The sequence below is a fragment of the Rhizobium sp. SG_E_25_P2 genome, from assembly GCF_029892285.1.
In the GTDB taxonomy this organism is placed as follows: Bacteria; Pseudomonadota; Alphaproteobacteria; order Rhizobiales; family Rhizobiaceae; genus Rhizobium_E.
In genome coordinates, this window is sequence record NZ_JARXVM010000003.1 from 230687 (window position 1) to 286542 (window position 55856).

Annotated in this window: 59 protein-coding genes and 3 pseudogenes (2 of these 62 running past the window's edge); 33 read left to right on the forward strand and 29 right to left on the reverse strand. The window is 59.7% G+C overall.

Translation table 11 applies throughout. The annotated features are described in order from the left end of the window. A protein-coding gene (locus M2360_RS07035; protein WP_280773925.1) for an SDR family oxidoreductase crosses the window boundary here: on the reverse strand, positions 1-692 show its 5' portion. 73 nt of this gene lie to the left of the window's left edge; the window shows 692 of its 765 coding nt (coding positions 1-692); the start codon lies at positions 690-692; the stop codon falls past the left edge of the window. 52 nt (positions 693-744) lie between these two features. Continuing rightward, positions 745-1161, reverse strand: a complete 417-nt coding sequence (locus M2360_RS07040) for a nuclear transport factor 2 family protein (RefSeq protein ID WP_280773926.1) — start codon at positions 1159-1161, stop codon at positions 745-747. Positions 1162-1312: 151 nt separating this feature from the next. Between M2360_RS07040 and M2360_RS07045 the strand changes: the two genes are divergently transcribed. The 3 genes from M2360_RS07045 (at position 1313) to M2360_RS07055 (ending at position 3513) form a co-directional block, all read left to right on the forward strand. After that, positions 1313-2248 (forward strand): LysR family transcriptional regulator, encoded by a 936-nt coding sequence (locus tag M2360_RS07045; protein WP_280773927.1) that lies wholly within the window; start codon positions 1313-1315, stop codon positions 2246-2248. 31 nt (positions 2249-2279) lie between these two features. Beyond that, positions 2280-2726 carry an Rrf2 family transcriptional regulator gene (locus M2360_RS07050; protein WP_280773928.1) on the forward strand — a complete coding sequence of 149 codons (447 nt, stop codon included), beginning with the start codon at positions 2280-2282 and terminating at the stop codon, positions 2724-2726. A 142-nt stretch (positions 2727-2868) separates the two neighbouring features. Further along, the gene (locus M2360_RS07055) at positions 2869-3513 is read left to right on the forward strand and encodes an NADPH-dependent F420 reductase (RefSeq protein ID WP_280773929.1); all 645 of its coding nucleotides are present in this window, start codon (positions 2869-2871) and stop codon (positions 3511-3513) included. A 138-nt stretch (positions 3514-3651) separates the two neighbouring features. Here M2360_RS07055 and M2360_RS07060 read toward each other — a convergent pair whose 3' ends face one another. Genes M2360_RS07060 through M2360_RS07080 form a run of 5 tightly spaced genes read right to left on the reverse strand, consistent with a single transcriptional unit; the run spans position 3652 to position 8300 of the window. Continuing rightward, complete coding sequence (locus tag M2360_RS07060; RefSeq protein WP_280773931.1) at positions 3652-4659, reverse strand: branched-chain amino acid ABC transporter permease; 1008 nt, start codon at positions 4657-4659, stop codon at positions 3652-3654. Between the two features lie 9 nt (positions 4660-4668). Then, positions 4669-5526 (reverse strand): branched-chain amino acid ABC transporter permease, encoded by an 858-nt coding sequence (locus tag M2360_RS07065; protein ID WP_280773932.1) that lies wholly within the window; start codon positions 5524-5526, stop codon positions 4669-4671. Further along, positions 5513-6250: an ABC transporter ATP-binding protein gene (locus tag M2360_RS07070; protein ID WP_280773934.1), complete on the reverse strand. Its 738-nt coding sequence runs from the start codon at positions 6248-6250 to the stop codon at positions 5513-5515. The genes M2360_RS07065 and M2360_RS07070 overlap by 14 nt, the downstream gene beginning before the upstream one ends. Further along, entirely contained in the window at positions 6247-7005 is a 759-nt protein-coding gene (locus M2360_RS07075) for an ABC transporter ATP-binding protein (protein WP_280773936.1), read from the reverse strand. Before M2360_RS07075 ends, M2360_RS07070 begins: the two co-directional genes overlap by 4 nt. Then, positions 7002-8300: an ABC transporter substrate-binding protein gene (locus tag M2360_RS07080; RefSeq protein ID WP_280773938.1), complete on the reverse strand. Its 1299-nt coding sequence runs from the start codon at positions 8298-8300 to the stop codon at positions 7002-7004. Before M2360_RS07080 ends, M2360_RS07075 begins: the two co-directional genes overlap by 4 nt. Positions 8301-8580: 280 nt before the next feature. On the opposite strand from M2360_RS07080, the gene M2360_RS07085 reads away from it, so the two are divergent. From M2360_RS07085 to M2360_RS07110, 6 genes and pseudogenes are all read left to right on the forward strand, one after another. After that, positions 8581-9114, forward strand: a complete 534-nt coding sequence (locus M2360_RS07085; RefSeq protein WP_280773939.1) for a 2,4'-dihydroxyacetophenone dioxygenase family protein — start codon at positions 8581-8583, stop codon at positions 9112-9114. Further along, positions 9114-10169 (forward strand): 2,3-butanediol dehydrogenase, encoded by a 1056-nt coding sequence (locus tag M2360_RS07090; RefSeq protein ID WP_280773941.1) that lies wholly within the window; start codon positions 9114-9116, stop codon positions 10167-10169. Before M2360_RS07085 ends, M2360_RS07090 begins: the two co-directional genes overlap by 1 nt. A gap of 43 nt (positions 10170-10212) precedes the next feature. Continuing rightward, positions 10213-10926: an SDR family oxidoreductase gene (locus M2360_RS07095; RefSeq protein WP_280773943.1), complete on the forward strand. Its 714-nt coding sequence runs from the start codon at positions 10213-10215 to the stop codon at positions 10924-10926. 193 nt (positions 10927-11119) lie between these two features. Then, entirely contained in the window at positions 11120-12103 is a 984-nt protein-coding gene (locus tag M2360_RS07100; protein ID WP_280773944.1) for a helix-turn-helix domain-containing protein, read from the forward strand. A 119-nt stretch (positions 12104-12222) separates the two neighbouring features. Continuing rightward, a pseudogene (locus tag M2360_RS07105) lies at positions 12223-12371 on the forward strand (IS6 family transposase); the annotation flags it as partial. Positions 12372-12404: 33 nt separating this feature from the next. Then, positions 12405-12782, forward strand: a pseudogene (locus tag M2360_RS07110) (ATP-binding protein); the annotation flags it as partial. Positions 12783-13122: 340 nt separating this feature from the next. On the opposite strand, the gene M2360_RS07115 reads toward M2360_RS07110, so the two are convergent. The 6 genes from M2360_RS07115 to M2360_RS07140 form a co-directional block, all read right to left on the reverse strand. Beyond that, entirely contained in the window at positions 13123-13920 is a 798-nt protein-coding gene (locus tag M2360_RS07115; RefSeq protein WP_280773946.1) for an SDR family NAD(P)-dependent oxidoreductase, read from the reverse strand. A 67-nt stretch (positions 13921-13987) separates the two neighbouring features. Then, complete coding sequence (locus tag M2360_RS07120; RefSeq protein ID WP_280773948.1) at positions 13988-14953, reverse strand: branched-chain amino acid ABC transporter permease; 966 nt, start codon at positions 14951-14953, stop codon at positions 13988-13990. Then, entirely contained in the window at positions 14950-15816 is an 867-nt protein-coding gene (locus M2360_RS07125) for a branched-chain amino acid ABC transporter permease (protein ID WP_280773949.1), read from the reverse strand. The genes M2360_RS07120 and M2360_RS07125 overlap by 4 nt, the downstream gene beginning before the upstream one ends. 3 nt (positions 15817-15819) lie before the next feature. Beyond that, the gene (locus M2360_RS07130; protein WP_280773950.1) at positions 15820-16518 is read right to left on the reverse strand and encodes an ABC transporter ATP-binding protein; all 699 of its coding nucleotides are present in this window, start codon (positions 16516-16518) and stop codon (positions 15820-15822) included. Next, positions 16505-17233, reverse strand: a complete 729-nt coding sequence (locus M2360_RS07135) for an ABC transporter ATP-binding protein (RefSeq protein ID WP_280773953.1) — start codon at positions 17231-17233, stop codon at positions 16505-16507. Before M2360_RS07135 ends, M2360_RS07130 begins: the two co-directional genes overlap by 14 nt. A gap of 78 nt (positions 17234-17311) precedes the next feature. Beyond that, the gene (locus tag M2360_RS07140; protein WP_280773955.1) at positions 17312-18628 is read right to left on the reverse strand and encodes an ABC transporter substrate-binding protein; all 1317 of its coding nucleotides are present in this window, start codon (positions 18626-18628) and stop codon (positions 17312-17314) included. A gap of 242 nt (positions 18629-18870) precedes the next feature. Here M2360_RS07140 and M2360_RS07145 point away from each other — a divergent pair, with 242 nt between their 5' ends. Next, a complete protein-coding gene (locus M2360_RS07145) occupies positions 18871-19545 on the forward strand; it encodes a TetR/AcrR family transcriptional regulator (RefSeq protein WP_280773956.1) in 675 nt (224 codons plus the stop codon). Between the two features lie 16 nt (positions 19546-19561). On the opposite strand, the gene M2360_RS07150 is transcribed toward M2360_RS07145, so the two are convergent. Next, positions 19562-20023, reverse strand: a complete 462-nt coding sequence (locus M2360_RS07150; protein WP_280773957.1) for a helix-turn-helix domain-containing protein — start codon at positions 20021-20023, stop codon at positions 19562-19564. 146 nt (positions 20024-20169) lie between these two features. Further along, entirely contained in the window at positions 20170-20667 is a 498-nt protein-coding gene (locus tag M2360_RS07155) for a VOC family protein (RefSeq protein WP_348529537.1), read from the reverse strand. Between the two features lie 140 nt (positions 20668-20807). Here M2360_RS07155 and M2360_RS07160 point away from each other — a divergent pair, with 140 nt between their 5' ends. The 5 genes from M2360_RS07160 to M2360_RS07180 all read left to right on the forward strand — a co-directional run bounded on the left by M2360_RS07160 (position 20808) and on the right by M2360_RS07180 (position 25945). Then, on the forward strand, positions 20808-21758 hold the full coding sequence (locus M2360_RS07160; RefSeq protein WP_280773960.1) for a LysR family transcriptional regulator: 951 nt from the start codon (positions 20808-20810) through the stop codon (positions 21756-21758). A 76-nt stretch (positions 21759-21834) separates the two neighbouring features. Then, entirely contained in the window at positions 21835-22752 is a 918-nt protein-coding gene (locus M2360_RS07165; RefSeq protein WP_280773962.1) for a fumarylacetoacetate hydrolase family protein, read from the forward strand. Positions 22753-22767: 15 nt separating this feature from the next. After that, positions 22768-23559, forward strand: a complete 792-nt coding sequence (locus M2360_RS07170) for an SDR family oxidoreductase (protein ID WP_280773963.1) — start codon at positions 22768-22770, stop codon at positions 23557-23559. Between the two features lie 177 nt (positions 23560-23736). Further along, a complete protein-coding gene (locus tag M2360_RS07175; protein WP_280773965.1) occupies positions 23737-24732 on the forward strand; it encodes a VOC family protein in 996 nt (331 codons plus the stop codon). A 76-nt stretch (positions 24733-24808) separates the two neighbouring features. Continuing rightward, positions 24809-25945: an FAD-dependent monooxygenase gene (locus M2360_RS07180; protein WP_280773966.1), complete on the forward strand. Its 1137-nt coding sequence runs from the start codon at positions 24809-24811 to the stop codon at positions 25943-25945. Between the two features lie 160 nt (positions 25946-26105). Here M2360_RS07180 and M2360_RS07185 read toward each other — a convergent pair whose 3' ends face one another. Both M2360_RS07185 and M2360_RS07190 read right to left on the reverse strand, forming a co-directional pair. Then, positions 26106-27077 carry a fumarylacetoacetate hydrolase family protein gene (locus M2360_RS07185; RefSeq protein WP_280773968.1) on the reverse strand — a complete coding sequence of 324 codons (972 nt, stop codon included), beginning with the start codon at positions 27075-27077 and terminating at the stop codon, positions 26106-26108. A 38-nt stretch (positions 27078-27115) separates the two neighbouring features. Continuing rightward, a complete protein-coding gene (locus tag M2360_RS07190) occupies positions 27116-28039 on the reverse strand; it encodes an NAD-dependent epimerase/dehydratase family protein (RefSeq protein ID WP_280773969.1) in 924 nt (307 codons plus the stop codon). A 173-nt stretch (positions 28040-28212) separates the two neighbouring features. Between M2360_RS07190 and hisD the strand changes: the two genes are divergently transcribed. The 3 genes from hisD to M2360_RS07205 all read left to right on the forward strand — a co-directional run bounded on the left by hisD (position 28213) and on the right by M2360_RS07205 (position 31525). After that, positions 28213-29529 (forward strand): histidinol dehydrogenase, encoded by a 1317-nt coding sequence (gene hisD, locus M2360_RS07195; protein ID WP_280773971.1) that lies wholly within the window; start codon positions 28213-28215, stop codon positions 29527-29529. Further along, complete coding sequence (locus M2360_RS07200; protein ID WP_280773972.1) at positions 29529-30299, forward strand: SDR family oxidoreductase; 771 nt, start codon at positions 29529-29531, stop codon at positions 30297-30299. Before hisD ends, M2360_RS07200 begins: the two co-directional genes overlap by 1 nt. Before the next feature lie 65 nt (positions 30300-30364). Further along, positions 30365-31525, forward strand: a complete 1161-nt coding sequence (locus M2360_RS07205) for a prolyl oligopeptidase family serine peptidase (RefSeq protein WP_280773973.1) — start codon at positions 30365-30367, stop codon at positions 31523-31525. Positions 31526-31603: 78 nt separating this feature from the next. On the opposite strand, the gene M2360_RS07210 is transcribed toward M2360_RS07205, so the two are convergent. Next, complete coding sequence (locus M2360_RS07210) at positions 31604-32611, reverse strand: SMP-30/gluconolactonase/LRE family protein (RefSeq protein ID WP_280773975.1); 1008 nt, start codon at positions 32609-32611, stop codon at positions 31604-31606. Positions 32612-32818: 207 nt separating this feature from the next. Between M2360_RS07210 and M2360_RS07215 the strand changes: the two genes are divergently transcribed. From M2360_RS07215 to M2360_RS07225, 3 genes and pseudogenes are all read left to right on the forward strand, one after another. Next, entirely contained in the window at positions 32819-34408 is a 1590-nt protein-coding gene (locus tag M2360_RS07215) for an NAD(P)/FAD-dependent oxidoreductase (RefSeq protein ID WP_280773977.1), read from the forward strand. After that, complete coding sequence (locus M2360_RS07220) at positions 34405-34632, forward strand: hypothetical protein (protein WP_280773978.1); 228 nt, start codon at positions 34405-34407, stop codon at positions 34630-34632. Before M2360_RS07215 ends, M2360_RS07220 begins: the two co-directional genes overlap by 4 nt. 6 nt (positions 34633-34638) lie before the next feature. Further along, positions 34639-34875: pseudogene (locus M2360_RS07225) on the forward strand (cytochrome d ubiquinol oxidase subunit II); the annotation flags it as partial. A 314-nt stretch (positions 34876-35189) separates the two neighbouring features. Here M2360_RS07225 and M2360_RS07230 read toward each other — a convergent pair. After that, on the reverse strand, positions 35190-36131 hold the full coding sequence (locus M2360_RS07230) for a LysR family transcriptional regulator (protein WP_280773980.1): 942 nt from the start codon (positions 36129-36131) through the stop codon (positions 35190-35192). Positions 36132-36308: 177 nt separating this feature from the next. Between M2360_RS07230 and M2360_RS07235 the strand changes: the two genes are divergently transcribed. The 5 genes from M2360_RS07235 (at position 36309) to M2360_RS07255 (ending at position 41418) form a co-directional block, all read left to right on the forward strand. Beyond that, positions 36309-37400, forward strand: coding sequence for a hypothetical protein (locus M2360_RS07235; protein WP_280773982.1), 1092 nt, complete (start codon positions 36309-36311; stop codon positions 37398-37400). Positions 37401-37505: 105 nt separating this feature from the next. Then, positions 37506-38693, forward strand: coding sequence for an MFS transporter (locus M2360_RS07240; RefSeq protein WP_280773983.1), 1188 nt, complete (start codon positions 37506-37508; stop codon positions 38691-38693). Between the two features lie 47 nt (positions 38694-38740). Continuing rightward, the gene (locus tag M2360_RS07245) at positions 38741-40228 is read left to right on the forward strand and encodes a carotenoid oxygenase family protein (protein WP_280773985.1); all 1488 of its coding nucleotides are present in this window, start codon (positions 38741-38743) and stop codon (positions 40226-40228) included. A 67-nt stretch (positions 40229-40295) separates the two neighbouring features. Further along, positions 40296-40958 carry a glutathione S-transferase family protein gene (locus M2360_RS07250; protein WP_280773986.1) on the forward strand — a complete coding sequence of 221 codons (663 nt, stop codon included), beginning with the start codon at positions 40296-40298 and terminating at the stop codon, positions 40956-40958. A 37-nt stretch (positions 40959-40995) separates the two neighbouring features. Further along, positions 40996-41418, forward strand: coding sequence for a heme-binding protein (locus M2360_RS07255; protein WP_280773988.1), 423 nt, complete (start codon positions 40996-40998; stop codon positions 41416-41418). Between the two features lie 439 nt (positions 41419-41857). Here the strand turns inward: M2360_RS07255 and M2360_RS07260 are convergent, their stop codons facing one another. From M2360_RS07260 to M2360_RS07285, 6 genes are read right to left on the reverse strand one after another with little or no spacing between them, the layout of a single operon-like run. Further along, on the reverse strand, positions 41858-42868 hold the full coding sequence (locus tag M2360_RS07260) for a quercetin 2,3-dioxygenase (RefSeq protein WP_280773989.1): 1011 nt from the start codon (positions 42866-42868) through the stop codon (positions 41858-41860). Between the two features lie 19 nt (positions 42869-42887). Further along, the gene (locus M2360_RS07265; protein ID WP_280773991.1) at positions 42888-43682 is read right to left on the reverse strand and encodes an alpha/beta hydrolase; all 795 of its coding nucleotides are present in this window, start codon (positions 43680-43682) and stop codon (positions 42888-42890) included. 41 nt (positions 43683-43723) lie between these two features. Beyond that, a complete protein-coding gene (locus tag M2360_RS07270) occupies positions 43724-44569 on the reverse strand; it encodes a fumarylacetoacetate hydrolase family protein (RefSeq protein WP_280773993.1) in 846 nt (281 codons plus the stop codon). Positions 44570-44610: 41 nt separating this feature from the next. Then, positions 44611-46188, reverse strand: a complete 1578-nt coding sequence (locus M2360_RS07275) for a bifunctional 3-(3-hydroxy-phenyl)propionate/3-hydroxycinnamic acid hydroxylase (RefSeq protein ID WP_280773995.1) — start codon at positions 46186-46188, stop codon at positions 44611-44613. A 33-nt stretch (positions 46189-46221) separates the two neighbouring features. Further along, positions 46222-47115, reverse strand: coding sequence for a VOC family protein (locus M2360_RS07280; RefSeq protein WP_280773997.1), 894 nt, complete (start codon positions 47113-47115; stop codon positions 46222-46224). Continuing rightward, positions 47112-48209, reverse strand: coding sequence for an amidohydrolase family protein (locus tag M2360_RS07285; RefSeq protein ID WP_280773999.1), 1098 nt, complete (start codon positions 48207-48209; stop codon positions 47112-47114). Before M2360_RS07285 ends, M2360_RS07280 begins: the two co-directional genes overlap by 4 nt. A gap of 91 nt (positions 48210-48300) precedes the next feature. On the opposite strand from M2360_RS07285, the gene M2360_RS07290 reads away from it, so the two are divergent. From M2360_RS07290 to M2360_RS07300, 3 genes are all read left to right on the forward strand, one after another. Further along, on the forward strand, positions 48301-49005 hold the full coding sequence (locus M2360_RS07290) for a GntR family transcriptional regulator (protein ID WP_280774001.1): 705 nt from the start codon (positions 48301-48303) through the stop codon (positions 49003-49005). 504 nt (positions 49006-49509) lie between these two features. Beyond that, positions 49510-49719 carry a cold-shock protein gene (locus M2360_RS07295; protein ID WP_007605510.1) on the forward strand — a complete coding sequence of 70 codons (210 nt, stop codon included), beginning with the start codon at positions 49510-49512 and terminating at the stop codon, positions 49717-49719. 134 nt (positions 49720-49853) lie between these two features. Beyond that, entirely contained in the window at positions 49854-50129 is a 276-nt protein-coding gene (locus M2360_RS07300; protein WP_280774003.1) for a hypothetical protein, read from the forward strand. A gap of 117 nt (positions 50130-50246) precedes the next feature. Here M2360_RS07300 and M2360_RS07305 read toward each other — a convergent pair whose 3' ends face one another. Further along, complete coding sequence (locus M2360_RS07305) at positions 50247-51143, reverse strand: LysR family transcriptional regulator (RefSeq protein WP_280774088.1); 897 nt, start codon at positions 51141-51143, stop codon at positions 50247-50249. Positions 51144-51249: 106 nt separating this feature from the next. Here M2360_RS07305 and M2360_RS07310 point away from each other — a divergent pair, with 106 nt between their 5' ends. From M2360_RS07310 to M2360_RS07325, 4 genes are all read left to right on the forward strand, one after another. Further along, a complete protein-coding gene (locus M2360_RS07310) occupies positions 51250-51915 on the forward strand; it encodes a DsbA family protein (protein ID WP_280774005.1) in 666 nt (221 codons plus the stop codon). Positions 51916-51943: 28 nt separating this feature from the next. After that, complete coding sequence (locus M2360_RS07315; RefSeq protein WP_280774006.1) at positions 51944-52438, forward strand: heme-binding protein; 495 nt, start codon at positions 51944-51946, stop codon at positions 52436-52438. Positions 52439-52635: 197 nt separating this feature from the next. Beyond that, a complete protein-coding gene (locus M2360_RS07320) occupies positions 52636-53532 on the forward strand; it encodes an MBL fold metallo-hydrolase (protein ID WP_280774008.1) in 897 nt (298 codons plus the stop codon). Between the two features lie 6 nt (positions 53533-53538). Continuing rightward, the gene (locus M2360_RS07325) at positions 53539-53934 is read left to right on the forward strand and encodes a nuclear transport factor 2 family protein (protein ID WP_280774009.1); all 396 of its coding nucleotides are present in this window, start codon (positions 53539-53541) and stop codon (positions 53932-53934) included. 142 nt (positions 53935-54076) lie between these two features. Here the strand turns inward: M2360_RS07325 and hpaI are convergent, their stop codons facing one another. The 3 genes in view from hpaI to M2360_RS07340 are tightly spaced (at most 8 nt apart) and all read right to left on the reverse strand, a layout consistent with a single transcriptional unit that may run on beyond the window. After that, a complete protein-coding gene (gene hpaI, locus M2360_RS07330; RefSeq protein ID WP_280774011.1) occupies positions 54077-54889 on the reverse strand; it encodes a 4-hydroxy-2-oxoheptanedioate aldolase in 813 nt (270 codons plus the stop codon). Positions 54890-54897: 8 nt separating this feature from the next. Continuing rightward, positions 54898-55701, reverse strand: coding sequence for a 2-oxo-hept-4-ene-1,7-dioate hydratase (hpaH, locus tag M2360_RS07335; protein ID WP_280774012.1), 804 nt, complete (start codon positions 55699-55701; stop codon positions 54898-54900). Positions 55702-55704: 3 nt separating this feature from the next. Further along, a protein-coding gene (locus M2360_RS07340) for a fumarylacetoacetate hydrolase family protein (protein ID WP_280774014.1) crosses the window boundary here: on the reverse strand, positions 55705-55856 show its 3' end. Its footprint extends 712 nt past the window's final position; only the last 152 of its 864 coding nucleotides appear in the window; its start codon lies off the right edge, out of view; it ends in the stop codon at positions 55705-55707.

Below are 55856 nucleotides of genomic sequence, written 5' to 3' on the forward strand. Positions count from 1 at the left end.
GCGATGACGGGGCCGATATCATCAGGGAGGCCCACGCGACCAAGCGCGGTCTGGCCAGCAATCATCGTGTTCACGGCTGCATTGTCGCGCACGACACCACCGCCGAAATCTGTCTCAATGGCGCCGGGCGCTATCGTATTGACCGCGATGCCGCGTGGCCCAAGCTCCTTGGCAAGATAGCGGGTGAACACCTCTACGCCGCCCTTCATCATCGCATAAGCCGCATATCCAGGCAGCGAAAAGCGCGTCAGGCCGGTTGAGACATTGACGATCCGCCCACCGTCGGCAATCACCGGCAGAAGTGTCTGGGTCAGGAAGAAAACGCCCTTTAGGTGAACAGACATCAACTGGTCGAAGGTGTCTTCGCTCGTGGTTTCGATAGAGGCATGCGCACCTATCCCGGCATTGTTGACGAGGAAATCGATTTGGTTGCGAGACCAGATCGTGTTCAACTTGCCGCCAAGCGTTTCGGCGAAGATGCTGAAGGATGACGTGTCGGCGGTGTCGAGCTGGATGGCCGTTGCTTTACGTCCCAAGGCCGTGATCTCGGCGACCACATGGGCGGCCTCCATTTCCTGGCTTTTGTAAGTGATCACCACGTCGGTTCCCGCTTGGGCAAGGGCGAGTGCGGCGTTGCGACCGAGGCCGCGGCTGCCGCCGGTGATGAGGGCGATCTTTGCTTCAGATGTCATAGGATGCATTCCTGCATTGGCTGGCGGATAACCGCTGTGGGCTGATGGCAGATTAGAACTGGGCGCCGCTCATCGCCTGCATGAAGGCAAGCGGATTCCAGTATTCCCGATAGTTGGTCATCAGCCCGTTCTTGAAAGTTGCGAACGTTGCGTAACTCATCTCGTAAGCGTTTCCATTTGTAAGGACCTTGCCGGAAGCGCTCCATTCCGCGATGGCGACATTGGGATCATCCGTTGCATAGATCCGAAGGTTCGGAATTGAGGCTACATCAATGACGGAGGGGTAGTTGCGCAGGTATTCGTACAGCGCGTCACGGCCTTCCAGGCGCCTGGGCGATCCCTCCGGCGCAAACGGAAACTCCGCCACGACATTGTCAGCGCAAAGCTCCGACCAGCCCTTCATGTCCTTTGCGAGGAATGTATCAAGGCTGCGACGTAGAAGATCGACGGCGGTGAGGTGATCGGTCATTACATGGTCCTCCGGTTGGCTGGCGCTGCGCTAGCATTTTAACAGTGCGCCAGCGGTCGTGTGACTGTGTAAGTGTCATGCTTGCATTAATCGCGGCAGCCTGTATTTATCGATGTTATCCATCGGCAGCAGCGATAGAGGGGATGTGCAGATGCTCGACGGCGTATCTTTGGATCAATTGCGGACTTTCGTGGCAGCGGCAGACGAGGGAAGCTTTTCTGCGGCCGCACGGCGGCTGAGACGGACACAGTCGGCAGTCAGCGAAACGATCGCCAATCTCGAGGGCCAATTGTCAGTCGTGCTATTCGACCGGTCGGCCCGCTACCCCAGAGTGACCAAGCAGGGCGAAGTCTTGCTTGCAGATGCGCGCTCTGTTGTGAGTGCCGTCGATGGCATGAAAGCGCGCGCCAAGGGCATCGCAGGAGGTCTTGAGCCTGAGCTTGCCGCAGTGATCGACGTGTTTTTCCCGATTACGACCATCGCTGACGTGTCCCACGAGTTTCGTCAGGAGTTCCCCGCCACACCCTTGCGGCTTTACGTCGAGGCTTTGGGGGGAGCGGTCCAGCCCGTGATCGACGGCCGTGCGAGTTTCGGGCTTGTGGGCTCATTGCCCACCTTGCCGCCCGGACTGGCGGCGGAACGGATCACCAGCGTCAAGTTTGTGATGGTCGCTGCTGCACGGCATCCGCTTGCGGAACATACCGGCCTTATCCCCCGCGAGGAACTTGCGCGTCACGTGCAGTTGGTCCTGACGGATCGTTCCGAGCTTTCGACGGGTCGCGAATTTGGCGTCATGTCACCGTCAACCTGGCGGCTCGCCGACCTGTTCGCAAAGCATGCATTCCTCGTCAGCGGCCTGGGCTGGGGCGGAATGCCGCTTCATGCTGTTTCGAAGGACATTGCCGAGGGGCGACTAATCGAGCTGTCAATCGAAGACATACCGGTGGGGGGGCTAAAACTGCCGATGTCTGCAGTCTACCGGGTCGACGCGCCACCAGGACCTGCGGGTCGCTGGATGATTGACCGGCTTAAAAGCTGTTCAAAAGGAAATTGCGGAACGGTGATTGACAGTGCAGAGAGTGTGTAATAATGCTCATTACACACAAGCGGAGGGCGACATGCCAACCAGTACTCGATTTGTCGTCGCCGTCCATATTCTGACTGGTCTAGCCGTCAGCGCAGGCAAACCGATGCGCTCGGAGGATCTGGCCTATTCCGCCAATACCGGTGCTGTGGTTATTCGTGGATTGTTGTCGCGGTTGAATGAGGCAGGATTGACAAGGTCCCAGCTTGGGGCTGGGGGTGGCGCCTTACTGGCAAAGCCCGCGGAAAAAATCAGGCTTCTGGATGTCTATGAGGCGGTCGAGGATACGGAACTGTTTTCCACGCATCGCACCCCGCCCTGCGAGAGTTGCGCGGTCGGGGGCAACATTCTGGAGGCTATCCAGCCGGTGCTGACGAGGGCCAGAGCGGCCCTCGAACTGGAACTGGCGGAAACCACGGTGGCCGACATCGCATCCGACGTCGCCCGCTTGGGCAAGTTCTCCATACCGTTGGTATGGTGATCATTTGCCCTTAAATGTTGGTGTATCGCTGACATATCATCATAAAAATGCAGCAACCCTGCTGCAGACGGTTAGAAACCGATCAGCCTATGGGGCGCTGGCGGTTCTCATCTTTCCAGCCCTTTTACATCAGGAGTAGACTATGAGCATTGGTATTATAGGTTCTGGCGCCCTCGGCTCCAACCTTGCACGCATCTTCGCCAAGGCCGGGATCGCCGCCACGATTTCCAACAGTCGCGGCCCGGAATCCCTGGCGTCGCTTGTTGAAGAGCTTGGCCCCTCCATCCAGGCCGGCACAGTCGGAGAGGCTGCAAGCGCAGATATCGTCTTTGCGGCGGTGCGTTGGGTTGATGCCGAGAAGGTCATGAGCGGCCTGCCCGCCTGGAATGGTCGCATCGTTGTCGACGGGACCAACCCGGTTGAGTTCATCGATCCGAATTCGCCGGATGCAAAGGATCCGACGAACCCGCTGGCGGCCTATGGCATCAAGGCTGTCGATCTGGGCGAAAAGCACTCGAGCGAAGTTTTCAGCCAATATGTTCCCGACGCGCGCGTGGTGAAGGCCTTCAATCATCTAGACGTCAATGTTTTGCCGGAACCTGCAGCATCAGGCGGTCAGCGTGTTCTGTTCTACTCCGGCGATGACGCCGCCGCAAAGGCCGAGGTCCGCAAGCTCATCGAAGCAACCGGTTTCTTCGCCGTTGATCTTGGTTCGCTGGATGTCGGTGGCCGGCTCGCATCCCTGCCATTCGGCGCGTTGTCCGCACATAACTTCATCAAGATCTAATCCCAATCGGAATGATGGAAGTCGCGTAAGTGGCTTCCATCATTCCGCAGCCTGTGCTTCATCGCAAATTCGTTATAACTCGGTAAGCCTCATTTCTGGAGCTCTCAACCAGCATTTCGACGACCGTGTAAGGTGGCTTCAATCGCGCTGCCGCGCATATTGAATCTTGTGCCCGACCGGAAACCAGGGCCAATCGCGGAGCCTGCTGAAAAGACCCCAGACGCCGCTCGGCGAAAAGAGGGCGATGATCAGCGTCAACAGGCCGAGAAAGATCATATAGCCCGCGCCGAAATGGCCGAAGAGGCGCGTTGCGAAGAAATAGAGCAGCGCGCCGACAATCGGTCCCTCCAGACGGCCGATGCCGCCGACCATCACGATAAAGATACAGATGGACGACCAATAGGGGTCAAAGCCGCTGCTGGGAGAGATGCGAAGCTGCGCCATGTAGTAGATTGCCCCCGCGAGACCCGTTCCCATGGCGGCCACCACGAAAATGCCGAAGCGCATGCGCCCTACGTTGACGCCCTGGCTCGCAGCAGAAACGGGATCGTCGCGCATCGCCATCATGGCTAGTCCCAGTCGTGAGCGCAGTATGAGGAAGGTGCCGCCGACCGTGATGAGCAAAAGCAGGGCGCACAGAATGGTGAGGCCTATCTCTCGCTGGTGGGCTGTAAACTGACCCATCGCCCTCAAGGTCATGCCGGATCCGGCATTGACCACCGAGAGATTGCCGGTGACCAGCCGGAAAACTTCCGCCAACACCCAGGTGCCTATGGCAAAATACGGACCGTCGAGCTTACGTAAGAGCAGGTAGGACGGTGCAGCGAGCAGGGCGGGCAGGATCATTGCCAGTGGCACAGACAAGAAGGGATTGAACCCCGCATAGGTAGACAAGACGAAAAGCGAATAGCCGCCTGCGCCGATGAAGGCCTGCTGGCCGACGGAGACCATACCGCCGTAGCCTGCCAGCAGATTCCACATCTGCGCGATCGCGATCAGGCTGGAGAGTTCGATGATCAACCGAATCTGACCGCTCGATGCCCAGAACGGCAGGGTGGGTATTGAGAGGATGAGCAACAGGGACACGGTGATGGCGATCCGGCTAGAAAGAGTGTGCCGGTGGACGAGAATGTTGGACGCGGTCAAGTCTGCCTCCTATCGACGTGACATGATGCCCTGGGGGCGCCAGGCCAGCACCAGGAGAAAGACGAGGTGGCCAATCAGAATGCCCCAGCCGGGATCGATGCGGGAGCCCACGACCTGTGCCACCCCAAGAATGAGACCGCCAGCAAAGGCGCCCCAGATAGAGCCCATTCCACCGATGATCACGGCTTCGAAGGCATAAATGAGCTGGGCGCCCCCATCGACGGGCGAAACCGTCGTGCGTGCAGCCTGGAAGACAGCGGCAATTCCCAGGATCGCCACGGCAATTGCCGTCGCATTGGCATAGACGACCTTGGTGTCAATACCGATCAGGGTCGCCGCATCCTTGTCGGCTGCTGCCGCACGCAAGGCGCGGCCGAAGCGGGTCGTCTTCAGCACAACATGCAGACCCCAAGTGAGTAGGGCCGCGACGACCAAGATGCCGACTGGCAGGACGCCGACATGGATCCCTGCGACGTCGACCGACAGAATTGCCATTGCCCCGACATTGAGTGCGCGTGTATCAGCCTCCCAAATCGTCAGCATCAGGTTTTGAAGCGCCAGTGACAGGCCGAATGTCGCGATGAGCGAGGGCAGGGGATCGTTGCCGACGAGATGGTTGAGGATCCCGCGCTGCAGCCCCCATCCGATCAGCGCACCCACGGGAATCAGCACCAGCATGATAAAGCCAGGGCCGAGGCCAAAGGCTGTGGCCAGCGAGATTCCGATAAGGGCAAGCAGAACGACGAGATCGCCATGCGCAATGTTGACGATGCGCATCACGCCGAACATCAGCGACATGCCAATTGCATATTGTGCGTAGAGACCGCCGAGAAGCAACCCCTGAATGGTTGCGTCAACCCAGGTCATGTTTCACCCCAAAATAGGCTTGCGTGATTTGCTCTCTTGTCACGTCCGACGACTTGCCGGTGAGCGTGATGCGCCCTTCCAGCATGCAGTAGACCCGGTCTGAACTGCGGCTCGCGAGGGAGACGTCCTGTTCGACGAGCAGGATTGCGGTTCCGGCCTGCCGAATAATTGGCAGCATGTCGTAGATTTCCGAGATCACCTTGGGTGCGAGACCGAGGCTTATTTCGTCGCAGAGCAGCAGTTTCGGCTGCGTCATCAACGCGCGGCCGATCGCAACCATCTGCTGCTGTCCGCCTGACAGTTCCTCCACGGCCTGTGTCCGCCGTTCGGCGAGGACCGGGAAAAGATCGTAGAGCCGTTCCAGAGTCCACGGCCGAGTGCCCGCAGCCGGCTTGCCGGCGTGATCTGCCGCGACCCGCAGATTGTCCTCGACTGTCATGCCTCGAAACAGCCGTCGTCCTTCCGGAACCATTGTCAGTCCGCGTGACACCAGAGCATGAGCGGGGGTCTTCGACACGTCGACGCGGCAGAAGTCCAACGAACCGTCGCGAATTGGGACGAGACCGACAAAGGCTTTCAGCAAAGTGGACTTGCCCGCGCCATTGGCTCCGATCAATGCAACCACCTCGCCGGCGCGGATGTCGAAATCGATTGAGAAGAGGGCCTGAAAATCACCGTAGCCGGCGCATAGCGACCTAGCTGTCAGAAGAGGAGAGGCGCTCATGCTTCGATCCCCATATAGATGCGGCGCACGTCGGGATTGTCGATGACCTCCTGCGGAGGCCCGTCAGCAATCTTTTCGCCGAAGCTCAGCACAAGCAGGCGCTCGGCCACGGCCATGACGGCGTGCAGCACGTGTTCGATCCAGATGATGGTAACGCCCCGATCACGCACATGACGGATCAGGGACACCAACTGCCCGGCTTCGGCCTCGGTCAGGCCACCGGCAATCTCGTCGAGAAGAAGGAGCTTTGGTTCGCCTGCCAGCGCGCGCGCTAGTTCCAGCCGCTTTCGGTCGAGCAGGGTTAGGCCGCCAGCCGGAAGGTTTGCCTTGCCGGCGAGCCCACAATCCTCAAGTAGTGCTGCGCAGGAGAGGTAGGAGTCGCGCTCGCTGCGGCCCGCCGCGAAGCGGGAGGCAACCAGTAGGTTCTCGAAGGTTGTCATCTTGGCATAGGGGCGGGGGATCTGATAGGTCCGCCCGATCCCCCGTGTCGCCCGCTTGTAGGATGGTTCCCGATCAAGCAGCGCCCCGTCCAGCGTGATCGAGCCGGTGTCGAAGGCGATGTCGCCAGAGATCAGATTGAAAAGGCTGGTCTTGCCGGCGCCGTTCGGGCCGAGGATGCCGAGAACCTCTCCCTGGGCGAGATCGAAACTCACATCCTGCACCACCTTGAGCGCGCCGAAACTCTTGGAGAGTTTGCGAACGGAAAGGAGAACCTCCTTTCCGTTCGCCTGTCTCTGCTGTCTGGATGCCGTCACCAAGACTTCATCTCCAGGCCGCTTTCCGGCTGCATGATGGGATAGAGCTGGGTTTCGACGATCTTCAGATCGTAGGGCCATTTTTCACTCTTGCGCCACTGACCGCCCAAAATCGGCGTCTTCGACACATTCGGATGAGGCCCCTTGCTCCAGTTGATGTTGCCGACCACCGTGTCGAGGTTGGTCGTCTTCAGGGCGTCGCGGATTGCTGCTCGGTCCATGGGGTCGTTGGAACGCTTCAGCGTGTCCACGATGATTTCCCACATGGCATGGCTGTAACCGAGCGGCTGTGTCCACTGCTTGCCGGTCGATTGCTCCCATTTTGCAGCCAGTTCGGCGGAGCTCTCACCAGTCAGCGTGGACTTGTAGGGGAAGGTCGGCGTCCACCACACTTCAGTCGACATGCCGGCGCCCAGGTCGCCCATCGCTTCCACGGCGGAGGGGAACAGCAGGCCGGCTGCAACCGTCATGATCTTGGGCTTGAAGCCTTGCTGCGCCATCTGGATGGTCGCCGTGCGCAGGTCGGCGGGGAAGACCAGTCCGCCAAGGATTTCGCAGCCCGCTTCCTTGAAAGCATTGATTTGCGATGAAAAATCATTGGTTCGGATTTCGAATTTCGACGGAGAGATGACCTCAAAGCTAGCCGCTCGCATGGCAGGTGGCAAGCCAATCTTGTCGTCGCCCCAGACTTCGCCATCGGCGTTGCGAGGAAGCAGCAGGCCGACCTTCTTGTTGCTGTCGACGCTGTTCCACATGTTGACGAAGGTCTGGATAATGTCTTCCAGGCCCCAGAAGAAATGGTAGGTCCAGTTGAAGGCTTGGTCGGCGCCGCCGCGCGGCATGATCACTGCCTGCCATGGCGCCGTGGACGAGATTGTCGGCACCTCGAAGAGTTCGCCCTGCTCTGAGACCGGAAGCGTCACATCCGTCGTGGATGCCGGTATCAGCATGTGGACACCGTCGTTCTGGCACAGTTCGCCAGCCAGTTCGGCTGCGCGATTGGGGTTGGACTGCGCATCCCGTTCGATGATCTCGAGCGCATAGGTCTTGCCACCGACCTCGAGACCGTTGGCGAGATGCTTGCGAATGAAATCGAGCGCGAAGGCGTCTGTTTCGCCGAAGGGGGCCATCTGCCCTGTCTGCGGGCTAACGTAGCCGATCTTGATGGTCTGCGCCGATTGGGCGCGCAGATAGGATGGCGCGGCAAGAACTGCGGCGCCCGCGGCCAGTCCCTTGATGGTCGTGCGACGGGTCACTCCACCGTCATGCCTGCCACTCTGATGCTTTAATGTCATGTCGAAACCTCCCTTGGCCGATCACCCGTCTTCGCGGCTCTGCGCGTCACTGCAATCGACAGCTTTTCCAGATATCGCGCCCTCCAAGCGCGAACCGCAGCCTTTCCAGACAGTGCGATCAGGGGACTGTAGCCGTGACAATTTGCTCTGTCCCACCCTCAAGGGCGAATGGGCGCGGAGAGGCAAAACAAGTGTCCCGGGCCGTCAAACGCCCTCCAGAGCAATCACTATTCTGATGGCTGGGGCGCCTTTGCCCCGGATCTACTGGGAGGAAATCAATATGCCTGAAGCCGCAAGCAACGAGTTCTGGCGCGACATCAAGCCAATCGAAAACGTGTTCAAGCCGGACGCGAAACCCGAAGTCTATCTTCCCAACGCAGCGACTGATGACGAACGCTACTATGTGCCCTTCACCGAAACGGTGTCGTCTCGTCCGTTGTGGATCTCGCCGGAGCGCAACATGTGGTGCGACATCCTGATGGCGAAGAAGGCTGGTCTGGTGAACCGCCATTATCACCCGCATGAGGTCTTCGCCTATACGATCTCGGGCAAGTGGGGTTATCTAGAGCATGACTGGACCGCCACGGCCGGCGATTTTGTCTATGAGACACCCGGCGAAGGACACACGCTTGTCGCCTATGAGAGCGATGAACCCATGCGCGTTCACTTCAAGGTCACCGGACCGCTGATCTGGCTCGACGAGCATGGAAATTCCGCGGGTACCTTCGATGTCCACGACTACATTGCGCTCGCCCGGGCCCATTACGACAAGGTTGGCATTGGTGCTGCCTATGTCGACGGGCTTTTCCGGTGATGGATCGGCCGAACGACACGGGCATCCTGTCCGCGGTCTGGTACGCAGCAAAGGATATCCGGATCGAGCGGCGGGTTCGTCCCGCCCTCGCGCCGGGCGAGGTGCGCCTTCGCGTCACCCGCTGCGGGATCTGCGGTTCTGATATGCACGAATATCTGAATGGTCCGCATGCCATACCGGTGAATGCGCCGCATCCGATTTCGGATTTGGTCGCTCCGCTTGTGCTCGGCCATGAGTTTGCCGGGGAAGTGCTCGAGATCAACGGGAATTGCGGATCCGTGAACGTCGGGCAGCGGGTGGCGGTGGAGCCGGAATATCGTTGCGGCGAGTGCACGGCCTGCCTGCGGGGCGACTATAATCTATGCGAAAAAATGGGTTTCGCCGGGCTCATGGGCCACGGCGGGATGGCCGAAGAGGCTGTGGTGCCTCATTACATGCTGCACCTCTTGCCGGATACAGTAACCGACCGTCAGGCGGCCGTGCTAGAACCTGCTGCAGTCGCTCTGCATGCGCTGCGACGCTCAGGGCTGATGGCGGGGCAGAGCGTTGCTGTCGTCGGTGCTGGACCGATCGGGCTTCTGCTCGTTCAGCTATCAGCCGTTGCCGGGGCGAGGCGGATTGTCGTCAGCGATGTGTCGGATGCACGGCTTGCCCGGGCGCGGGCGCTCGGCGCGACCGATACCGTCAACAGCGTTATGGGGCATCTGCCGACGCAGGCCCAAGGCGTGGATGTGGCCTTCGAGGCTGTCGGCGTGCAGCCGGCGCTTGATGACGCCATTCAGTCGGTCCGCAAGGGCGGCAAGGTCGTCCTGGTGGGTTTGTTCGGCGCGCCGGCTCGCATCGACGCCTTCGACCTCGTCAACCGGGAGGTGGAGATCATTCCCTCGTGCGGCTACCGGCATGTCTATGCCGACCTGATCGGGATGATCGCCGGCGGGGTGGTCGACCCTTCCTTAATCGTCACGCGGGAGGTGCCGCTCACAGAGGCGGTCACCCGTGGTTTCGAGATATTGGCGGCGCCGAATGACGACGTGAAGGTGTTGGTCGTCCTCTGAGCAACCTTGAAACTGTCTTCACCATTTAGGTTCGGAGAAACCTATGACATTTGCAAAAGAACTATTTGCTGAAAAAAACGTCGTTGTCATCGGCGGCACTTCTGGCATCGGCGCGGCAACAGCGGAAGCTTTTGCCAACCTGGGCGCCGCCACGCATGTGGCGGGCCTTGGTGCGTATTCGAAAGAGGCGCCGAAAGGCTCTGTTTCCACTGAAATCGATGTTCGGTCGCCCGCAGACTTGGAAGCTTACATCGGCAACTTTGACCGCATCGACGTGCTGGTCAATTGCGCCGGGGTCAGTCGCGATCGGAGTGAGTGGACCGCCCAGGCCTTTGCAGAGGTAATGTCGATCAACCTGTTCTCGGTCATGACGGCGTCGCGAGCCGCTCGACCGTTGATGCCCGACGGAGGCTCAATCATCAACATTGCATCCATGTATTCCACCTTCGGTGCAGCAGATCGGCCAGCCTATGCCTCGTCTAAAGGCGCTGTCGTGCAATTGACTAAGTCGCTAGCGCAAGAATTTGCGCCGAACATTCGAGTCAACGCCGTCGCTCCGGGCTGGATTGTGACGCCTTTGTCGCGCAACCTGATCTCTGACGGAGAGGCCTCCGGCCCGATCCTCGCTCGCATTCCGTTCGATCGCTGGGGCGAGCCGAAGGAGGTTGCGGAGCCTATTGTCTATCTCGCCAGTCCCGCTGCCGGTTACATCACCGGTGTCGTGGTTCCGGTCGATGGCGGTTACCTTACCGTTTGACGCATGCTGGCATATTCTCAGAGCAACGCGTGTTGCCGCAGGGCGCATCAGCCAGAACCTATTGTCTCTGGCGCGAAACGCTTTTCACTAGCGTTCTGCGAAGCAAGGGGTTTGACGCAAGACTTGCGTTTTGTCACACTCCTTCTGCTCTCCGCGTATCCTCTGGGGCCGTGGTCGGGGCAGGGAGGAAAAGTTGAATATAACGCCGGGCTTCGTCGCCCAGCCGAGCGTTGCCTCGGGAGCGATGACATTTGACACGCGCGTGGTCGCTCCCCACGAGAGAATCGACTACTGGGAGGAGCATTGCGCCGAGAAGGTGGTCGGTCTTCGCTGTTCGTGTCTTTCCGAGAAGGGGCTTGAGGCGCGATACCACCACTACGATTTCGGCCGGATGAAGATGATTGACATCGCCGGTGACGAGCACTTCATTGAGCGGACGCCACATCTCTTGCGTCGGCGGGAGAAGGACAGTGCGTTCCTGACGGTGATACTTAACGGTAAGACCTTCTTGAACCGAGCGGGACAGTGCTTGGTGGCGGAGGCAGGCGACGTTGTTCTATACGATACCAACCATGCCTACATGCATGGTTTTCCCGCTTTCGCACGTCAGGTAATCTTTGAAATTCCTGGTGAGGATTTTCGTCAACGTTTCGGCGAATGGAGCCTGCGCGACGTTGTTCACTTCAGTGGCGCAAACAATTTGGCGCGCACGATTCCGTTGGCGCTTCAGGACGTGTTGCGCCAGGCGCAATCATCAAATCTCACCAATGTGATGACAGGTGCGCCTTTGGAGAAGAAGGTTTGGGACGTCATGGAGACGGCGTATTCCCTTGTCCACGGTGGTGTGCGTTCCGCCTATCATGCTCAATTGCTGCAGCGGGCGCGCAAGTATATTACCGAGAATCTGGGAGATCCCGAACTTGGTCCGGCCGCAGTCGCCGACTTTATGGGCATCAGCCTTCGCCAAGTGAACCGGCTTTTTGAAGGAGAACCGCTTTCTCTGCTCGCTCATATTCAGGAAAAGAGGCTTGAAGGCGCTCGTCGCGATCTGCTTCAGCACGGCGGATTCGCCACGAGTGTCTCTGACGTCTGTTACAAATGGGGTTTCAAAAGTTTGGCGCATTTCTCCCGCAAATTCAGCGAGAGATATGGTGTAAGCCCGTCGCGCTGTCGGTAGGAGTTCCGAGGGGTCTGTCGCAAAATTTTCGAGCTTAGCCGTATGTTGACCATAGGCATGGAGTTTGCCGCCCTGAAATTGCGGGCCGAGCCATGATTGTGAATACCATTGCCGAGTAGCTGAAGCGTCAGTCGACGGATGATTTTAAAAGCAGGCATTTCGAGGCGTGGCTGATCGTACAGGCGGTTGTCTGGCGCTTGCGCTACCCGCTAAGCTATCGGGACTTGGAAGAGATGTTTCGCGAGCGGGCTTCGAGATCGATCATAGCCTGGCTGTCTCGGAAGGGATGAGCCGACGTCAGGCCGCATGCCAGAAGGATCTTTCCGTCGACTTCACCACGGCCGCAGCGCTGGTCAGTGAGATGATGGAGGCGTGTGACGAACGGTGTCTGGTCCGCTTCCAGAAACAGATGGCCGCCTACCAGCTTCTCATCATCGACGATCTGGGCTTCGCGCCGCACTCCAAGACTGGCGCAGAATTGCTGTTCGAGTTGAACTCGCAACGATACGAGCGAGGGACTACCCTGATCACCAGCAATCTTTCATTTGACGAATGGATGCAGACGCTCGAGTCCGAGCGTCTGCCCAGCGCATTGCTGGTTCGCATCACCCACCACGTCAGTATTCTAGAAATGAATGGCGACAGCTATCGTCTCGCCCAAAGCCGCGCCCGCAAGGCCGCCAAAACCCTCTCAAAAATCGCCGCGCCCGCATGGGACCCCCGCTCGGGCTACGCCCTCCCGGAGGTCTCATGCGCGCCCCACAAGTGGCCGACTTTTACGTCGCCGCATGGCCTGGTTTTGCCCCGCCGCTGACAGTATCCGCATATTCGCCGATGCGCATGTCAAGCACGGAGCCCACGCGGTCTTTCTTGAGCCGGTGGAGCAGGCGACGAAAGGCGAGCTTAAATATGTAATGTCAGCTGATCGAGGGCCGGCGGTCGTCCTCGCTCAGGTGCAATAGCCTTGCCAAGGCGAGGTTCCGCCGTCGTTTTGAAGCAGATATCGCGTGACTGTGATTTTACCCTTGGATCATTTCGGAGAGCCGAGCGAAGCCCGGGATGTGCACGGATGTGCCTCCGTCGACCACGATCATCTGACCGGTGATGTAGCGGGCCTCGTCGGAGGCGAGGAAGGCGACGGCGTGGGCGATATCCATGGGATCGCCGAGATAGGGCGTGAGGGTTTCCTCCTCGACGATCTGGCGCAGCCGAGGCGGCAGATGCTCGAGCGCGGCCCTGGAGCCGGTGAGTCCCGGAAGAACCGAATTGCAGCGAATGCCGCGCTTGCCATGCGACGTGGCGATGGACCGCGTCATCTGCAGGACCGCAGCCTTGGAGGCGCTATAGGCCGATTGGATGACGTTGCCTTGCAGTGCAAGATTTGAGGCGGTGTTGATGATCGAGCCGGAGTTTTGCGTCTCCATGATTTTCAGAGCATGGCGGCAGCAGATCATCGTTCCTCGCGCATTGACCCGAAACGTGCGATCCCAAAGCTCTGTAGACATGGTTGCGATGTCATGATCCTGCTGGACGACGTCATGGCCCAGCAGCGCGGCGTTGTTGTCCAACACGTCGAGCCGGCCATAGCGGTCCATGGTCGCCTGAAACAAGGCTGCGATCTCATCTTCTTCCGCCAGATCGACCTGGAGGGCGAGCGCATCCGGCAATTCGGCCGCCAGCGCTTCAGCGCCGTCGCGATTGATATCGGCAACCACGATGCGCGCGCCGCGCTCCGCCATTACCCGGCAGGTGGCTGCGCCAATGCCGCCGACTCCGCCGGTGACGATCGCCACCCGGCCGTTGAGAGAACTGGCCATGAATTCCTCCTCCAATGTCTTGTGTGGACCGCGCCCGGCGCGTCCGATTATGTCGATGGACTGGTGGTCACAATGTTCGGCGGATGGTGAGCCAGTCGAGACGCAAACGATCCCGGAATATCGGCCACAGGCCGCCAGGGGCGTAAAGCATGGTCGCAACCGCCACCACGCCCATCGCCACGAGATACCAGGTGCCGCTGAGCGGGATGATCACGGTCAGCACCTGTCGCAGCAGGTAATAGACGATCGTGCCGACGATCGGTCCTTCCAGCGTGCCGATGCCGCCGACCACCACGACAAAAGTCATGATCACGGTCCAATCGGGAGAAAAGGCGTTGCCCGGCTGGACCACGAGCCCTCCCAGCATGCTGAGCCCGCCAGCTGCGGCGCAACCCGCCGCCGAAAGCACATAAGCCAGCAGCCGGTTAGGCCAGACATCAATGCCGATGGCCGAGGCTGCGCGCTCATTGTCGCGCACGCACATGAAGGCGAGACCCGGCTTGGAGCGCAGCAGCCACAGGCTGCCGAGCACTGCGACAAGCAGCATCGCGGCGCCGATCTGGAACATCTGCGTTTCAAACTGGGCGAAATCGATAACGCTCATATCGGTCAGCGAGAAGCCTGTGATACCGCCGAGCGCATCGGTCTTCTGCACTGCGATTGACACCATTTCGGCCAGAACCCAGCTGGTGATGGCGAAATAGGCGTCGCGCAGACGAAACAACAGCGGCGCGATCACAACTGCAGCCAGGCCGCCAAAAACGAACGCGGCGAACAGACCGGTATAGGGATGCAGTCCTGTCGCATTGGCGAAGAGATAGAGAACATAGCCGCCCGCGCCGAAATACATCTGGTGGCCCAGCGACATCAGTCCGGCATAACCGGCCAGCAGGTTCCACATAGAGGCGATGACAATGACGATGAACATTTCGGTGGCGAGATGCAGGGAGCCGTCGCCAAGCATAAAGGGGGCTGACAGGACAAAGACGATAAACAGAACGAAGGGGATGGCCCTGACGATGAGCGCATTCATGCTTTGGCTCCCAGAAGGCCGTTCGGACGCACGATTAGAAACACGAAGAACAACAGATGGGCGTAAAACAGCCCGGAATTGGCGTCGAACTGAAAGCTCATGAGCTGGACGACGCCGAGCAGGATCCCCGCGATCAGAGCGCCCCAGAAGGAGCCGAGCCCGCCGAGAACCACCACTTCGAACGCGATCAGAATACGATCAACGCCCGATGTCGCGGAAAACGAGGTGCGCATGGCGAGAAGCACGCCGGCGACTGACGCCATCACGAAGGCAAGGCCCATCACCACGGCATAGATACGGATCGGATTGACGCCCATCAGCCTGACGATGTCCGGCTTGTCGGCGGTGGCCCGCACGGTCTTGCCGAAGCTTGTGGCCTTGATCAGATATTGCAGTCCGCCAAACAGCGCGATCGAGATCGCCAGGGTGATCAGCGGCAGATAGCCGATATGAATCGCGCCGAGGGAAAACGATGCCTTGGCGAGCGCCCCGGCATTGATCGCCATTGGGTTCGAGCCGAAGATCGCCAGCATCAGATTGCGCAGGATGATCGACACGCCAAATGTCACCAGCATCGGCGCAAGCATGTCGCCGCGCTGCACGACCTTGTTAAGCAGCAAGAGCTGGAACAGATAGCCGACGCCGAAAGCGATGATGGCCACGGGGATCAGCGTCAGCAGAGGGTTGAGCCAGGGCATGGCCGCGAGCAGGCTGGAGGCGAGGATGGCCGCTCCGACGATGAATTCGCCATGTGCGACATTGATAACCCGCATAATACCGAACACCAGCGCCAGCCCCAGGCCAAGAATACCGTACAGCCCGCCGAGCAGAATGCCGTTAATCAGCGTTTCGATGTAAATCACCGCTCATTCTCCAAAGTAAGCTGCTGTCAGGCGGGTCATATCGACATCGGCGCTTCGGGCCTCGAGCGTCACCTGGCCTTTGAGCAGGCAGATAAGCCGGTCGGAAACTGAAAGCGCCCGGTTGATATCCTGTTCGACGACCACGAGCGACATGCCCTCAGCGCGGATGATACGGAAGGAATCGTAGATCTGCCCGACGACAACTGGCGCGAGTCCAAGCGAGATTTCGTCGCAGAGCATCACGCGCGGATTGGACAAAAGCCCCCGACCGATCGCCACCATCTGCTGCTGGCCGCCCGAGAGGGTAATCGCCATTTGTTTGCGGCGCTCTGCAAGGATTGGAAAGAGTTCGTAGACGCGCGGCAGAGTCCAGTTGCCGGTCCGTTTGGTCAGCATGCCCATGGTCAGGTTTTCCTCGACCGTGAGTTCGGCAAACAGCATGCGTCCCTCTGGAACCATTGCGATGCCGGAACGGGCGATCTTCTCAGCCGCGATACCGACAATGTCCTTGCCATCAAAGCGGATAGCGCCGCGAACACGTTGGTTAAGACCCACCAGACAGCGCAGAAGGGTGGACTTTCCCGCGCCGTTGGCGCCCACCAACGCCAGGCATTCCTTCTCGGCGAGCCCCAGCGACACGCCAAACAGGGCCTGCATATCGCCGTAGAAGGCTTCGAGCCGTTCGACCTCAATGAGCTTCATCGACACCCAACCCCATATAAATTTCTTTGACGGTGGCGCTCGACATCACCTCGTCTGGCGCCCCGTCCAGCAGTTTGCGACCGAAATGAAGCACTGCGATCCGATCCGCGACGGCTTTCAGGGCGTGGGCGATGTGCTCGATCCAGATGATCGCGTGGTCCTGCTTGAGGCTAAGGATCGTCTGCACCAGCCGATCGACCTCGCGTTCTGTCAGGCCCGCGCCGATTTCGTCGAGCATCAGCAGGCGCGCATTGACCGCGAGCGCCTTGGCGAGTTCGAGCCGCTTGCGATTGAGAAGCGTGAGAGAACCTGCCGGGCGATCGGCAAATTCGATCAGTCCCGTTCTGTCCAGCACGTCGCGCGCCTTGGCGTGGCCCTGCCTGGCCGGCAGGCGCGCTCCGAACGCTGCTGCTGCTGCGACGTTTTCAAACACGGTCAGGCCCGGAAAGGGTTGCGGAATCTGGAAGGCGCGACCGATGCCGAGATGCACGCGCTTATGCGCCGGCACTTGCGAAATGTCGCGCCCATCGAGATGAATGGCGCCGCTGTCGGGCGTCAGGCTGCCCGCAATCAAGGCGAATAGCGAACTCTTGCCGGCCCCATTCGGGCCGATGACCCCAATGCATTCACCGGTGTCGATATTGAGATCGACGTGATCGGCGACGACAACGGAGCCAAAGCTCTTGTTGAGATTTTTGACTTCCAGGAGAGCCAAGCCCGCACCTGCAAATGTTCGAGTTGATGCTGAAGCGACAAGACGCGTCTGTATTGCGCGCGTCTTGACGTGTTTGCCTCAGAAGGTGAGGGGCTGCAATTTACCCTGCGGCTTGACATCAGGATTGGTCGAATTGTCGACAACTTTCAGATCATAGGGGAATTTGCCGCCCTCAACCTGCTGCCATTGCCCTGCGGCGATATGCGTGACGCTGATGTTCTTAAGAGGCGAGGCTTTGAAATCCACCTTGCCGACAACCGTGTCCAGGCTGAGCGCCGCAATCGCATCGCGCACCGCCGCCTTGTCCTTGGGGTCGCCCGCAGCTTTCAGCGCCGCCAGACCGACCTCAAAGAGCGCATGGTCATAACCCAGCGGCTGGGTCCATTGCTGACCGGTCGCCGCCGTATAGGCGTCGGCGATGTCTTGGGAGGATTGCCCGGTCAGGGATGACTTGTAGGGGAATGCGGGGGTCCACCAGACCTCGGTCGACATGCCGTTGCCTCGTTCGCCGAGATTGGCCACCGAAGAGGGGAACAGCAGTCCGGCCGCCGTGGTGCAGATCTTCGGCTTGAAACCGGCCTGGACAGCCTGGTTCCAGAAGGTCGCGAGATGGTTCTGGTAGGCGTGACCCGCAACGATCTCGACGCCAGCCTCCTTGAAGGCGGCAATCTGGGTGGAGAAGTCGTCGGTGTCGAGCCGGAACAGACCCAGGTCCAACACATCGTATCCGCCAGCCTTGAAAGCCGGTGGGAAGCCATGCTCCGGATCATGCATCGCACGGCCGCCGTCATTGTCGGCGTAGAGCGTGCCGACTTTCTTGTTGGTCGGCAGGGTGTCCCACATCTTCGCATAGGCTGTGCCGAGTTCGTCGGCGCCCCAGAAGAAATGGAAGGTGAACGGGAAGCCTTTTTCCGGATTGTAATTGCGTTGGAAAGCCCAGCCCTGCCAAGGGCCGCCGGTGGAAATCTGCGGCACGCCGCGGGCGTCGGAAATGTTGGCGATCGCCGTGCCGCCTTCAGCGTCGGAAATCAGGATGATGTCAGGGTTGTCGTTGAGGATCAGCTCGTTGCCGATCTGCAGCGAACGGGTCGGGTTGGACTGGTTATCCTTGACGATGATCTCGACAGCATAGGTCTTGCCATTGATCTCAAGGCCATTCTTCAGCGTTTCCTCTATGGCCTTGATCGTGTGGCTGGTGGACGCGCCGAAGGAGGCGCGAATGCCGGAAAGCGCCACAACAAAGCCGATGCGCAACGTATCGTCGGCGGCGCGTGCATGCGACAAGCCCGAGGCCGACATCAGGGCCGTAGCGGCCGCCAGCTTGCCCGCCCCAGCCAGCATATCGCGCCGCGTGAAATGGGAATCGAATATGGTTGTGTTCGAAGTTTCTGTCATGAGCCCCTCCCAGGGTTGTTGGCGTGGCGCGGGTCCGTTTTCGGATACTGCGCAGTGCAACCGGCTCCTCCGCCGGGCAAACGAGCTTGCGCTGCATGCCTCGTTGTTTATACAATCAACCAAAATCGGTAAAGTCGTCAAAATCGCATCCTTCTATCGGTTTCATCGATAGCTCCAATGACGAAGCGCAAAACAGGCGGCAAAAATGGTCCGGAATAAAGTGAGGGCCGAAAGGACATCAGATGGTTGACGCTTCCGCAAAAAAGCCAGGAGGTCGCAGCGCCGTTCAGACACGCGCCAATGGCGATCATACCCGGGAGAAAATCCTCAACGCGGCGGAATTGCTGTTTGGAAATGAATCTTTCGACACGGTGTCTTTGCGCGACATCACCAACGCCGCCGGCGTGACGTTGGCCCTAGCCAGCTATCACTTCAAGGTGAAGGAGAATCTGTTCTCCGCCGTTGTCGCCCGGCGAGCTGCAGTCCTTAATGAGACGCGGCGTGAACGGCTGGCTGCGCTCGAGGCGGAAGGGCGAATGACGGTCGAGGCATTGCTCGATGCTTTCATGCATCCATTGTTTGAGCAAATGCAAAGCGATGATGAGGGATGGCAGGCCTATGTTCTTCTTCTGGCGAAATTGGGCGCCAATGATAGGTGGCTCCATTATATTCATGAGAATTTCGACGAAACCGCCAATCTCTTTATCGACAGGTTGCGGGCGCTGCTGCCGGGGTTGACGGAAGAAAATCTGCTGCGCGGCTTTTCCTTCGTTCTGGTGCTGATGCTTCAGACAGTCTCGAAAAGTCGTCGCCTTGACTCTCTGTCCGATGGACGCTTCTCCAGCGCCGATCTCGATACATCCTATCAGGTCTTGCTGAATTTCTGCATGGCCGGGTTGGACGCTTTGCGACGTTGACTCAGATTGCTGCCGTTTAAGGGCTGAAACTGGCGCGCGCCGCCATGATCGCCTGTTCATTCTCCTTGATCCACCTGATCATGCCATCGAGACGTTCGGCAAGTGCCTGGCCGAGTGGCGTCAACGAATAGGTGACAGAGGGGGGGGTGGTGTCCAGCCGTGCGCGCGCGACCAAGCCGTCCCTTTCCAGAGCCCGCAAGCGGAGCGTCATAATACGCTGCGAAATCATTCTCTCGGCCGACATGACTGCAATGATGCGTCGGAGCGCAGCATGGCGGTAGTTTCCCGTCGTCAGGATCACCAATAGCAACGCGCTCCAGCGATCGCCCAGTCTGGCCATGATTTCCCTGACCGGATCATCCCGTTCATGCCCGGCGGCGGCGATGTCGTCCGCCAGGCGCAGCAACGCATCCTCGGCAAAATCGGGGTGGCTCTGTCGCAGATGGGCAAGGAGCTTTGGCAAGGAGGCGTTCTGCATGGGCGCACCGGTGGAAAAGGATAGGATGCGGCGCAATCCTACAAACCGCGCAGCATGGTGATCCTATCCGCATGTGCGATGCTTTAGGAAGCCGCGCAGACCGATGGCGGCGACGTTTTCACAGTCGTGAATTGCCGAAGTTGCGATCAAACCGGAAAATCGTGGCGGCTGAGGATTTCGATCAGGCTGCCCCAGGGGTCGTTGAAGAAGAAGGCTGTCGCGGCCGGCTTGCTGTTGCCGATGGTCACGTCGTCCTCAGCGCGCATGGGCTGACCGACGCCCCGGGCGACGCCGACGATCTCGACACCGGCTGCCTTCAGCGTCTCGACCGCAGCCTGAACATTGTCGACCGAGAAGCAAAAATGCTTGACGCCCTGGGTTTGTAAGTCGGTATTCGGTTTTTGCCGTTCGAGCGGCGTGGCGGCTGAGCCGGCGATTTCGAAGATTTCTATTCGCATGGCGCCGTTGCGCACGAATGCGCCCTTGGCCCCGATATGTGGAATCTCAAACCGGGATTCCGCCGTGAAGCCGAACATTGCGCTCCACCAGGCAATTGCCGCTTCTCGATCTCCGACGCTGATGCAAAAATGATGTGGAGCGACATCTCCCAATAGCGGTCCCGGCATCACAATTATCTTTTCCATATTTATTAGTTGGTCGTTCAATTAAATAAATGAGTTTATAGTGGCGGTCAACCTTGTCCCAGGCAGCGCCTGCCTGTAGGTCTATCGCTGGGAGTGATGGAAGAGGAGCCGTCAATCCGTCGAACTGCTAGGAGGACGAGATGCGGTTCAAGGGACTCGATCTCAATTTGCTGGTGACGCTGGACTGCCTGCTGACGGAACGGAATGTTTCGCGGGCGGCGGAGAAGCTCTGTCTCAGTCAATCGGCGACAAGCGGCGCGCTTACTCGGTTGCGCGAATATTTCGGCGATGAACTGCTGTTGCAACTTGGGCGCACCATGGTGATGACGCCGCGAGCCGTCGAACTCCTGCCGGCCGTGCGCAGCGTGCTGCTGCAGGTGGAAGGCACGATCATCAAGCGGCCGGAATTCGATCCGCTCTCGGCCAAGCGCGAGATCCGGATCATCGCATCCGACTATATGACGATCACGGCGCTGTCGGCCGCCTTGCGGGCTATCAATCGCGAAGCCCCGGAACTGACCTTCAAGCTCACGGTTCCGGGCGAGAGTCCCCAGGACTTGCTCGACCGGGCGGAAGTCGAATTCCTCGCAATGCCTGACGTGTATCTGTCGCCGGATCATCCCAGCCAGCGCTTGTTCTCGGAGGATTATCGAGCTGTTATCTGGAGCGGCAACACGCTCGTGAAGGGCGATGAGATCACACTGTCGGAATTTCTTCACATGCGACATGTGTCCGTCAACTATTCGCAATCGGGGCCGACATTCGAGGGTTGGTTCATCGAACGGTTCGGCAATGAGCGGCTGGTTGAAGTCACCACCTCTTCTTATTCCACGGTTCCCTTCCTGATCGTTGGCACAGACCGGATCGCGCTCATGCATCAACGTCTCGCCAATGTGTTCGCGCGCATGATGCCGCTGAAGCTGCTGAAGCCTCCGGTGGAAATTCCCCAGATTCACGAAGCGTTGCAGTGGCACTTTTACAATGACAGCGACGAATGTCTGACCTGGGTGCGCAACCGCCTTATTGAGCATATCTCGACGCATATCTCCGAGATCGAACTGAATGGCGTCAGCTATCTCCTGGAGCGATAGGCCGCATCGCTGAAATCGGTTTTCCTCCGCTTGAGCCAGAGGCTATTACCGGGCTGGTTTCAGGGGAGGAGCCATCATGAATGACGACGCACAGATACCCTTCGTGCTGGGCATGTTCACAGTCAGCGGCAGTCCCGCGTTTCCTGCTCTTGTATTGGATGACGAGGCGGCGATCTCGATTGACGCCATCGCCCCGCTGGCGGCCCGATTGGGGCATGCTCTCACCGGCCAACACTCCATTTTTGGGTTGCTCCAAAACTGGGAGCGCAATTTCGCCGGCCTTTGCGCCACGGTCATGGCGTTGAATGATGCCGTTGCGGGAAAGTATTTCCGCAGCGCTTTCACATCGGTCGAATTTCTGACGCCCTGCGCGCCGATTGAAGCGCCCCGGCAGATTTTATGCGAACTGACGGGCGTGGAGGATGCGCGCGACACATCATTCGTGGCGAAGCTCGCCTCTACAGTGGTTGGCCCTAAGGCGAAGATCCATCTGCCGAAATCGGCCGGCAGGGTCGTCGTGGAAGCTAAAGTCGGCGTGGTCATGGGCCAGCCGGCCTATCAACTGGACGCCGCCGATGGCGTCGGCGCCATTGCCGGTTATGTCACTGTGACCGATGTCACGCTTGTGGATTCCGAGATGCGGGGTTCATGGTTTACGGCGAAATCGCAGCCGTCTTTTCTGCCGACAGGACCCTATTTCGTGCCGCGCGCGTTTGCCGGCGATGTGGATACGCTCGAAATGACGCTTGCGGTCAATGGCGAGAAGGTCTTCCCGACGGGTCTCGACCAGCGTTCCACTCCGATCGGACCCGCCATCGCCGATCTGACGCAAGATTTTCAGCTGTTTCCCGGCGACATCATCTGCTGCGGGGCGGGTTGGGGCCAGGCGCTTGCGGATCTGCCGGGGCTTGGCGACGGCGACATTGTCGAGACTGCGGTGCGAGGGCTTGGCCAGCAGACGCTGAACAGCATGCGCGCCAGCACCGACGTCTGAGAGGAGGGGGCAAATATGGATTACTCACCTGATACAATTGGCGGCTGGGTCGGGAATCGACTGCACGGCAAGACGGCTGTCGTCACCGGCGCGGGGCGCGGCATCGGCAAGGGCATTGCTCTGATGTTTGCGGCCCAAGGCGCGCGCGTCATCGCCTGCGATATCAATGCCGACGCGCTCTGCCAGTTGCAGGATGAGGCGGATGCCGCGGGTATCGGTGAAATCGTCACGGTCGCCGCAGACCTCACCGGCGAGGAGGGCGCCGCTCATCTGGCAGACGCAGCCAGTGCTTTGCCTGTTGTCTCCATTCTCGTGAACGCGGCAGCGATCGCCGTGTTTGACTGGATCGATTCCATGCCTTTTTCCGCCTGGCGAAAGACGCTTGCCGGCGAACTCGATACCGTCTTTCTCGTGACCAAGGCGATCTGGCCGCTGATGAAGGCCAGGGGTGGATCGATTGTGAATTTCTCCTCCGCCAATGCGCATGTCGCGCTCGACACGCTGCCGGCTATCGCTCATTGCGCTGGCAAGGGCGGGGTTCTGGCCATGACGCGACAATTGGCGATGGAGGGCGGGCCGCACGGGATCCGCGCAAATTCCATCGCTCCCGGCTTCACCCTGACCGAGGAAACAGAGCGGCATCTAAACAATGAGGCGATGATGAAATCGGTGCGCGCCAAATTGATGATCGATCATCTGGGCATGCCGCAAGATATCGGCTGGCTCGCCGTCTATCTCGGATCCGAAGAGTCACGCTATGTCACCGGCGCAGATTTCAGCATTGATGGCGGCGCGACGGCTTGGTGATTGCTATCGATGCGGACGATAATTTGTATCTCACCAATCCATTTTTCAGATTGTTGGCGGCGAATTATAAGCGGTTCGAGGCGGGAGGAAATCGCCCGATACACACATTCTTAGCCCGCGCGCCTTCGACCCTCGAGCGCGCTCCAGCACATTTATGTCCGAAAAAGGATGAGCGTCATGGCGGTCACAGGCATTGAAACCCTGCTCTTCGGTGTGGAGGATCTGGCCAAATGCACCCGATTTTTCGACGATTTTGGTTTAACGCAGAAGAGCGCCAGCGATGAGCACACGCATTACCAGTTGGAAGAAGGCTCCAACGTCATCCTGCGGCCGATGGATGATCCGCGCGTGCCGAAATCCGACTATCTCGGCTACGGCGTCAAGAAAGTCTATTGGGGTGTCGACACCCAGGAAAATCTCGATGAACTGGCCGAGAAGCTGGCTCTAAAGCAGCCTATCCAGCGCGACAATGACGGGACCGTCCATTTCGTCACCGGCTCGGGCCTGCCCTCGGCGCTTAGAGTGTTCAACCGCAAGAAGGTCACTTATGCGCCTGATCCCGTCAATGCGCCCGGTAATGTCAAGCGGCTCAACACCCAGCGCAAATGGAAGACGCGGGCGCGGCCCAAGACCATTACCCACACCGTGTTTGCGGTTCCCGATCCGCGCGCGGAATATGAGTGGTATCGCGACAATCTTGGCTTCCGGATGTCGGAAGAGCAGATCGGCATGGGTTTCTACCTGCGTTGCGACGGCGCTAATGAGCACCACAATCTCTTCCTGATCAACATGAAATTCCCAGCCCTGCCGGGCCATCCGCTCTATCACCACACCAATTTTGGCGTGGAGGATATCGACGAATTGATGATCGGCACCAATTACATGACCCGCAAGGGCTGGAATACGGGGCCGCTCGGCAGCGGTCGTCACCGTATCGCCTCGGCGCTGTTCTCCTATCTCGAATGCCCAGCCGGCGGTGAAGCCGAATATGGCGCCGATAGCGATTATATCGATGACAACTGGATCCCGCGTGAATGGAACCAGGTGTTTGCAACCTATTCCTGGATGCACAAAATTCCCGCCTTTCTTGGCGGGGCGCAGAAATGGGAGTTTCGCCTCCATCCCGAATTCACGCCGAAGGCCGAGGGCAAGGCGGACGCCGGCTGGGAATGAGTTCGCCAGTCTTACTGAAATGCAATGTTAGCGGCCGGTTCGAGATCTGTCCGGTCCCACGGGAGGCGCTGGTTCCATGAGTGTTGAAAATCTTGTCGGCAAGGTTTTGATTGTCGGCGGTGGCGTGGGCGGCATGGCCGCAGCCATCCGCTTCAGAGAGGCCGGCGTGAACGTCGATCTTGTCGATCTCGATCCGAATTGGGGCGTCTATGGGACGGGCATCACTTTATCGATCCTGACGCTTCGTGCGCTCTGCGATCTTGGCTTGGCCGATGACGTCATGAAGGTCGGCAATTGCTATGACAATTACCTCATCTGCAATGCCGATGGCTCTGTCCTGCATGAAAGTAGCCTGCCTCGCCTCTATTCCGAAGACGTGCCGGCCGAAGGCGGCATTCTCCGGCCCGCTTTGCATGCGATCATGAAAGAGCGCGTGCTTAAAAAAGGCGTCCATGTGCGCACCGGCCTCTCCGTTGCCACGCTTGATGCTGATGATTTGGGTGTGACCGTCGCCTTCACCGATGGCGAGACTGGCCGTTATGATCTGGTCGTCGGCGCGGATGGCCTGTTTTCGAAAGTGCGCGGCATGATCATGCCGGATGCGCCGAAACCCGCTTTCACCGGGCAGGCTTGCTGGCGCGCCATGTTCGATATTCCCGAGGGCTGGACCTCTGGTCGCATGTTCCTGGGCGAGAAGGTGAAGCTTGGCTTCACGCTTTGTTCGCCGGACAAGATGTATCTCTATCTGCTGGAACATGTGCCGGATAATCCATGGCGTGAAAAGTCGGAACTGCCGGGCCTGCTGCGCGGCCTGATGGACGGATTTGGCGGCGAGGCGGCTCGATTGAAAGAGACGATCGGCGACGACGCCTCGATCATCTACCGGCCGCTCGAAAGCGTTCTGATCGAGGACAGCTGGAGTCGCGGCAGGGTCGTCCTGCTCGGCGATGCCGTCCACGCCACCACCCCGCATCTGGGCTCTGGAGCCGGGGCCGCGGTCGAGGATGCGATCGTTCTGGTCGAGGAACTGGCGTCTTCCGCCTCAGTTGATGAGGCGCTTGAGAACTATGACCGTCGCCGGATCCCTCGCGCATCGCTGGTCGTCAAGAATTCGCTGAAAATCGGCCAGATGGAGATGACCAGCGCGCCCATGAAGGATCAGGCGGCCCTGATGAGCGCGTCGATGGAGGTGATCGCCCAGCCCTATCGGTGATCTCCCTCGCCATCTGAAACAAGAAAAGGGGCGCTTCCACAGGCGCCCCTTTGTCATTCTGTTTGCTGATGCCGGAAAAACAAATCCCCCGCTCGGCGGCGAAGCAAAGCGGGGGTATGAGCGGCAGGGAGAAGCGCCGCCGAGGTTGAGCGGGGATTGCTCAGCTGGAGCTGACGGTCTGGTCGATTGCGCCGAAAAGGACATCGCCGTCGCGGCGACGCGCTTCCATTCTGACTGTATCGCCATTGCGCATGAACCGGGTTTTTGCTGCGCCGAGATCGAGGATTTCAATGCCGCGGCGCTCTGCAATGCAGCTTGAGCCGACTTCGCGGAAATTGGTGTTAGACACCGTGCCCGATCCGATCACGGTTCCTGCCACCAAAGTGCGCGAATAGGCCGCGTGGGCCACGAGTTCATGAAAACCGACGCCCATGGCGTAGCCATTGGCTGCGCCGAAGCGCTCGCCGTTCCAATCGACCGTCAGTTCCAGATCAAGCCGGCCATCGCGCCATTCCGGGCCGACTTCGTCGGGCGTGACCGCCACCGGCGCCATGGCGCAGGGCGGTTTGGCCTGCACCCAGCCGAAGCCCGTTTTCATCTCGATAGGAGCGATGCGGCGCAGCGACCAATCGTTGATCTGCACCAGCAGGCGAATATGCGTCATCGCCTGCTCCGGCGATGCGCCCCGCGCCACCTTGTCGGTGATGACGCCGAACTCGCCCTCGAAATCGATATCGTCCGCTTCGCTCGGGAAGGAGACGGTTTCGCGCGGGCCGAAGAATGTGTCGGACACGCCCTGATACATCAGCGGTCGGCCGGTTTTTTCCTTTTTGATGCCCAGCACGGTGTCCATCAGATCGCCGTGGCTGGCGAAGGCGGAGCCGTCGAGCCATTGCCATGCGCGTGGCAGAGGCGCCATGGCGTTCTTAGCATCAAAGTCGACTTCGCCCTCCACGGGGCCGGCATTGAGCGCCGCATATTGCGCTTCAAGACCAGGCGCCAGGCCCTCCCAATCCTCGAGCAGGCGCTGCAGCGTCTCCACGTCCGAGGCCGCGACCGCGCGCGAAAGATCGCGGCTGACGATGTGAAGCCGCCCGTCCGGCTGGCCGTTTTGCATGGTAGCGAGTTTCATATGTTTCCTCCGTCTGTGTCTGTTTTGTCAACGCCGCTTCAGAATGACTGACGAACCAGCGCGTCCGCGTCCTCATCGCGGTAGAAGCCCAGTCGATCGGCAATGCCGGTTTCGATGGGCGGATAGGAACCGAACAGGCTCATCAGGTCTGCATCCGGCTCGTAGGCGATCTTGCTGCGGCTTTCGGGAAAGCGGCGAAACAGCGCCTCGACGAGTTCCGCAAACGACAAATGCAGAGCGGGCAGGGTGAAGGCCCGGTCCTTGCCCAAGGCGCTTGTCGCCAGCCCGCCGGCATGGGCGAAATTACGGGCGGCGGCGTCGACGGAGGTTAGCCAGGTCTGCCCTTCAGGGCTGACCGGCAGCACGATGTCTTCGCCGCGCATCACGGCGTAAAACAGCCGGCTCATGAAGGCCGATTTCTGCCGCGCGTCGGCGCCGTCGCGGGCCATGACGCCGGAGAGCCGCAGCGATACGCCGTCGAGCCAGCCACGCGCTGCGAAGTTGGAAATGGCCGCCTCCATCATCAGTTTGTGGGCGCCATAGACCATGGTTGGACCGGTCGGGGTGGAATCGGTCACCGGATTTGGCAGCGGCTTGGAAAATACCGCCACTGTCGAGGCGAAGACCAGCCGCGTTGCTGGATTATGATCCCGCAGCGCTTCGATCAGCGAAAGGGTCGAATCGACATTGACCCGCCGCGCCAAAGCGTAATTGGCCTCGGCCGCGCCGCCAAGGATCGAGGCGAGCATATAGACGGTCGATGCGCCCGAAATCTCCCTGTCAAACAACGCCTTGTCGGCGAAATCGCCTGCGAACTCGCGCAGGCGCGGATCGGAGGAGGGTTCTTGGTTCACCGGAATCTGGTCGATGGCGACGAGCTCGGAGATCTTGTCGTCCGCCATCAGCAGGTCGCACAGACGCTGACCGACGAAGCCGCGCGCGCCGATCACCACGATCTTCATAATTCTCACCTTGCAATTGGTTGGTTGTTCAAACAGTGAAACTAATCTTTCTTTTGTAGAATGCAACGGGCTCACCTATCGGTTTTATCGATACTCGCTATCGTAACCTGTTATTTGAACAATCGACCAAGTAAGTCTATAGCTGCGCCAAATCGAACAGGGAGGGCTTGCCAATGGCCAAGTGGTTGAAACAGGGCGCGGAACCGTCGAGCATTGCGGATCAGGATCGCAAGGTTCGAGAAGTGGTCGAGGCGACGCTCGCCGACATCGAAGCGCGGGGCGACGCCGCCATACGGGATCTCTCGGTCAAGTTTGACGGTTGGGATCGCGAAGACTACCGCCTGTCTCAGTCCGAAATCGATGATTGCCTGGGCAAGCTCACCAAGCAGGACATCAAGGACATCGAGTTCGCCCAGACGCAGGTGCGCAATTTCGCCCGCATCCAGCGCGAATCGATCCTCGATGTCGAGGTCGAAACCTTGCCGGGCGTTGTGCTCGGTCACAAGAATGTGCCGTTGCAGGCCGCCGGATGCTATGTGCCGGGCGGCAAATATCCACTGCTCGCCTCCGCCCATATGTCGGTGATCACCGCCAAGGTGGCCGGCGTGCCGCGCGTCGTCACCTGCGCGCCGCCTTACAAGGGTGGTCTGGCGCCCGCGATTATCGCGGCGCAGCACATGGCCGGCGCCGATGAAATCTATGCGCTCGGCGGTATCCAGGCGATCGGCGCCATGGCGATCGGCACGGCCTCCATTGCCCCGGTCGATATGCTGGTTGGTCCCGGCAATGCTTTCGTCGCCGAAGCCAAGCGTCAGCTGTTCGGCCGGGTGGGCATCGACCTGTTTGCCGGCCCGACGGAAACGCTGGTGATCGCCGACGACAGCGTCGATGGCGAATTGTGCGCCACCGACCTGCTCGGCCAGGCCGAACACGGCCCCGACAGCCCGGCCATCCTGCTCACCACCTCTGAAAAACTGGCGCGCGACACGATGGCGGAAATCGAACGGCTGTTGCGGATCCTGCCGACCGCCGAGATCGCCCGCAAATCCTGGGGCGCCTACGGTCAGGTGATCGTGGCCGACAGCGATGAGGAAATGGTTGAAATCGCCGATCACATCGCGTCCGAACATGTTCAGGTGATGACGCGCGATCCCGATTACTTCCTCGCCAACATGACCAATTACGGCGCGCTGTTTCTGGGGCCGCGCACCAATGTCGCCTATGGCGACAAGGTCATTGGCACCAATCACACGCTGCCCACCAAGAAGGCCGCCCGTTACACCGGCGGCCTGTGGGTCGGCAAATTCCTCAAGACCTGCACCTATCAACGCGTCACCACCGACGAGGCATCGGCGATGATCGGCCGCTATTGCTCGCGCCTTTGCGCACTCGAAGGCTTTTCGGGCCATGGCGAACAGGCCAATGTCCGCGTGCGTCGCTATGGCGGCGACAATGTGCCTTACGCTGGCCGGGCGGAAGATCTGGCGTGATGACGCAGGCGCTTCCGAAAACGCCATCCTTTCGCCTCGACGGCAAACGGGCGCTGGTCACCGGGGCGGGGCGGGGTCTCGGCCTGGCTGCGGCTGCAGCGCTTGCCGAGGCCGGCGCGCATGTCGTGCTCGCCGCCCGCAGTTCGGGAGAAATCTCCGAGGTTGCGGCGGCGATTGTCGCTGCAGGCGGTTCGGCGGAGGCGGTCACGCTTGACGTCACCGACCGGGTCGGCATGGAGGCTGCTGTCGCCGCCGTCGGTCCGTTCCATATTCTGTTCAACAATGCCGGCTCCAACCGGCCGAAGCCGATATGGGATGTGACCGAGGAGGATTACGACGCCGTCCTCGATCTCAATCTCAAGGCGGCGTTCTTCGTGGCGCGGGCTGTGGCGGTTGGCATGATCGAGGCAGGCATTGCCGGCTCGATCATTCATATGAGTTCTCAGATGGGACATGTCGGGGGTCCCAACCGCTCGCTCTACTGCGCCTCCAAATGGGGGCTCGAGGGCATGAACAAGGCCTTCGCGCTCGATCTTGCAGGCCACGGCATCCGTTCAAACACCATCGCGCCGACTTTCATCGAGACGCCGATGACCAGGCCCTTCTTCGAGAACAAGGCCTTCCTTGACAGCGTGCTGTCCCGGATCAAGCTGGGTCGTCTCGGCAAGGTGGAGGATATCATGGGCGCGTTGGTGTTTCTGGCGTCGGATGCGTCTTCGTTGGTCACCGGCACATCGCTGGTGGTGGACGGGGGCTGGACGGCGGACTGATTTTCAAGGTGCGGCAGCGCCTGCGCAAAGGCCGCAAAGACAATATAAGGCGAGGAAACGAGACAATGTTCGAACCATTTCCCGGCAATTATGTGTGGAATCTCTCCACCAATCTGGCGCTGATGTGCGGCGGCAATTACGGCGAACTTGATGAAGCCTGCCGGCCGCTGCGCGAGGCGGCGGCCCGCGGCGAGGACGCCGGCACGGCGCTGTTTTTCGACAGCTGGGTCGGCGTCGGCCGTAAGGTCATCGCTTTGGCTGATCGTGATCTTGCCGAGGGGCGAAAGTTGTCCGCCGGCGTCAAATATCAGCGGGCGGCCGGCTATCTTCTGGCCGCCGAGCGCATGCAGAGCCGCGATTATGCGCCGCGCTGGGAAGCCTATAATGATGGGTTGGCCTTTTTCCGCAAAGGCCTGGACCTGCAGGGCAAGGGCGTCGAATTCGTCAACATCCCCTATGAAGGCAAGTACTACACCGGTCTATTTGTTCGCGCCGAACCCGGCAAGGACGGACGCCCTGCGCCTTGCGTCGTCTCCTGCAACGGCCTAGATTCGATGAAGGAACAGATCTACAGCGCCGGCAATGCCGAAGCCTTCCGTCTGCGCGGCGTCTCGACGCTGCTGATCGACCAGCCGGGCACGGGCGAGGCGCTGCGCAATCTCGGTCTTGTTGGGTGCCATGATTCAGAAGCCTGGGCGTCTGCAGCATTCGATTATCTGAGCAGTCGCGCCGATGTCGACGCCAAGCGGATCGGCATGTTCGGCCTGTCGCTGGGCGGGTATTTCGCGCCGCGCGCCGCCGCCATGGATCCGCGCTTTGCGCTGTGCGCGGTGATGGGCGCCAACCACAATTGGGGCGAGATGCAGAAGCGCCGCATGGCGCGGGAAGGCGATCGGCCGGTTCCGCATTATTGGGACCATGTGATGTGGGTGTTCGGCAAGTCCGATATCGACGCTTTCATGCAATGGGCGCCGTCGATGGATCTCAACGGCGTGGTCGAGAAGATCCGCGTTCCCTTCCTGATCACGCATGGCTCCGGCGATCGCCAGATCCCGGTCGAATATGCCCATCAGAGCTATGAACAGGCGGTCAACAGCCCCAAGCGCACGCTGTTTATCACCACCAAGGATGATTTCGAGGTCGAACATTGCGGCGCCGACAATGGCACCATCCTGCGCGACTATATCGCTGACTGGATCTCAGAGACTTTTTCTGAAATGGTCTGAGGCGGCGCTCGGGATTGTGGACATGAAAAAGGGGCCGGCGGCCCCTTTTTTGATGCGTGGTCTTTTGCCGCCGGGCGCTCACCAATAAATGAGCGGCAAGCCCGCGACAGGGCTGCGGAAATAGGGAATGCGATTGCCGCGCAGCGAGCCCAGGTAGACCGTCTTGAGATCTGGGCCGCCGAAGGTCAGCGAGGCCATCCACGGGCAGAGCGTTCCGGTCGCCTGCGCCATCAGATCGGGTGTGACGCGGCCCTCTTCCCAGGCCTTGTCGAGAATGGCTGTCTTGTCCGGCTGGCCGTCTTCGAGCAGCGTGAGGAGATCGCCTTTGGGCGTAATCGCGATCAGCCGGTCGGCCATGATCAGCGTCGACCAGAGATTGCCATAAGCGTCAAAGGCGATGCCGTCGCAGAAACCGCCGACATTGGAAGGCCCATAGACTTCGCGGTTCGAAAGCCCATCGGCTTCGACGCGGAAGCGGGTGATGTTTCGCGACGTCGTCTCCGCCACATAGACCCATTCCTCCTTGGCGTCGAAGCGCAACTCGTTCGTGCCGCAGAGATTGTCGGCGACGATGCGGGCGCCCTTCTCGTCGATCAGCGCAATATAGCCGTCACGGCTATTGGTCTTGACGTGATCTGTCCAGGGAATCATCCGCGTGGTGATGGTCAGCCACAGTCGCCCCTTGCTGTCGCGGGTGACGAAATTCGCCTTGCCGATCGGCATTCCCTCAATGTTGTCGATGAGCACGCGGCTGTCGCCATTGCGCTTGGTCAGTTCCAGCCGGTCCGTGCCGAAATTGGCGATCAGGATATTGCCCTCGGCGTCGAAGGCCAGGCCGTTGGGCAGGCTGCCCATGGTGTTGACGTAGCGATCCTCAAACGAGCTCCCGGCGTGCGTCTCCAAGCCCTTTTGCAGGATCAGTTCCTGTGTCCCGTCGGGAGCGATGCGCATCACTCCGCCGCGCGCGTCCGCCGCCCAAAGCGTGCCGTCTCGTTCCGCCAGAATGCATTCGGGCCGCTCCAGCCCTTCGCCGATAAAGGCGATATCCTCGCGCTGCACCTGAAAACCATCGAGCGGATTCGTCATCATACATCTCCCAACTAAGTTAGTTGATTGTACGAACAACCAAATAATTTCGCAAGGCTTGGACACACGGCTTCTCGTTGAAATTTCTGCCTTCTTGGGAAAAACGCGGCGCGGGCAGGGAAGGGAACAAATATGTTCCTTCTTTTCAGCGCCTTAGACCTGAATTAGCGTCGCGCCTCATCTGCATCGGAATCTGGGGAGGATTACGTGGGCAATCGTTATGACATCATTTCCGTGGGCGGCGGCCATAACGGCCTAACGACGGCGGCCTATATGGCCAAAGCCGGCAAGAAAGTGCTGGTTCTCGAACGCAAGGGCCATCCCGGTGGCGGCGTCTCGACGCGCGAACTGACATTGCCGGGCTTCTGGCATGACGAGCACTCCAATGTGCATATCATGCTGCAGGGAAATCCGATGATCACCGAGGACGAACTCGGGCTGATGTCGAAATTCGGGCTCAAATACAACTATTCGCCGCTGCCATCAGCGACGGTGTTCGAAGACGGCAGTTCGATCAAGATTTACAAGGACCTCGACCGGACCTGCCAGGGTATTGCCGAGTTCTCGCCGCGCGACGCCGAAGCCTACCGAAAATTTGCGGAAAAGAGCATGGCCTTCCTGCCGATGTTCATGTCCGGCCTCTATGCGCCGCCGTTTCCTATGGGCGCCTTCATGGCGATGATGGACCAGACCGATGAGGGTCGCGAAATCCTTGATTTCATGAGCCGTTCCTCCATCGATCTCGCCAATCAGTTTTTCGAAAGCGAACGGCTGAAGCTGCATATGGTCAGGCTCGTCACTGAAAATCTGCAGGCGCCGGACGATCTGGGCACCGGGATGGGCGTGTTCCTGATGCCCGGCATCATTCACAAATATGGCGTGTCGCGTCCTGTTGGCGGTTCAGGCGAACTGACCAAGGCGACCATCAAGGCGATCGAGCATTTTGGCGGCGAAGTGCGTTGCAACGCCGAGGTTCGTCGCATTCTCACCTCCGGCGGCCGCACGACGGGCGTGGAACTGACGACGGGCGAAGTGTTCAAGGCCAAGGATGCGGTTATCGCCGGCATCCACCCCAAGGTGCTTGGAAACTTCGTCGATGGCATTCCTGCCCGCGTCAATGAACGCGCCCAGCGTATAACTCAATCGCATTTTTCGATCATGCTCAGCCATTATGCGCTGAAAAAGCAGGCGCGGCTGAAGGCCGGCGGCGATCTTGACGATGCGCTGATGATCGAACTTATGACGTCAGACAAGATCAACGACATGCGCACCAGCTTCGACGCGCTGAAACAGGGCCGGCTGCCGCAGGTGCCGCTGTGCGCCGGCGGCGACATCGCCGTCAGCGATCCCTCGCGCGCGCCAGCCGGCTCCGGAACATTCTACGGTGTGACCTTTGCACCCTATGATCTCGACGGCGATCCGCTTTCCTGGGAACGTCGCACCGAGGAGGCGGCCGACATGAGCCTCGCTTATTATCGCCGGTTCTATAACGGCCTTGATGACGACAACATCCTGATGCGCGTGGTCAAAAGCCCGCTGGGCATGGAGCGCGACAGCCCCAATTCATTCCTGCGCGGCGATATCCATGGCTGCGCGCCCTATATGTATCAGTCAATCGGTCACCGGCCGACCCCGGACTACGGTAATTACACCGTTCCCGGCGTCGAACGCCTTTATCTCGTCGGACCCTTCATGCATCCGGGCGGCGGCGTGTTCGGCGCGGGTCGGGGTACAGCGATCCGGATGATGGACGATATGAACATCGACTACGACAAGGTCATGGGAGCACGGGTATGAAGGTTGTCGATGCACAGAACAAGGAACTGATGGCGGTTCGCAAGGTCGATATCGAGAATGGCGAACTCGTCATTCGCGGCAAGATTTTTGGCGCCATGCCGATGGTCGCTAAGCTGACGCCCGAGGAGGCGCGCGCCGGCCTCAAGTTGCTTGGCTTCAAGACCTTCCTCCAACTGATCCCGTTCATCTTCCGGCGTTCGCCGGACAGATCAGGATCCGTTTGAGATCAGGCCGCCGCCGGCGGCGGCCTCGGCGCGCTCGGCGTGGCGATGGGTTTTGCCCGCAAGCTCGAGATTCCCATCTTGCTTGCTTCGACACTGTCCATCGATCCCAACTCGTCGCTGACCGTGTGGGATGCGTCCTTGTCGCATCAGACCCTGTTCGTGATGCTGGCGGCGGCGGTTATCTTCATGCCGATCATTCTCGCCTATACCGCCTGGGTCTACAAAGTGCTGTGGGGCAAGGTCACGGCGGGCGACATCGGCCGCACTATGCCGAGTTTCGCGATACTGCCCTCGAACATTCCGAACATGGTGATCGCAGGAGCGGCGGAAACCATCCATGGTCTACGCTTCGGCTATCTCGATTATCTCATGCTGCATTATCCTGTCCTGGCTCCACTGGTCATCGCGATGCAGTTGTCCGGCGAGAGACTTGCGCATCTCAGATACGCATGAGAGCATCAAGACCGCCGTCAGTAAGATGCGCCGCAGCCAGGTGCATGTGCATATCCAATGCTGGAGCGGGGTCGCAACTCTAAGGCATTGACTGTGATGGGCGGTCAAGAATCCGTATTCTGATCGCCATTGCGGAAAGGCTCTGCGATAACAGACATTTGGACTGCCGTCCTCAGCCATCGGTGCGCGGGATCCTCGTCAAGATAGCGAGGCCATACCATCACTTCACAGACCGGTTGCATCTCGAAAGGCGCGGGAAACAGCAGTACCGGGAAACGCTTTGCCATCTCTTCGGCCATGCGGCGATGCATGGTCACGATCCGCTCGGTTCCCATGACCAGGAGCGGCGCGACGCTGAACTGATCCACGGTGCATTCCACGCGTCGCTGGCGCCCGTAACGCGGGAGGAACCATTCTTCGAACGCCAGGCTGACCTCGTTGCCGAGCCTGATGGAGACATGGCCCCGGTTCATATAGTCATCCATTGTGAGCTCGCGGATGTCGCGAGCGCTTTCAGCGCACATCATACAGACATGCTCGTCGCGCAACACTTCCGTTTGCGGATGCTGGAGGCGGCTCGCATATTGTTCGGGGATAATCAGCATGTCGATCGTTCCCCGCTCGAAGGCTTCCAGGACGTCGACCGGCGTCCGCCGGATGTCGAGCCGCATGCCCGGTGCGCTGGCGGCCAATTTTCGAACTGCATCGGCCAACAGAACGTCAAGCATGTAGTCGGACGCGGCAACTGAAAATGTCCGCGAAATCGCAGCGGGTTCAAAGATTGGCCGAATCGAGATGGCGGAACGAGCCCGCATCAGCGCATCGCGTACCGGACCGATTAAGCTCTGCGCCAGGGGCGTCAGTTCCATACGCCGCCCGACCTGCACCAAAAGCGTATCGCCAAAATAATCCCGGAGCCGAGCAAGCGCGGCGCTGGTCGCCGATTGGCCGATGCAGAGACGCTCACTGGCGCGCGTGACACTACGCTCTTCCAAGAGGGCATCGAGAGCAACGAGAAGATTGAGATCAAATCGATCCAGGCGCATGTGTCCTCACTCCCAAATTATGTATCGATGACATCAATACATAGAATGAATCTAATCTGATTTTCATTTCTTTGACAGTCGTTAATTTTTCACAGTCGCCTTGGTGCAGGAGGATCGCGCCGCGACTTGGGGAAGAGCCGTCAATCGGCTCTCTGGGAACTATACATGGGAGGGGAAATGAGTATTTCGCACTGGGCGGCGGCTGCCGTCGTTTCATTCGTAGGAACAGATGTGCTGGGCGCAGATGTTGCCAATGGGGGCTTTCAGCCGCCCGCATCGACCGTTACTTTGTCCAACCTGGGTAAGGCCGGCCTGCTCAGATCCTATTTCGAAAGTGATCAGTTCGGATCTGTCCAATGGCGTGTCGGGCAGTCCCGTGTCACGATTGGCGCAGCGGAGTCCTCGGGACTTCCGAACAGCCATTACAAGGACGGGACCGCCGATACCGTCGTGCCGCTGAACTTCATGTTCGGCCTGCCGGATGGCCAGTCGGCAGTCCGCCTGGGGGTGAGGGGCACAGTCTCGAACGGCGCCAACTATCCCGTCGAACTCGACGGTGGCACCGGCCGGGTGGATCTGCAGTATCTGCGCTTTCCCGATGCCAACACGATGTGGGCCTTGGGCGGCTTCATCGAATACACCGACCTCGACATTGAGGCGTCCGGATCGGTCGAGCGGCGGGCGGGAGGCCTTCGCGCCGATTTTCTCAACGAGTTCAGCGAACATTGGGGCGTTGCCGCGCGGGCGGAATATTCCTGGGGCGAGTCCGACCTGAAGATCGATGTCGGCCCCGGCCTGGTCATGGAGCACAAGCAGGGCGACGACCACTTTTATACGCAAGCCGAACTGATCGGCCAGTATCGCAGCCAAGACTTCTCGATCATTCCGGAAAACTGGGTTTTCCATCCGGTGCTCGGCATCGAGTTCCAGCGCAGTTTCATCGAGTCGACTGCCAACAGTTTCGGCGAAGTGTCGTCCGGCGTTGTCGGCGCGACCGAGGACTATGGCGCCGTCTGGGCGCATATGCGGATGGAAAAGGAAGTTCCGCCTGGCGGTTGGTCGCCCAATTTCCTTCTCGGCATCGAGCAGGAATTCGTCAACGACCTCAATGCGGTTGTCGATGAGCCGACCTATGCCGTTTTCGGCGCTGGCATCTCCCAAACCTTCGGCAGAAGCCACCGGATGGAGGTTTCCTACACGCGCCATCAGGGACTGGAGGAACGTCGCTGGAACCAGGCTATCGTCGGCACGCTGACGATGAATTTCTAAAGATGTGACAAGGCCGCGGGTCTTTTGAGCCGCGGTCAACATCTGCGCCTCGGGATAGGAGACGGCGTGGAGACAATGGAACGATCAGCTTTCCGGGAGGAACCAATGACAAAACTGAACAGCTGGGGCGGACACGCTACCCTGAGCATCGGCCACATGGCGGGCATGATCGACCTGGCGGCCTTGCCGCTGTGGATCGGCAGTCTGATGAAGTTCTACGGTTTGGCCGCTCCGCAGGCCGGACTGACAGTAACCACCTTTCTCGCGGCCGTGGTCGTGTCGAGCGTCATATTCGCGCCGATGTTCACGCGGCTGAGGCACCGGTCCTTTGCCTTCTTTGGCTATTGCGTGGCCGGTTGCGCCTTCCAGGCGGCGTCCTGGCTGCCGGTGTCGCCGGACAGCCTCGTGGGTTTGGCGCTCCTGCACGCGGTGGCTGGCCTTGGAGTTGGCGCGGCGCTTTCTGTGACCCATGGGGCCATGGGGCGAACGGCCAATCCGCATCGCCTGTTTGGGATCGCCAACGTGGCGATGGGAATTCTCGCAGTCATCATGTTCGCGGCGCTGCCCGGCGTCATCGCCGCCTATGGCGGACAGATCATCTTCCGCGCTTTTGCGATTACCATGGCCTTCGGCGCCGTCATCGCACTTCTGTTCTTCCCCGATGTGCCGCCGGCTGACGCGCCGGTGTCTGGCAAACGCGTGGCGTTCGTGAAGAAGCCGCTGCCGAAAGCCGCATGGCTGACGATCGGCGCCATCGGCTGCATCGCATTCAATCAGGCCATGGTCTTTTCCTTCGTGGAGAGGATTGGCGACACGCGCAATTTCGGCGAAGGCGCCGTCCAAAATGTCCTGATTGTCACCGGCTTCGTGAACCTATTGCCAGGCATTCTCGCCGCCCTGCTGCAGAAGAAACTTGCGCCGGTCAATGTCGGCATCGCCGGCCCCATCCTCCAGGCTGTGTTTGCGCTCTCCCTGACGGGGGCCGCCACCTACACCTTCTTCGCAGTTCCGGCGACGCTCTATGTCGCGCTGGTGATCTTCACTCACACGTTCATGTTCGGTCTTCTGAGCCGCGTGGATGAGACGGGGCGGGCAGTTGCTGCGACGCCTGCGATGATGATGACTGGCTCGGCCGCCGGACCGGCTCTCGGTGGCATCGTGGTCGACACGGTGGGGTATCCCGGTCTTGGCTGGACTGTCGCCTGTTTTGCCGTTGTGGCGGTGACTTTCATGTTGATGGCCCGTCGCGAACTTTTACGCCAACGCGAACAGGTGGCGGTCGCCGTTGCCTGATTTCAAATCCTCCCAAGACTGTAAAATTTCAACTACTGGAGTTTCAGATGAACCAGCATACCAATTTCACCCCCGGCCTGCAGTTTCCAGACGATCTCGTGTTCACAGGCTATGCGGCGCCGGTGCGTATCGAGGGTGAAGTCCACGACCTCGAAGTGATCGGCCGCATTCCGCCGGAACTGGAAGGGATGTATATCCGCAACAGCGCCGACCACACTTACCCGCCCCTGCACGGCAAGGACATCTTCCTGAACGGAGACGGCATGGTGCATTCCGTGCGTATCCAGAACGGCCATGCGGACCTGACCATGCGCTATGTACGCACCCGCAAGTTCCAGCTGGAGCGGGCCGCTCGCCGCGCCATGTTCGGCGCCTATCGCAATCCCTTCACCGACAGCCCGGAAGTGGCCGGCGAAGACGCCAACACCGCCAACACATCCGTGCTCTGGCATCATGGCAAGCTCTATGCCCTCAAGGAAGCGGGTCGGCCCTATGAATTGGACCCCAACGACCTGACGACGCGCGGCGAAGTCGATTTCGGCGGCCAATTGAAGAGCTGCACCTTCACCGCCCATCCGAAGATCGACCCGCTGACCGGCGAATGCGTCGCCTTCGCCTACAATTGCGAGGGCGTCGCCAGCGACGAGATCGAAGTCTATACGATCGACCGCGAAGGCCAGTTCACCCGCACGGAGCGCTTCAAGGCGCCCTATTGCTCCATGGTCCATGACTTCCTCGTCTCGCGCAATTTCATCGCTTTCGTCATCTGCCCCATGGTCTGCGAATGGGACCGGGTGAAAAATGGCGAATCCTACTGGCATTGGGACAGCCACAAGGAAACCTATATTGCCGTCATCCCCCGCGATCAGGGCGTCTCCGCCATCCGCTGGTACACCGCGCCGAAGGTTGCCATGCAGACGCACACCTTCAATGCCTGGGACGATGGCAGCCGTCTGGTGCTCGATCATTTCGTCAATGAATCCGGCTGGCTGAGCCAGTTCCCCGACATCCACAATCCGCATGCGCACGAATTGCCGCCCTTCGGCGAGCGCTGGATCGTCGACTTGTCGACGCGTGGCGGTGACGTAACGGTGGAGCGCTTCATCAATCACATTGGCGAAATGCCGGTGGTCGATCCACGCTTTTCCATGCGTCGCACCCGGCATTTCTGGTTCGGCACCAACCATCCGGCCCGTTGGCCCATGCTGCCGCCCGGTCCTAAAGGCCCTCCCTTCACCTGCCTCGGCCATTTCGACGAAGAGACCGGCAAGATCGACCTCTTCTATGCCGGCCCTGATGCATCGCCGGAGGAACCCTGCTTCGTGCCGCGCAGCGCCGACGCGGAAGAAGGTGATGGTTGGCTGATGACCATGGTCGGACGACGCGCCGAAAACCGCACCGATCTCGTCATTCTGGATGCGCGCAACATCGCCCAAGGGCCGGTTGCCGTACTGAAATTCCCCTGTCGCGTGCACGAAGGCTTCCACGGCATCTGGGTGCCGGGCAACGCACTCGGTTCGGATCGCGGGTTCTAAAAAAGACAGATCGACCGGCCGCGCCACGCCGCACCGTGCGGCCGGATCATCCAGGGAGGAGAAAATCATGATAACCCTATACGGCGACGTCACCCGGACCCGCGCCAACCGTTGTAGCTGGATGCTGAACGAGATCGGCATCGAACATCACCGCGAGCCGGTGTGGTTCCGTCCCGGCGCGCCCAAGCCAGACGCGTTTTTGGCGCTCAATCCCAATGGAAAATGCCCCACGCTGGTGGATGGTGATACGGTGCTGTTTGAATCGCTTGCGATCAACCTCTACCTGGCGAAAAAGTATGGCGGACTTCTGGGTCCTCAATCGATTGAGGAAGACGCTGTCATGACTCAATGGTCCCTCTGGGTCGCCACCGAGATTGAGAAATCATTGCTTCTGACATCGGCCGTGCGCTACCTGTTCGAGCCGCAGGACCCTTCTTCTGACGAAGCGGAGATCACTATGCGCAAGCTCTCCCGGCCATGGGCGGTGCTTGATGCGCATCTGAAGGAAAGAGATTTTATCTTGGGCGACAGGTTCACCGTGGCCGACCTCAATGTCGCTGCTGTCATGCACTTCATTCCGATCGCCGGGATTGATATATCGCCCTGGCCTGCCATGCAGCGCTGGTTGGAGACCTGCCTCTCCCGTCCCGGCGCTATCGACACCCGGAGCGTGGCCTTTCGTGTTCCGCGTCCCTCCACGTCCCGCGATGTTTTCGCGATGTTCATCTGATTTTGACCCCATCTCAAAACCTGGACCAGTGCTCAATATGTTTCCACTTTCCATCGCATCCGCCATCATTGACGAGGCGCTCGCCGAGGCGCGCCGGCGCGCCTTCCAGCCGCTCGCTGTTGCGGTGCTGGATGCCGGCGGCCATCTGGTTGCCTACAAGCGCGAGGATGGCGCCGGCATCGTTCGCTTCGATATTGCCTTCGGCAAGGCCTGGGGCTCGCTTGGCATGGGTTTCGGTTCGCGCGAGCTCAGCCAGCGGGCGGCCAAAAATCCGACCTTCATCACCACGCTGACCTCGATCAGCGGCGGACGAATGGTTCCCTCGCCGGGCGGCGTGCTCATCCGTGACGCCGACGGCCATGTGCTCGGCGCCGTCGGCATCTCCGGCGATGTGGGCGATAATGACGAGATCTGCGCCTTGGCAGGCATAGAAAAGGCCGGTCTCTTTTCCTCGACCTGACCCTCACCTCCAGAGGAAGGATACCAAGAAGCCCCCTGCGGCCGTTACAGATGCGGCTGCAGGGGGCTCTGGATTCCTGACATTCGATCCGGCTGGATCTATTCCGCAAAGACCTCGTCGCGCTCCCTTCGGATATACGGGACGATAGCAATGACGAGCATGGCGAGGCTGATGGCCAGCGCGCGCAGCATCAGGGAAGACACCCATGGCGCCAAGCGCAACAGTCTGGGGATCTTTGAACAGCCGCAACGCAAGCGGGACAGTGCCACGAGTGTCAGCCCACCTGTCAGGTTCTGCGGCGCGCGGCATTATCATCGGCCTGCTCCAGCCTGTCCTCAATCTCAATGATCTTGCTTCCTCTCCTGCTGAAGCTCCTGTTCAGTTCAATCTCGATCCTGCCCCGCCGCACAGGATTTGCGCGGCGGATCCACCTCAAATGTCAGCCAGCCACGCCGATATCGGACGTGACGCTCCCTTTGAGCAACTGCGCCAGATTCTCCTCACGAGCGGGCCCGAAGGTGAATTCCTCTGTCGAAGCGCCGAGTTCATCCCAGAACTCCAGGCCGTCGCCGTTGGCCGCAGAGAGCAGCCAGCGCGCGGCTCCACTTTCCACCTGCGTGGCATAGGCCGTTCCAGCCGGAATGTTGGCGAAGTCGCCGGCGGAAAGCACATGAGCCTCGCCATTCAGCGACAGGGACAGCGTGCCGGAGAGCAGGTAGAGGTTTACATGGGTGTGCACGTGGCGGATAGCGGGCATCGATGCCCCCTGACCGGCTTCAATCGTGCGGATATCCGTGACGCCGTCGCAGAGCGATCGCGGTAGAACCTGCGTCGACAGGTGTCCGGCAAGGCGGTGACGTTGCCCATATCCCGCCTGCAGCACATAGGACTGGCGGCCGCCTGGAAGCGCACGATCCGTAGTGTCGCCCGAGCTGACATCCGCATAGATCTGCTCGGGAACACGCATCACGCCATAGCGCTGCATACTCATGCCCATACGAGAAAAGTCGAAGGGATGGTTTTCCGGGGGCAAGCCAGGTTCGGCCCACTCACTGCCGGCGCTGCCAAAGAAACCTTCCCATCCGCCCGGCGCGACGATTCCGAAGAACTGCGTGCGTGGTGCGACCGACTGATAGGAATGCACGTCGTTGGGTGGCACGAAGGCGAAATCGCCTTCCGTCAGAATACGCGACTTACCGTTGGCCCAGATACGCAACCGGCCACGGGTGCAGAACCAGGTGTCGTATTCCCGCTCGTGATAGTGCAGCGGGATCGGCTGGCGGTCGAGCGTTGCTTCGCAGACGACAGCGCCATAGCCGCCATTCGTTTCCTCGCGACCAGCCAGAACATGGACGACCTGGCCAGCGACATTGAAGGTTTCACCCTCACCCTGGCGGAGCACATAGGCGACCGCCTGCTTCGGCAAGGATTTAGTTTTAGCTTTTGTCATCTCTGTCCTCCTGGAGTTTTCAAGCCTTGATGCTGCGTTCGAAGAAGCGCAGCAGGGACGGCGCAAGCCGTGCCGAATGGCTGCCGGCGACATCGGGGCCATCCTCGGAAAACCACAGATGCCCAGCATCCGGAAATTCGAGGGCCGTGACGGGATATCCCGCCTGACGCAGCGCATCGGCAAAAGTCGAAGACTGCTGCGGCGACACGTCCCGGTCGACATGGCCCCAGCAAAGAAAGACTGGCATCGATCGGGTTTCGGTGATCTGCCGCAACGGGGACGCCATGTGGTAAAGCAGCGGGTCGGAGAACAGCCTCTTGCCCAGCATGATTTCCGTCTTGTCCGGCGCCGTCACGCTGTTGACAGCCTGATCCGCCTGCCAGTGCGCCATCAGGTCATAGACCCCGTAGATACCGGCAAATGCCTTGGGCTGCGGGCAATTGAAGGCGGTGGAGAGGCTGACCAGCGCGCCGAGATGGCCGCCAGCCGAGACCCCGAGCACTCCGATCCGCTGCGGATCAATACGATGACCGAGGCCATGGTCCGAAAAATAGCGCAGGCCCGCCGCTACATCCTCGGCATTGCCTGGATAAGCCGGCGCGCCGGCGGTTGCACGCCGATAGTCGATGCTGGCAAAGGCAAAGTCCCGCTCGGCGAGATACCGGCCCCAGGCATTCAGCGCGCCGCGATGCCCCCGAACCCAGCCGCCGCCGGATACGGCCAGGATCAGTGGAAACGGACCATCACCTGCCGGAACATGAAGATCCGCCTGTAGCGGTTCTCCGACGGCGCCGGGATAGCTGATCGTCTTCATATGCTTCGCCTTTCCGCTGCCAGAGGGATCGTGTCGGCCGCTCACGCTTCCTGTGCGATCGGGTTGCGCAGGATGCCGAGCTTGTCGATTTCGACCTCTACGATGTCGCCCGGTTTCATCCAGAGCGGCGGATTGCGCTTGGCGCCGACACCGCCCGGCGTGCCGGATGCGATGACGTCGCCCGCTTCCAGCCGTGTGAAGCTCGAGCAGTATTCGATCTGACGCGCGATATCGAAAATCATCTGACCAAAGGTCGCCTCCTGCACCACTTCGCCATTGAGGCGCGTCTGGATGCGAAGATCATCGAGCGGACCCAGCTCCTCCGGCGTCATCATCCAAGGGCCGAAAGCGCCCGTATCCGGAAAATTCTTGCCCGGGATGAACTGGTGCGTATGGCGCTGAAAGTCGCGTATACTGCCGTCGTTGTAGCAGGCGAAGCCGGCAATGTGGCCGAGGGCATCTTCGCGCGAGATATAGCGGCCGGGCTTGCCGATGATGACGGCGAGTTCGCCTTCATAGTCCAGCTCGGTGGAAACCTTCGGCCGTATGATCGGCTTCATATGACCGGTCTGGCTGTTGGAATAGCGGGCAAAGATCGTCGGGTGCTCGACTTCTGAACGGCCCGTTTCCTTGCGGTGCATCTCGTAGTTCAGGCCGACACAGAGGATCTTGTCGGGGTTCGGAATGACGGGCAGCCATTCGATCTCGGAGAGCGGAAAGGCCGCAGCCTTGGCCGTCGCATCTGCGACGCCGGCCAATCCGGCGGTCACGGCCGCCTTGAGATCGGCATAGTGGCCGGCCATGACAGCGCCTGCATCGTGAAAAGTCTCGCCTTCGATCACGCCCCAGGTGGTGCGTCCGGCGATGTTGACGGTAGAGAGTCTCATGAGCTTACTCCTTCAAATGGGATGGCCGGACCTTTGGCGTCTCAGGCAAGACGCGCGACAAGATCCTGTATGTGTTGTCGAAGAGCATTGAGGTCGGCGGCGGCAGCGAACACGTAGTGATCCGGACGCACGAGGGCTGCTACGGCGCCCTGCCGATCAAACCAATTGGCAAGCACACTATCCTTTTCCCGCAGCGCTGCTGCATCCGCAGCATCCGCGCCCTGCGGAGCGACAGCAAGAACAGTCAGCCCCTCCATCGCAGCGGCCAGCGCCTTGCCTTCCGTCTGCGTGAGATAGCGACCGTCCAGCACAAGCCGCCAGCTGGCGCCGGTAAAATGATCAAGAAGCCGGCTCTCGCCGTTTTTGAGGATCGCCGGCTGCGGGAAAAGCAGGCCGCGCGCTGGCGTACCCTCCGCAGCAATCAGCCCCTCTTCGATCGGAGGCACGATCTCCTGGCGGGTGATCACCAGCGGCTGTCCGCCGCCTTCGGCCAGAATTCGGGCATCGCGGTCATCGGCCGCATCGACATCGCGTTCGCAGATTGCCTGGCCGATCGCCTTGATCCTGCCCGTCAGCGTCTTCACATGCCGCTTGCGCTCTTGCGTATAGGTCGACAGCAGGCTTTCGTGCGACTGTCCTTTGAGAATGCGATCGAGCCGCCAGATCAGGTTGGAGACGTCGCGCAGGCCCTGACACATGCCCTGACCGATAAACGGCGGTTGCTGATGGGCGGCGTCGCCGGCTATCACGACCCGACCCTTCTGCCAGTCGTCCGCCACCAGCGCATGGAAGCGATAGGCAGCAGCCCGCCACAACTCTCCGTCTTCAGGCGTCAGCCACCGAGACAAAAGCTTCCAGACATTCTCCGGCATGGCCATCTCTCGCGGATCTTCACCCGGCAAAAGCATGATTTCCCAGCGACGGTGGTTTTTCGGCCCCATGACGAAACTCGCCGGGCGCGCCGGATCGCAGAACTGCGCGGAAGTCTTGGGAAGTTTAGCAAGGCCCTGATCATTGACGAGCACGTCGATGACGAGCCATGGTTCGTCAAAGATCAGGTCCTCAAGCTTGATGCCGGCAAGGTCGCGTACGCGGCTCGATGCCCCGTCACAGCCAATCAGATGGCGGGCGGCGACCTTCCGGGTCTCGCCCGAGGCATCCTTCAGCGTCGCGATGACCTCGTCCTTTCGGATGTCGAGGTCAACCATTTCAGCGCCGAGTGAAACCGTGACGCAATCGAAGCTCTCGGCGTGGCTGCGCAAAACAGCCTCGACCGGCGGCTGGGTGAAGACCATGCTTGGCGTGTAGCCGAGCGGATAGGGTTCCGGCACCATGTCGATGCGACGGATGAGCTGACCCCTGGCGCCAAAGTGCTGCGAGGCGGTGAAGGGCGCGATATAGGGCATCACTTGCTCAGCCACGCCCATATTGTCGAAGTGGCGCAGGATTTCATGGTCGATCGCGATGGCGCGCGGCTTGTCATAGATATCGGTCAGCCGGTCGACGACCAGGGTGGAATGGCCGCGCGCGCCCAGCATGCCGGCGGCAACAGCGCCCGCGGGGCCGAAACCGACGACCAGCACATCATAACGGTCTGTGATTGAAGTCTCGTTGGTCACAATCAAGCCTCTGCAAAACGGAAGACGGGGGCGTCAGGCGCCGGAAAACCCGATGGAAATCTGTGCCTTCTTGCAGGCATCGCTCTTGGGTGGCGCTATCCCCCAATGATCTGTCCGGCCAGGCGGCCAGACCCATTCGTCCGGTCCCTTCACGCGGTAGCTCGCGTCCACTTGCAGAACTTCCGCCGTGTATTCGATCACGACACCCATCGGGTCGATGAAATAGGCGAACACATTGTCGCCAGGGCCATGGCGACCGACACCCCAGCCGATCGGATAACCCTTGTCGATGACGAGACCTGAGCCTCGCATCACCGACTCAAGGTCCGGCATCAGAAAGGCGATGTGGTTCAGGCCATGGGACGCGGCGTCGGCCAGCACAACGGCATGGTGATCGTTGTTGCAACTGAGGAAGGCCATCATCTTCGAACGATCGGTCAGACGGAAGCCGAGCACGGTTCGATAGAAGTCGGACAGGGCTTCGATATCGGCGCTGTTGATGTTGACATGCGCCAGTCGCTGCACCCGGTTCGGCACAACACGCGCGTCCTTGCGGCGGTCGCCATGGACGAATTCCAGCACCGAACCCTGTGGCTCACGAATGACAAAACGCTCACCGCCCGACGGCGCATCCGCAGGTCCAGGCGCGCGAAACACGGCGCAGCCCGCCTGCACGGCCTTGTCGAACAGGTCGGCGAGATCCTCGACGGAGCGAACACGGAAGCTGATCTTGCGCAGTTCCGACCGTTCGCTCTGCTTCAGTTCGAGAACGTGAAAATCGTCACCCGTCGCAGCCAGAAACACCTTGTCCCCCACCTCGGCGACCACCTCCAGCCCCCAGACACGGGTATAGAAGTCGATCGAAGCGGAAAGGTCAGGCGTGCCGATCTCGACACTGCGCAGCGCGGTTACGGGAAAGTCGGTCATGTCGAACACGTCTCCTCATCCAGTCCCAGAAAGTTCAGTGCATTGCGGAAGACCAGAGCCTCACGCAGGTCCTCGTCGTCATACGCCTCCGCGATACGGCTGATCGGATCGCTTTCGCGAAAGTTGAACGGATAGTCGGTGCCGATCATCACCCGGTCCTCGCCAAACACCGAAACGACCCGGCGTAGCATGTCCCGATCAAACACAAGCCCATCGACATAGAGCTTCCGCGCCACCTCTGACGGCCGAGCCGGCATGCTGTCACCGATGGCCGCGAACACCTGACGGCCCTGCTCAAGCCTGGGCAGAAGCGATGCGAAGGTTCCGCCGCCATGGCTGAAGGCGATGCGCAGTTCCGGAAATTTGGCAAGCAGTCCACCGGTGATGACCGAGGCGACGGCAAACCCGACATCGCTCGGATAGGCCAGCACCTGCTGCAGCGGCGCCGGGCCGACGAGCCGATCCATGCCGGCCGGGCGCACCGCATGCACGAAGACAGCGACACCGAGCCGCTCAACCTCGGCAAAAAACGGATGAAATCGGGGATCTCCGATCGGCACGCCATTGATGTTGCTACCGATCTCGACGCCACGGAAGCCCAACTCAACGACGACGCGGTGGAGCTCGGCAATGGCAAGATCGAGGTCCTGCATGGGTAGACCACCGAAACCGACGAAACGCCCGCCTCCGTGCCGGACCATATCGGCAATCACATCATTGACATGGCGCACCAGATCTCGGGCTGCGCCTACCACGATCCAATAGCCGAAAAGCTCCGGCATCGGAGACAGCGCCTGCACGGCAATGCCGGCGCGATCCATCTCCTCGATCCGCCGCTCTGCAACCCAGCAGGCATCGCTGATTGTACGGTAAGGTTTCTGATCGATCACGACCGTAGCATGACAAGCCTCGGCTGGCGTCATTGAAGGCCAACCGGCAACAACCCCACCACCGGGGGGAGACGGAAATTGCGAGGGCGCCACATGGCAATGCACGTCGATGCCGACGCAGCCGCACGCGCTCCTCCACCGTCTTGCCATGCCTGCGCCTTGGCTCATTTTCGTCTCCTCCATGGCCTTCTTGATAATGTGCAAAATACTCCCCGTAAAGGCATAATTTATAAATTTTGTGACTTCGGCGAGTCGTGTATATAAAAGCTTGAGGTAAGTGGGGAACGACACAAACATGGATGCGGCAAACAGGGGCACGGACAGCCCGGCAACGCGTGCGACAAGCGTCTATGAACGCCTCAAGGCGGACATCCTTTCGGCTACGCTCGAACCTGGTCGCAAACTTCAGCTGCGCTTTCTCATGGAGCACTACGATGCGGGACAAACGCCGCTTCGCGAAGCATTGAACCGCCTCTCGACGGAAGATCTTGTCATCGGCAAGGAACAGCGTGGTTTCTTCGTCAAACCCATCAGCCTGGAGGAACTGGGCGAGCTAACGAAGACCCGGTGTTGGGTCGAGGGTCTGGCGCTGCGCGAATCCATGACCAATGCGGGCCCGGCCTGGGAAGAAGCTTTGCTCGTCGCTCATCACCGGCTCGACCGCGCGCCGCGATCGCTCGATCCGGAACGCTTCGAAAGCAATCCGGAATGGGAACGTCTGCACCATGCATTTCACGTCCAGCTCATCGGCGGCTGTGCATCGCGTCCGCTCATCGCTTTCTGCGAACAGCTGGCGGACCAGTTGAACCGTTACCGCGCGCTCTCCAGCCGCAAGGCATTTCGCGTTCGCAAGGTCAGCCAGGAGCATGCCGATATCTTGGCCGCGGTTCTCGCCCATGACTGCGAGAAGGCCGTTGCCTTGCTGCAGCGTCATTTCGAGCGGACCGCCGAGGTCATTAGGACGGATCTGGAAAACGGATCGGTCGCAGGACCTGGTTAGTCAACGGCCGCTTATCAGAAGATGTTGATGCATGGCTGGCTGCATTCCGGCCCGGCGTGCGGAACGCGCGTGGCGCAGGACCTGGCAAATACCTGCCATCTTTGATCGGAACCATTGCGCTCAGTGGCGTCTGCCGATCCACAAGATCTTCCATGACCGCTGCGGCAGGACGGGAATGTTTTCTGGAACGATGATTGCTGGACATGCGCAATCTCGCCTGATCCTTGGCAAAGACGGTATGGGCATTGTTCCTCCATGCAGACAACCGCGACTGATTCAGCAAGTCAAATCTTTATTGCCTAGGTCTTCACCCGATTGCCCTGAACCAAAGGTTGACAAACCTTTTGATGACCAATATAAAGGGCAATCGATATTTTGCTGTTGAGCTTTGGTTATAGCGCGTTTGGCACCGCGCCCTGAACGAACCTTCCCTTTAAAGCATCGCTACACTATCCACTGCGCATTCGCGCGGTGGTCTCATCTATTGCTACGAAAGGGTTTATCATGACCACTGGCACAGTAAAATGGTTCAATTCCACCAAGGGCTTCGGCTTCATTCAGCCTGACAACGGCGGCCCGGACGCATTCGTCCACATCTCTGCCGTTGAACGCGCTGGCATGCGCGAAATCGTTGAAGGCCAGAAGATCGGCTACGACATGGAGCGCGACAATAAGTCGGGCAAGATGTCGGCCTGCAATCTTCAAGCAGCCTGATCCGGAATCAGCTTTCCTCTGACCACGGATGTACTGGCAGTGCGAGAGCGCGAGACCAATGAAGGTCAGGCAATTTGCCTGGCCTTTTTTTATGCCTCACTCGCAGCCGAGCAGGACTGCAGACGGGAGACTTCATGACGCGAGAAGCAGCAGAACTTCAGGCGATCAACACAGCCTGGCAGATCGCCATTCAGGAGATCCTCAGAGTGGTTGTGCGCGATATGTACATGACCGGTGACGAACCGGCCTTCAGGTCGCGGGTCAAGCGGATCGAGGAAACAGCCGTCGAAAGCATCTATTCAGGCTTGGTGCTGCGTGGCGCCGATGAATGGACGCAAGTCCTGGTCAAGGAAAAAGCCAGCAACTTTGTAACCACGCTTCTAACGTCGTTTACCTACGACAAAGTGTGAAGAGTGTCCTGAGTCCCAGTTTCGCGACGATATGCGGGCGTACAGAGTAAGTGTTTTTCATGGATGAAAGCGCGGCTTGGGGACAGTATGGGAAAGCCCAACAAACACTCGATTCGGTCACGGCTTCAGAGACGTGGTCAGCATTTCGACGAACGCTGTCACCTTTGCCGGTCGAAACCTGGCAGCTGGATAGACCAAATAAATGCCGCCCGATGGCAACCGCCACTCAGGAAGAACGGGCACCAAGCGTCCGTTCGACATGTCGTCGGTCACCAGGAAGTCAGGCAGGACGGACAGTCCGCCGCCTCTCATGACAGCCTCCATTACCGCCGGCGTGGTGTTGATCGCGATGTCTGCCTTGAAATGTACCGAGCGCGCGCCCTCATGGTCATGGTTGAATGTCCACTCCAGAGGCTCTCGCAGCGCATTGTTGGCGACGAAGGGTAAAGCCTGGAGGTCGGTAGGATCTCGTAGCTGGGCTAATTGTCTGGTCAATTGACGCGGACCGACCAGGAGCTGCCTGAACGAACCAATCCGTCGCGCCTGCAGACTCGAATCCGCCAGCCATCCGACGCGAATGGCAAGATCCATCTGGTCCGCGATGAGATCAATCGACTTGTCGCTGAGGTTGAGTTCCACCTTGCACTCCGGGTATCGCGCCGTGAAGGCGGTAACGATGGGAACGACGATCGAAGCGCCATAGTCATAGGGCGCTGTGATCTTCAGAATTCCCTTCGGAGCAGTCCTGGCTTCAGCCAATTCATCGAATGCGTGTTCGGCTTCACGCAGAATCGAAACGCAACGGGCATGGAACAGCTTTCCTGCTTCCGTCGGCTGTATTCGACGTGTGGTGCGCATCAACAGCGTTGCGCCGACATCCTGTTCCAGTCTCGCAACCTGTTGGCTGACGACAGCCTTTGTTATGCCGAGATAGTCAGCCGCCTTGGTAAATGATCCTGTGTCAACCACAGCGGCAAAATAGGCGAGACGATTGAGGTTCGTTGCTCCCTGCATGACGGACTCCCGTTTGATTGTAAGGTTATAGCATACATTCTGTCCGCTTTGCCGATCTTTTTGTTTCAATTCATCCATGTCATCTTTGCTTTCCAAGGAGAAAGACATGAACGACAAGGTTCACATCACCTATCTTTTCGATCCCCTTTGCGGTTGGTGCTACGGCGCTTCCGACATCATGCGTCGGCTGTCTTTGCGACCGAATTTACAGGTCGCGCTGGCGCCAACAGGGTTGTTTGCCGGTCCTGGCGCCAGAGCAATGAATGCGCAATTTGCCGCCTTTGCCTGGTCAAACGACGTGCGGATCGCCAGTCTCACTGGTCGGCGCTTTGCCGAGGCCTATCGCGACAAGGTTCTCGGCATGGAGGGGAGCATGCTGGACTCCGGTCCAGCCACGCTTGCGATGACGGCCGTCGCCTTGACGGCGCCTGCCGCAGAACTTGAGTGTCTTCGTCTCATTCAGGAGGCCCGCTATGTCTTGGGCCGCGACGTTACCGAGAGCCAGTCGCTCATCGATATCCTGGATCAGGCCGGTTTCGGCGCTGCGGCTGCACGCCTTGTGTCGCCCGACGTAGAATTGGTTTCGACAAATAGGCGACGAATTGCCGATGCACGCGCGCTAAAAGACGAATTTCGGGTCGATGGTGTGCCTGCGCTGATTGTGGATGACGGGCGTAGCCGCCGCTACCTCGCGGCAAGCGCGTTGCTGGGAAATGCGGATCCGATCTCCAGCCTACTGGGCGCAAGCGCGTCTGCTGGCATTGGCGTATAGGCCGTTCATTTTCAGAAAGTTGTCCGACATGAAGACCAGGCATATCGCGCTCTTTTTGTTTTCCTCGGCGATCCTATGGGCGTTGACGTCAGTCACAAGTTTTGCCCAAGCCATGCCACCCTATGGCGCTCCTATCACTATCGAGCAAGCCAAAAAGGCTGCGGGCGCAGCCGTCGCCCGGATGCGCAAACTCAATATGGATATGACGATCGCCATCGTCGATTCCGGCAGCAATCTCATTTATCTCGAACGCTCCAATCAGGCAGGCATCGGCACGATCGACGCGGCGATCGGCAAGGCGAAGGCCGCCAATGGCATCAAGACGCCGACAAAGGTGATCGGGGAGATGATCCTAAGTCGCAACCAGAGCAATCTGCTTGGAGTGCCGGGCGCTTTTCCCGTTGAAGGCGGGATGCCGATCATTGTCGACAACAAGGTTATCGGTGCGATCGGCGTCAGCGGTGGCATGCCGGCTGACGACGGCGCCATCGCCACGGCTGGCGCAGCGGCTGTCCAGCCCTGAAAAGACGTGTTTTCGGGCCAATACAAGCGTTTTGCATCCGAGTTGAAGACCCGTTCACTGTCGAGATTGAGACGCGCGGCGGCAAAATTTTGCGTTCAGCGACCGGGTCGGTCGTCTCAGGTGAGTTCGATGAGAAGTCCAGGGGCGCAAAATCCGCAGTTCTCATTTTTCCTACACAACCATCACAGGAGAGTGCCATGTTTACCAGGAGAAACATCATGAAAACCACCATAGCCGCTGGGGCCGCCGCCGTATTCGCGCCGGCTGGCTTCGGCCATGCGGCTGCAAGCCTCACCTGGAAATCATTCCCGGCTGGCCAGAACGGCTTCTTCCGCGCCCCGGTTCTCGTCTACGGGCAGACTGAAGCTGTCCTAATCGACGGCGGATTTACGCTTGCCGACGGCCTAGCCCTCGCCGAAGCGATCAAAGCCACGGGTAAGACGCTGAAGACGATCTACATTAGCCAGTCCGACCCTGATTATTACTTCAGCCTTGGGCCGATCAAGTCCGCCTTTCCGGACGCCAAGGTCATTGCAGCTTCTGCTACGGTCGATGCCATCAAGGGAAGCGTCGAAAAGAAGCTTGCGGTCTGGGGACCCCAGCTCAAAGATAATGGGCCGCAGGCATTGGCCGATGTCGTCATGCCGGAAGCCTTTGACGAAAAGACACTGATTGTAGACGGGGAAACCATCGAGATTGTCGCTGCGGAAGGCCTGGCCAACCGCCGCTATCTCTTCGTTCCGTCCCTCAACGCGGTGTTCGGCGGTGTGATGATCTTCAACGGCGTGCATGTCTGGACCGCCGATACCAACAGCGCCGAATTACGGGCCGCCTGGGTTGCCAATCTTGAAAAGATTGCTGCTCTCAAGCCATCCATCGTTGTTGCCGGGCACATGGCTCCCGAAGCCAAGATGGACCTATCGGGCGTAGAGCACACTATTGCCTATCTCAAGGCGTTCGAGGAAGAACTTGCCAAAACAAAGGACTCGGCTGTGCTGAAGGCGGCCATGGAAGCCCGTTTTCCTGGCCTCGGCATGGGTGTTGCCCTTGACATCGGCTCCAAGGTCGCCACCGGCGAAATGAAGTGGGGCTAATCTCGCATGGGCGTTGGTCTTGACCTCATCAGAGCCACCTATGACGGCTCGTCAGAAGACAATGGCCGCAACTTGCTTGCGGCTTTGGCGCCCGATGCGACATGGACGGAAGCAGAAGGCTTTCCCTATGCCGGCGTCTATGTCGGTCCTGATGCCATCATCGCCGGTGTCTTCCACCGGCTTGGTGAGGAGTGGATCGGCTACAACGCCAAGGTCCATACGTTCATGGAAGACGGGGATCGGGTCGCCGCGTTCGGGGTGTACTCTGGAACCTATAAGGCGACTGGCAAGTCGATGACCGCGAGCTTCGCCCATCTCTACGAAGTGCGCGACGGAAAGATCGCCAGTATGGTGCAGTATGTCGACAGCCATATGGTTGTTCAGGCATTAAAAGAAAACTGATAACGGCCTTCATCTTGGCGCGAAACGCGCTTGCGCCAAGATGAATATATAAGTCAATTATAAAATTGATGATCTATTTTACGGATACGAATAACTAATTGATTTTTTAATTCCCTGCATCTCGAAAAAGATTTTCAAAATGTTAGTATACCTGTCCCTTTGAGGGCTCCTGCGCTGAGCCGCCGCCGATCTGGAGAAAGTCGGTCAGCAGCCGACTCGTCGCTTGCGTCAGCAGTCCCACATCGCTGCCGATGCCGACAAAGGTAGCCCCCAGTTCGATATAGCGTCGGGCGAGAGCCTGATCGGCGGTGAGAATTCCGGCCGCTTTGCCAAAGGATTGGATCCGCGCCAGCGCGTAGGTCACCGCTTTTTGCACCTCTTCGGCGCCCGGTTTGCCGAGGAAACCCATGTCGGCGGCGAGATCGGCGGGGCCGATGAACACGCCGTCAACGCCGTCGGTGGCGGCGATCGCATCGAGATTGGCGAGCCCGGCTTTGCTTTCCACCTGCAGCAGCAGGCAGATTTCGTCATTGGCGGTCTGCAGGTAATCGGGAATCCGGTTGAAGGCCGAGGCCCTCGCTAGCGAGGCGCCGACGCCGCGGACGCCATGCGGGGGATAGCGCACGGCGCGAACCATGGCTTCGGCCTGTTCCCTGGTCTCAACCATCGGCACCAGGATGGTTTGGGCGCCGATGTCCAGAATTTGTTTGATCAGCCAGGTTTCGCCGATTGGCGGCCGGACGATCGGATGGGTCGGGTAGGGCGCCAGGGCCTGCAACTGTGTAAAGAGCATCGGTATGTCGTTCGGCGCATGCTCGGCGTCAAGCAGGATCCAGTCGTAACCGGCGCCCGCGCAGATTTCGGCGTTGATCGGGCTGGTCAGCGCCGCCCATAAGCCGATTTGGGTGCGCCGCTCCATCAGAGCGGCCTTGAAGGTGTTTTTCGGCGCCGGCATGGCTGGTCCTATTTGAAATGGCAGGAAATGGTTCCGTAGGGTCCGAAATCGCCACAAATCGTATCGCCATGACGCGCCTCGACGGGGCGGATGAAGGATCCGGCCAGCACGATCTGGCCGGCTTCGATGCCGTCGCCATATTGCGCAAGGCGGTTGGCGAGCCAGGCGACGCCACGCGCCGGATGATTGAGGACGCCGGCGCCCAGCCCTGTTTCTTCGACCTCGGCATTGCGGGACACGATCGCGCCCATCCAGCGTAGATCGACGGCGTCGACTCGCATTTGCCGACCGCCGATCACGATGCCGGCATTGGCGGCGTTGTCGGAGATCGTGTCGACGATGCTGCGCGTCTTCTTCGTTTCCGGGTCTATCCTCACGATGCGCGTATCGAGGATTTCCAGTGCAGGGGTCACATAATCCGTGGCGTTGAGCACGTCGAACAGGGTGACTCCCGGTCCCTTCAGGGCGGTTTTCATGACGAAGGCGATTTCGGCCTCGATCCGCGGCTGGATGAATCGGTCCTCGGGGATCACGGCGCCGTCTTCGAACGCCATATCGTCAAGAAGCACGCCTGAATCCGGGATGTCGATATTCAGCGCATATTGCATGGCCTTTGATGTCAGCCCGATTTTCCAGCCGATCACGCGCCGGCCGGCGGCGAGTTTGTGGCGGACCCATGCGCCCTGCACCGCATAGGCGTCATCCATGGTCATGTCGGGATGCGCAAGCGACAGGAGACCCGTCTGCCGGCGCGTTTTTTCCGCCTTGTCGAGCGCCTGTGCGGCCGCCAAAATATCATCTTGGGTCAGCATGGTTCATACCTCGTCGGCGATGGTGTTGCGCAGAAGGCCGATGCCGTCGGCTTCGACTTCCACGACGTCGCCCGGCTTCAGCCAGATCGGCGGATCGAAGCGGGCGCCAGCGCCCGTCGGCGTACCGGTCACGATCACATCGCCCGGAACCAGCG

Coding starts and splice junctions, on each gene's coding strand:
- M2360_RS07065 (WP_280773932.1), bottom strand. CDS start 5,526: ATGACCTGGGTTGACGCAACCATTCAGGGGTTGCTTCTCGGCGGTCTC.
- M2360_RS07205 (WP_280773973.1), top strand. CDS start 30,365: ATGTTCGAACCATTTCCCGGCAATTATGTGTGGAATCTCTCCACCAAT.
- M2360_RS07295 (WP_007605510.1), top strand. CDS start 49,510: ATGACCACTGGCACAGTAAAATGGTTCAATTCCACCAAGGGCTTCGGC.
- hpaH (WP_280774012.1), bottom strand. CDS start 55,701: ATGCTGACCCAAGATGATATTTTGGCGGCCGCACAGGCGCTCGACAAG.
- M2360_RS07300 (WP_280774003.1), top strand. CDS start 49,854: ATGACGCGAGAAGCAGCAGAACTTCAGGCGATCAACACAGCCTGGCAG.
- M2360_RS07080 (WP_280773938.1), bottom strand. CDS start 8,300: ATGACATTAAAGCATCAGAGTGGCAGGCATGACGGTGGAGTGACCCGT.
- M2360_RS07150 (WP_280773957.1), bottom strand. CDS start 20,023: ATGCAGAACGCCTCCTTGCCAAAGCTCCTTGCCCATCTGCGACAGAGC.
- M2360_RS07290 (WP_280774001.1), top strand. CDS start 48,301: ATGGATGCGGCAAACAGGGGCACGGACAGCCCGGCAACGCGTGCGACA.
- M2360_RS07235 (WP_280773982.1), top strand. CDS start 36,309: ATGAGTATTTCGCACTGGGCGGCGGCTGCCGTCGTTTCATTCGTAGGA.
- M2360_RS07095 (WP_280773943.1), top strand. CDS start 10,213: ATGACATTTGCAAAAGAACTATTTGCTGAAAAAAACGTCGTTGTCATC.
- M2360_RS07160 (WP_280773960.1), top strand. CDS start 20,808: ATGCGGTTCAAGGGACTCGATCTCAATTTGCTGGTGACGCTGGACTGC.
- M2360_RS07175 (WP_280773965.1), top strand. CDS start 23,737: ATGGCGGTCACAGGCATTGAAACCCTGCTCTTCGGTGTGGAGGATCTG.
- M2360_RS07260 (WP_280773989.1), bottom strand. CDS start 42,868: ATGACAAAAGCTAAAACTAAATCCTTGCCGAAGCAGGCGGTCGCCTAT.
- M2360_RS07190 (WP_280773969.1), bottom strand. CDS start 28,039: ATGAAGATCGTGGTGATCGGCGCGCGCGGCTTCGTCGGTCAGCGTCTG.
- hpaI (WP_280774011.1), bottom strand. CDS start 54,889: ATGCCGGCGCCGAAAAACACCTTCAAGGCCGCTCTGATGGAGCGGCGC.
- M2360_RS07245 (WP_280773985.1), top strand. CDS start 38,741: ATGAACCAGCATACCAATTTCACCCCCGGCCTGCAGTTTCCAGACGAT.
- M2360_RS07200 (WP_280773972.1), top strand. CDS start 29,529: ATGACGCAGGCGCTTCCGAAAACGCCATCCTTTCGCCTCGACGGCAAA.
- M2360_RS07305 (WP_280774088.1), bottom strand. CDS start 51,143: ATGCAGGGAGCAACGAACCTCAATCGTCTCGCCTATTTTGCCGCTGTG.
- M2360_RS07070 (WP_280773934.1), bottom strand. CDS start 6,250: ATGAGCGCCTCTCCTCTTCTGACAGCTAGGTCGCTATGCGCCGGCTAC.
- M2360_RS07115 (WP_280773946.1), bottom strand. CDS start 13,920: ATGGCCAGTTCTCTCAACGGCCGGGTGGCGATCGTCACCGGCGGAGTC.
- hisD (WP_280773971.1), top strand. CDS start 28,213: ATGGCCAAGTGGTTGAAACAGGGCGCGGAACCGTCGAGCATTGCGGAT.
- M2360_RS07315 (WP_280774006.1), top strand. CDS start 51,944: ATGAAGACCAGGCATATCGCGCTCTTTTTGTTTTCCTCGGCGATCCTA.
- M2360_RS07155 (WP_348529537.1), bottom strand. CDS start 20,667: ATGGAAAAGATAATTGTGATGCCGGGACCGCTATTGGGAGATGTCGCT.
- M2360_RS07185 (WP_280773968.1), bottom strand. CDS start 27,077: ATGAAACTCGCTACCATGCAAAACGGCCAGCCGGACGGGCGGCTTCAC.
- M2360_RS07255 (WP_280773988.1), top strand. CDS start 40,996: ATGTTTCCACTTTCCATCGCATCCGCCATCATTGACGAGGCGCTCGCC.
- M2360_RS07320 (WP_280774008.1), top strand. CDS start 52,636: ATGTTTACCAGGAGAAACATCATGAAAACCACCATAGCCGCTGGGGCC.
- M2360_RS07130 (WP_280773950.1), bottom strand. CDS start 16,518: ATGAAGCTCATTGAGGTCGAACGGCTCGAAGCCTTCTACGGCGATATG.
- M2360_RS07220 (WP_280773978.1), top strand. CDS start 34,405: ATGAAGGTTGTCGATGCACAGAACAAGGAACTGATGGCGGTTCGCAAG.
- M2360_RS07310 (WP_280774005.1), top strand. CDS start 51,250: ATGAACGACAAGGTTCACATCACCTATCTTTTCGATCCCCTTTGCGGT.
- M2360_RS07270 (WP_280773993.1), bottom strand. CDS start 44,569: ATGAGACTCTCTACCGTCAACATCGCCGGACGCACCACCTGGGGCGTG.
- M2360_RS07045 (WP_280773927.1), top strand. CDS start 1,313: ATGCTCGACGGCGTATCTTTGGATCAATTGCGGACTTTCGTGGCAGCG.
- M2360_RS07210 (WP_280773975.1), bottom strand. CDS start 32,611: ATGACGAATCCGCTCGATGGTTTTCAGGTGCAGCGCGAGGATATCGCC.
- M2360_RS07250 (WP_280773986.1), top strand. CDS start 40,296: ATGATAACCCTATACGGCGACGTCACCCGGACCCGCGCCAACCGTTGT.
- M2360_RS07145 (WP_280773956.1), top strand. CDS start 18,871: ATGGTTGACGCTTCCGCAAAAAAGCCAGGAGGTCGCAGCGCCGTTCAG.
- M2360_RS07265 (WP_280773991.1), bottom strand. CDS start 43,682: ATGAAGACGATCAGCTATCCCGGCGCCGTCGGAGAACCGCTACAGGCG.
- M2360_RS07230 (WP_280773980.1), bottom strand. CDS start 36,131: ATGCGCCTGGATCGATTTGATCTCAATCTTCTCGTTGCTCTCGATGCC.
- M2360_RS07280 (WP_280773997.1), bottom strand. CDS start 47,115: ATGACCGACTTTCCCGTAACCGCGCTGCGCAGTGTCGAGATCGGCACG.
- M2360_RS07055 (WP_280773929.1), top strand. CDS start 2,869: ATGAGCATTGGTATTATAGGTTCTGGCGCCCTCGGCTCCAACCTTGCA.
- M2360_RS07085 (WP_280773939.1), top strand. CDS start 8,581: ATGCCTGAAGCCGCAAGCAACGAGTTCTGGCGCGACATCAAGCCAATC.
- M2360_RS07140 (WP_280773955.1), bottom strand. CDS start 18,628: ATGACAGAAACTTCGAACACAACCATATTCGATTCCCATTTCACGCGG.
- M2360_RS07325 (WP_280774009.1), top strand. CDS start 53,539: ATGGGCGTTGGTCTTGACCTCATCAGAGCCACCTATGACGGCTCGTCA.
- M2360_RS07240 (WP_280773983.1), top strand. CDS start 37,506: ATGACAAAACTGAACAGCTGGGGCGGACACGCTACCCTGAGCATCGGC.
- M2360_RS07165 (WP_280773962.1), top strand. CDS start 21,835: ATGAATGACGACGCACAGATACCCTTCGTGCTGGGCATGTTCACAGTC.
- M2360_RS07120 (WP_280773948.1), bottom strand. CDS start 14,953: ATGAATGCGCTCATCGTCAGGGCCATCCCCTTCGTTCTGTTTATCGTC.
- M2360_RS07040 (WP_280773926.1), bottom strand. CDS start 1,161: ATGACCGATCACCTCACCGCCGTCGATCTTCTACGTCGCAGCCTTGAT.
- M2360_RS07170 (WP_280773963.1), top strand. CDS start 22,768: ATGGATTACTCACCTGATACAATTGGCGGCTGGGTCGGGAATCGACTG.
- M2360_RS07180 (WP_280773966.1), top strand. CDS start 24,809: ATGAGTGTTGAAAATCTTGTCGGCAAGGTTTTGATTGTCGGCGGTGGC.
- M2360_RS07050 (WP_280773928.1), top strand. CDS start 2,280: ATGCCAACCAGTACTCGATTTGTCGTCGCCGTCCATATTCTGACTGGT.
- M2360_RS07090 (WP_280773941.1), top strand. CDS start 9,114: ATGGATCGGCCGAACGACACGGGCATCCTGTCCGCGGTCTGGTACGCA.